Below are 57,671 nucleotides of genomic sequence, written 5' to 3'. Positions count from 1 at the left end.
CCGAACTACCAATATCTCCCTATCTACAGGACCGCCTTGCTGCGGCCCAATTTGTAAACCCTACGGAAGTCCAGGCTGCGGCCATCCCGCACGCCATTTTGGGCAAAGACATTCTGGCTACGGCACAGACCGGGACCGGCAAGACGCTGGCTTTCCTGGTGCCCATTATTGAAAGGCTGCTGGCCAAGCCCACCAAGGGCGTCCAGGTGCTGGTGCTGGTTCCCACGCGCGAACTGGCGATGCAGATCAACAAACAATTTGAACATCTTCGCGGCAAAAAGCTGCCGGCGGCAGCGCTGCTGATTGGCGGAAGCTCCGAACGCAGCCAGATTGATCTACTAAAAAAAGGCGCACAACTCGTCATCGCGACTCCTGGCCGCTTTGAAGACCTGCTCGACCGCCGCATGTTCCACCTGCAAAATGTCAACACCCTGGTGCTGGACGAAGCCGACCGCATGCTGGACATGGGCTTTATCCCGGCGATTCGCCGGATCGTGGCGCAGTTGCCGCGCGCGCGCCAGACCATGTGCTTCTCAGCAACCCTTGATCCTTCCGTCGCCCACCTGATGGAAGACTACCTGAAGCATCCTGTCCGGCTGGCTTTCGGTTCCACCCGCAAAGCGTCTGAGAGCGTGGACTTGACGGCCTATGAAGTTCCGGCTGATCAGAAGCTGGCTCTGCTGAAGCGCCTGATTGAAGGCGAAGACGGACGCAGCCTGGTCTTTGTGCGGACCAAACGCGCCACGCAGCGTGTGGCCGATAAACTGGAGCGCTCCGGCGTGCGCGTCTCAGTGATTCACGGCGACCGCTCGCAGCCGCAGCGTAACGCCGCGCTGGCCGCTTTTCAGCAGGGAAAATCCAAAGTGCTGGTGGCGACGGATGTGGCCTCGCGCGGCATCCACGTGGACAACATTGCCCAGGTGATCAATTACGATCTGCCCGCCGTGACGGAAGACTTTATCCATCGCGCGGGACGCACCGGTAGGATGGGCCTTGCCGGCAACGCCATCACCTTCTTTACTCCGCTGGAGCGTTCTGATCTGGCCGCGCTGGAGCGGGGCTTGCAACTGAAGATCCGGCGCGAGCGCGTTTCTGGCGACCTGCAAAAGGAACCGCGCGTGATGCCCGTGGACGTTTCCAATCTGGTGCCGGTATCTGTCAAGCCTGGCTCCAAGAAGATGCGGCTGCCCGGAGAAGTTCTTCAGCTCCACATCTAAACCGCGGAGCAGAAACAACACCGCGTAACAGACCAAACGGGGGAGTCACGGAGAAAACAATCTCACGTGGCTCCCCCGTTCTCATGGTCAAGCTCTTAATGTCCGATCAGCCTCCGGTGTTTGATCTTTTCAATTTGTTCCGGTGTGTCACGCGCCTCTGCTTCTTCTTGGCCCTGCGGGCTTCGGCAAATTTGTCCACGGAGGAATGCGCGGCAGCGCGCTTTTCAGGTTTGGGTTGGGCCTCCGGCATTGCCTGTGGTTCCGAATCGGTTACGGTCGCGCTCATGTGTTTGTCTCCTTCATTCGGCTCTTCGCCAAACTTGCTGCTGCGTTGATTCTCTCGGCTGTAGGAAGCATACGCATAGCGAAGTGGCGCAACTGTGCAATATTGCACAGCTTTTGTTGGCGTGGAACATCATACTCACCGCGGTCGCGCCGTGATTGGCGCCCCGCAAAGCTGCTCTCCTCTTGAATGCGGCCCTGCTTTTTGCGAGCAAACGGCCAGCGGAGGAGTATGATCGGATGGACTAAAGACGCATCCGTGCTCCTGGATTGGCAAGCATGGACTTGTTGAAAACAGCGCCTTTCTCGCAACAACGGCTGACCGCAACGGCACGTTGAGCGTCAAGTGATCATTTTTCAAAGTTATCCCGCCCGAAATTGATCTTTCATCGCAACCTGCCCCCAAGGAGCTGCTGCCACTCATGAAAGTCCATTTAATTAATCCGAGCAATGTGTCGTTTGGAACTGCCGTCATTACTCCGCGCTGGCTTTATGTGCTGGCCGCAGCCACGCCCGCATCGTACGGCACACCTCATCTGGTGGATGAAACTCTGGCCACCACCGATCCACTGATGATCGAGCCCGGTGATGTGGTGGGCATTGGGGTCCATACCGGCAACGCTCTGCGGGGCTATGAGCTCGGAAAAATGGCGCGCCAGCGGGGAGCTTACGTGGTTTTTGGCGGCATTCATGCCACGCTTTATCCCGAAGAGGCCATGGAACTGGGCGGCGCCCACGCCGTAGTCAAAGGCGATGGCGACCTGGCATGGGCCAGCGTGCTGGAGGATTGCGCTCACGGCGCTCCGCAGCCGATCTATGTGGGCGGCCGGATTGAAGGCCGGGAATTTCTGCCCGCGCGCTGGGACCTGCTCCCTCCCAACCGTTATATGTGGGCTTCCGTGCAAACTGTGCGGGGCTGCCCCAAGCACTGCTCGTTCTGCTCCGTCTGGCGTACGGACGGCCAGCGCCCCCGCCAGCGCTCCTCTGACTCCGTGTTAGGAGAGATCGTCCACCTGCGCCGCCTGGGTTTCCGCTTCATCGCGCTTGCCGATGACAATTTTTATCCTGTCACTTTGACTGACATGGAGCTGGCTTCGCGGCAGAACAACACCGCCCGGCTGAACGAACTGAAAAGCATCCGGGCGGAACGCTTCGAACTGATGGCGCGCCTGGCCCAGCTTCCGTCTGACACCGTGTTCTTTACCCAGATCACCATGGAAGCCGCGGAAGATCCGGAGTTTCTTGCGGCCATGAAGGCAGCCCACATCCACGGCGCGCTGGTGGGAGTGGAAGCCGTAACACCGGAAGGGTTGAAGGACGTTTACAAAGATTTCAACTTCGCCGGACAGAATCTGGTGGACCGCCTGCGCAAATTCCGCCGGCATGACATCCACGTTCTGGGATCGTTCATCTTCGGCTTGCCCAGTGACCGCCCGGAGACGTTCGCCGCCACCGCCGCCGTGGCCGAGCAAGCGGAGCTGACCTTCGCGCAGTTCGTCATGCTCACGCCGTTTCCAGGGACCGTGGACTTTGCCCGCTGGGAACAAACCATGGAGGGCGACTCGACCCGCATCGCCGGTGTCCCCCTCACCCGCGGATGGCTGATCCCGCAGGCGATCCGGCCCAAACTGTTTTGGACCCATCCGGTCATGGCGGCCGACGAGATTCGCCGCCGCACGCAGGGCGTGTGGGACCAGTTCTACAGTTTCCGCGTGATCTGGAAGCGCTCAAGTTTCCTGCGTTCGCTCAAAGGACGCCTGGCGTTCATCCTGATTTCCAAACTCTACCGCCGGATGTACGCCGATACCGGCATCGCCACTGACAGCGCGCGCGTCGCGTGGTCGGCACGATGGGCGCGCTGGCTGGCCAAACCAACCAGACGTCTGTTTGCCGGACGTCCCATGCCGCACCTGCAAGTCCCGCCACCGGTGGAAGCGCTCTCTTGACGCTCTTGGTTGGTCCCAAAAGTTGCAAGCGGCAAAACCCTGGTTTAAAAACGGCCCTGGCGACGGGCTTGGAATTTCAACTATTTAGCGCCACGGTTTTGATGAGGTTTTGGAACAGCACTTTCGTGCTCTGTCATCCGACCGCGATCGGAGCGCTTGGTTCCAGCGGAACAGCACTTCTCAGGAGAGGACTTCTGGCCCGGAATAACTTCCGGTTCGTCCGGGATCTGGGAGGAAGCCGAAAGTCGAGCTACCCGCAACTTGCTCCTACCGCGGGCCATCGGGCGACGGTTCGGGGCCAGGGCTTGTGGCGCCGGTAATTGCGCGCCAGTTCCAAGTAGATGCCGATGTCTCTTTCCAGGTCGGACTGGGTCCCGTCAAAGTAGAAATTGCGAATGGGCAGGCCCGCGCTGTCGCGGCTGATGCGCGGGTAAATTGCCTCGCAAATGATTCCGTTCATGCAGGTGAACGGACTGATATCAATCACCCCGTCTACACCCTTGCGCGCAAAGTACACCGCTTTCCCGGCGTTCAGGACCATCTCTCCCGAGCATCCTGGGGACGGCAAATAAGGTGTGGCGAAGTCGAGCACGTTCTGCACGTCGTCCGGCTCTTCCTGTCCGAAGAAATCATGGTGAAAGAGCGAGACCATTTCATGTTCGTCCTGCTTCTGAAGGCGCCTGCGGAACATGGCCACGAAGCTCTCGCTGGAGAACCGTCTTCCCCTCAGCCGCAAGAACTGGGCCTGCTCCCAGTTGGTGTACCAGATCCATTCGGAGAAATCGTTCATCCACATCTCGGCCCCGAAGGCCTCCAATCGGCGGATCAGATCGTTGTTGCTGAAGGTATTCAAGCGGCAAAAAATTTCGCCGACGACGCCAATCAACAAGCGGTCGTCCTGACGCACCGGCAGGCCGCGGAAGCGAGAGCGGCAGCGCACAAGGGCGTCGCGCAAGGCTTCCATCTGTTCGCCGGGGCCGGCAAAAGGTGTTTCCATAACACGGCAGAGGTCGGCAAGGCACTGCTCGTACAGCGCATCGGCGCTGCCAGCGGTGACTTCGTAGGGCCGGGTCCGGTACAGCAGCTTGAGCATAAGATCGCCGGCAACAATGGCCCGCCACAGGCCGCGCACAAAGGCGGTGGAAGATTTGCCGAAATCGTCATAGCCATTCTCGCTGTCGGGGGCGACGATGGCGACGCCGGAATAGCCCAGCGACTTGAGCACGGACTTCAAATGCGGTGTGTACTGCCCGAACCGGCAAGGACCTTGGCTGGTGGGCATGAAGAATGCCGTTTTGTGCTGGTCGACGCCGGGCTGCTCCAGAATTTTCAAGAAGTCGCCGAGCGTGATTTTGGTGGGATAACACTCGTCGCCACAGGTATGGCGCGCGCCCAGCTCGCGGGTGCGTTCATCAGAGGGCGGAGTGCATTCCGCGTCAATGCCCAAGGACCGAAACACCGCGGCCATGACTAACGTGCCGCCCCCGTCCCCCCGCGGGAGCCAGATTTTCCTCCCCGCCAGCTTGACTGGCGGGGACACGCGGGCGCAGCTGTCTAGTTGCTTGAAGAGCATCGTAAAATCCCCTTGCTGTCGAGATAAGCCTCACAGCGCGTCAAATAGCCGGCATCATTCCCGTGCCCGTCAAATTGCAGGACCAGAAACGGTGTGTCGGTCGCGTCGCGCAGAAAATGCTTGATGAAGGAATCCGGGCCGCACTTGAAATTGGTGATGTAAACGACGTGGAGGTTGGGAAAGCTGCGGGCGAACCGTCCGGCGGCCATAATGCGGCGTCCGGAGTGCCAGTACATGTTGGCATGCAGGTCTTCACCGGGTATCTCATCCAGGGGAAGGAAATCCAGCGGCAGGACGTCGACCCCGTAAAGATCGCGCAGCTTGCGCGGGATGTCGCAATTGCTGTTGCGATCGTAGATGTTATAGGCCCTGCCCAGCAGAAGGATCGCAGGTGCGCCGGTCTGCTGCAGGCGCGCACAGGCCTCGTGCCCGGCGTCGACCAGGCGCTGCGCAAAGGCCGCCTGCGCCCGGTAGGCGGCGTCTGTGGCGGCGTCGCTATGCCTTCGGCCCACTCCGAGAGCGGAGAAATACTCCGACAGTTGCCGTTTCACGTGTTCACAGCCCAGCCGGAAGTACACCGTGGGCGCCAGGAACTTGGTGGAGTCCGCACAGAACTCCGGAGCGGCCCGCAGGACGAAGGGCAGCGTCTGGTTCCAGGGACAGAGTTGCGAGGCAGTGGTGGACGAGGGGGCTTCCATGTCCACGACGTTGGGGGACAACACATAATCAACCGGCGGACGCTGGGCGGTCCCGGCCAGCAGTTCCTGCACGTGCCCGTGCGCGATCTGCACAGGGAAGCATTGCTCGGCGACGCTCAATTCGGCGCCGCGCGCGGCAGAATAGCTGTTGGTCGGCCCGGAAACCACCACTTCAAATCCAAGTTCCTCCAGGTAACGCCGCCAGAACGGAAAACGGTCATAAAAGAACATGGCCCGGGGGATGCCCACGCGCCGGCCTTTGCCCGCCAATTTGCGGTTCCCATTCTGGTGGCCTGGCTGGTAGCCATGGAAGAGTTGGCGGTCGCGGAAGGCTAACAAGTCCTCAAGCACCGGCCTGCGCTCGGTGCGCGTGCGCTTGCGGAACTTGTCTGAACACTTGTCTCCCCAGTAAGTCTTTTGCCCTTCAATGGTGATTTCTTTCATGTCACAGTAGTTGGAGCAGGCTTGGCAGACAAACTCGCGGGTGGCAAACTTCGTTTGGTTCAAATCAAATCCGCGGAAGGTCGAAAGGCCGTTGGCTGCCTGGCTTGCGCGGCCGGTGTGGCGCCGCGTGGCAATGACTTCCTGTGCGATCAAGGCCATGCCGATGGCGCCGATGATTCCGTTATGTGGAGGCACAATAATGCGCTTGCCCAGCACCTGGGAAAAAGCGGCAGCAACCGCGTCGTTGTATGCGGTCCCACCCTGGAAATAGATCACGTCGCCGATCTTTCTGCCGCGCACAACACGGTTGAGATAATTGAGCGCCACGGAATAGGCCAGACCGGCCGCCAGATCTTCAACCTTGGCGCCGCGCTGCAGCGCAAAATTGACGTCTCGCTCCATGAACACCGTGCAGCGCTCTCCCAGGAACGCGGGCGCCGTCGAGCCCAGCGCGAGCCGGGCAAATTGGTCCTTGATCTGGATGCCCAGGTGCTCGGCTTGTTCTTCCAGAAACGACCCGGTTCCAGCAGCGCAGGCTTCGTTCATCGCGAAATCCACGACCACACCGTGGTCAATAGAGATGTACTTGGAGTCCTGGCCGCCGATTTCAAAAATCGTATCCACGTCGCCGACGGCGGCCGCTCCAGTGGCGCAGCTCCGTACCAGCTTCTGGTGGACGAAGATGGCGCCAGTCTTGTGTGCGGTGATTTCATCGTTCACGGTATCCGCGCCTACCAACTCGCCAATCAATTCGCGGCCGGAGCCGGTGGTGCCTACGCCGCGAACGTGAATGCGGCCGCCGAAAAGCCCTTCGATTTCCTTCAGCCCCTGGTTGACGACCTCAATGGGCCGGCCGACCGTCCGCAGGTAGATGCCGTGGAGCAATCCTCCGCCTTCATCGAGCACGGCCAAGTTTGTACTCACCGACCCAATGTCAATGCCGAGATAGACCGGAAGCTTCTCCGCGCCTATTTCAGGCAGCGGATCGGTGCGCGAGGCCTCAGAATGCTCGCGCAGGAGCAATACCTGGTCCAGAGAAAGGCGCTCATGGGAAGCTGGGCCGGTGTTCGGGTGGCAAGCGTTCATGTCGCACGGGGAAACCACGCTGCAAGGAGAGTCCACGGTGCAAAGGACTGCTTTCTTTCCGGCCGGCTGCTCCAGTAGAGCAGCGCCAATGGCCCCCATCCAGGCGTAGAGCTCCGTAACGATGATGTCATTCGGGGCCAGCCGGAAAGCCTGAGCCAGGGCCTGCACCACACCGGCGTTCTGCGAGACCCCGCCGATAAACGCCACTGGAGGAATAACCTTCTTGCCTTTCACAATGTTGCTTTTGAAGTTCCGCGCCACGGCTTCGCACAAGCCCTTTAGTACCTCGTCCGTGCGATAGCCTTTCTGCTGGGCATGGATCATGTCAGACTTGGCAAAGACGGAACAGCGTCCCGCGATGCGCGCGCCCGTCCTGGCCTGCAACACGACCGCGCCAATTTCTTCCACGCGATATTGCAGGCGGGCCGCCTGCTGGTCAATAAACGATCCGGTCCCGGCAGCGCACTCAGCGCTGACGGAATAATCCAGGATGCCCCCCTGCGGCCGCAGGGCCGAACTGCTGCCCTCTTCAGCAGAGGCCAGGTCATCCATGAGAATGTACTTTGAACTTTCTCCACCCATCTCAAAGACAGTGCGAGTCTGCGGACACACGGTTGCTATGCCACGGGCGATAGCTTTGAACTCGTTTTCGTAGCTTGCTCCCAGGACCTCCGCTACGCGCCGCCCGCCGGAGCCGGTAATGCAAACGTGGCTGGTCTCAAGGTCAGAAAAGTTGGTGCGGAATTCGTCAAGAAGATCAAGCGCGCTTTGCAGAGGATCGCCCAGGCACCGCCTGTAGTGCGACACGACCAAGGTGGGTGCGTTCGCGCCGGCAATCTGCGGCGTCATGTGGAACGTACTGGCGGAAGAAAGCCGCTGGGACAAGCCTTCCGTCTCGTCTAACTCCAAGGCGGCAGCGAGCTTCACACTGGAGCTGCCCACATCCAGGCCCAATCGCATCTTTCACCCCCGATTAAAGGCCATAGTGCTACTTTGTATGCTGAGCGGCCCAGCAACCGCTGTGACGCGAATCACACTTGTTGGGTGAACAGGACTTTTCCTAGCGTTGTCGTTGGCATGTTCGAAATCGGGCAGGAGCAGGACGGACTTGGCGCTACGGCGTTTTCCTTTTGCATCTGATTTTTGCGAGGCAGAAATGCGGCACGCGCGACGCTAGCAGACAGGTCAGTTTGGCGAAAGAGCAAGCGGAAGCAACTCAACGGCCCACCGAGCCACCTAAGTTTTAAGCATGAGCGAATCATCCCTTGTTTCGATTCTAACTTCAAATTCTGGCAGGGTCCCCAAGGTTTTCCCCAAGGTGACGAATTTGTGATCTCGGGAAAGCGCGCTAACCGCCTGAAAAGATTGGCTCCTCAGGTAGGACTCGAACCTACAACCCTCCGGTTAACAGCCGGATGCTCTGCCATTGAGCTACTGAGGAGTGGGCAAACCTCGTCTGCACGCTGAGGGAAAGTGCAGACCAGTTTTGAAGTTGTCAGACCCAAAGATAGCATGAAAATCAGCTGATTGGAAAGGCCGGAGGTGAACGATCGTAACCGGATTCATGGAGATGATGATCTCCCTCGATGCCCGTGTGGCACCGGCACTCCTGCCGGTGCGATTCCTTCACGATTTCTGAGGCCTCCTGCTCGAATCAGCGCCTATCCGCGCAAATCAGCGGTTGACTTTCTCATCTTATTCATTTGGGCACGCTGCGATCCCGAAGAAGCTCTCTCCAAGCCCACTTCGGGCCGCCCCTGACCGCTCAGGTATAATTTCGTCCAGCATGATCATTGAGAAGAAGTCCGCAGCGCAGATCGCGTTGATGCGGAAAGCAGGTTTAGTGGTCTGGGAAGCGCACCAGGCAGCCGCCTCGCTGGTGAAAGCCGGAACAACTACCGCCGAAATTGACGCCGTCGTGGAAAAAGTCATCCGCGACCACCACGCCGAGCCCCTTTTCAAGGGACACAAGGTGCAGGGCGCGCCTCCGTTTCCGGCGTGCGCGTGCGTGTCCGTGAATGAAGAAATCGTTCACGGCATTCCCGGACCGCGCAAACTCCAAGACGGCGACATTGTCAGCGTGGACATCGGCGTGCGCTACCAAGGCTGGTGCGGCGACGCGGCCGTCACCTGGCCGGTGGGCGAAATCAGCGCAGAGGCGAAAAAGCTGCTGGAGATTTGTGAAGGCACGCTGAGCCTGGCCATTCGAAAGATGAAGGCCAACATCGTCTGGAACAAAGTTGCCCGCGTGATGGAAAGCAACGTTAAGAACGCCGGCTTCGCCGTGGTGGAAGACCTGTGCGGGCACGGCATTGGACAGCAGATGTGGGAGTCACCTCAGGTGCCGAATTATTTTTCTCCCTTTTCCGGCGATTTCAAGCTGCAGGCCGGGATGGTGGTGGCCATTGAGCCCATGGTGGCCGTGGGCACCAAAGCCCTGCGCGTTCTGGACGATCATTGGACCTACGTCACCGCCGACGGCAGCCTTGCGGCACACTTCGAGCACACCATTGCCATCACGGAAGATGGCGTTACCGTGCTGACCTGCGGACCTGATGGGCAAGGCTGGGGAATGGGTTAGCTTTTCCCGAATTCCTGTCTCACCGAGCGACAACGAACAAAATTGATCTGCGCCTCCGGCCGTGCATGCCTTTTCACGAATCAGCTATACTCCTGCGCATGAAAAATTATCTTGAGCGCCGGCAAAAAGCAGCCGCTGCGCAGTGGAACTTGAAAGATGAAGTCGTGGTGATCGGTTCCGGCGACTATATCTTTATCCCCGGCCGGGCCGACCAGACCTACTCCTTCCGCGCGCACTCCGAATATTTTTATCTGACCGACCGCGAACGTCCCGGCGGTGTGCTGGCCTATGATCCGCAGGACGGCTGGATGGATTTTGTTCCCCGCGTCACCCAGGACGAAAAAGTGTGGATCGGTTCCACCGTCGCCGACGAAGGCCTCGCGTTCGAAGACTTCGGACCGTGGATGGAAAAACGCAAGGGCCGTCGCGTCGCCAACCTGGGTTGCCCCATTGCTGGCATCTCGTCGGACGCGGCGCTGGAAGCCGATGTTCGCGAAGGCCTGAATCAAGTCCGGCGACCCAAAGATGAAATTGAATTGGAACGGATGCGCAAGGCCGCCGAAGCTTCGCGCGCGGGATATGAAGCCGTACAACCATTTCTGAAACCGGGCGCCACCGAGCGGCAGGCACAGGTTGAGCTGGAAGCGGCGTTCTTCCGCAATGGCGGCGACCGAACCGCGTATGACTCCATCGTCGGCGGCGGGCCGAACTCGGCGGTGTTTCACTTCTCGCCGTCGCACCGCGCGTTTGGCGCAGGCGAGTTGATTCTGATTGATGCCGGCGCTGAGGTCGGCTGCTACGCTTCAGACGTCACGCGCACCTATGCTGCGTCGGGACGTTTCAGCGCCGAGCAGGCCGACATTTACCAGATCGTGCTGGCCACTGAGGAAGCGGCGGTGAAGAAGTGCGTGGCCGGGACGGAATATAAGAGCATTCATCTGGGCGCATCGCGGCAGATTGCCCAAGGTTTAGTTGATTTTGGTCTGCTCAAAGGCAGCGTGGATTCGCTGCTGGAGCAGGACGCGCAAGCGCTCTTCTTTCCTCACGGCGTTGGACACATGGTTGGTCTGGGCGTGCGCGACGCCGGCGGTTACTTGCCCGGGCGCAAACGCAGTGACACTCCGGGCTTGCGCTTCCTGCGCATAGACCTGATTCTGAAGCCGGGTTACACCGTGACCATTGAGCCGGGTATTTATTTTGTACCGGCGCTGTTGCAGGACCCCGAGCTGCGCAAGCGCCATCGCGACAACGTCAACTGGGACCGCGTAGACAAGATGATGAACTTTGGCGGTATCCGGATTGAAGACAACGTGCACGTCACTGACAAAGGCTACGAAGTTTTCACCGAGAAGATTCCCAAGCACATCTAGGGGCAAAGTCGCATCACTGCTGTCCGCGGGCCATCAGAGTCACCGCCACGAATCCAGCGGCTGCCACCAGCACGATGATCGGCCCTTCGCTCACGGATGCCGGCAGCTTGGTGGAGATGAGCAGGCCGGCCACCACCGCCGCGATGCTGGCCAGCACGGACCGCATGAGAAAACTGTTGATGCCCGTGGCCACTCTGCGTCCCGTGGCGGCGGGAATCATCAGCAACGCGCCGGCCAGCAGCGCGCCCAGGAACTTGAGGCAAACCAGGATCGTCAAGCTGAAGAGCAGGAGAAACTCCAGGCTGATCCGGCTTACGTTGACTCCCGACGCGGCGGCCAAGTCCGGCGAAAACAGCGCCAGCGTGAGACGTTCTTTGCGCGCCAGTACAACGGCCACAATCGCCAGCGCGGCCGTCGATGCAATCAGAAATCCCACCAGATTCAGCGGCTGCAGTTGACCGAACAGGGCTTCTTCCAGTTCTTCCTTGGGTGTGATGAGCGCTCCAGCGGCCAGGGAAGCGGCAAAGACCACGCCGATGGCTGCCTCTGTGGCGATCCCGGTTTTCTTTTCAATGCCCCAGACCAGCAGCGTGCCGATCAGTAAGGTTGACGCCGCGCCCAGCAGCGGGTTGAGCTTGAACACCAGGGCAATGCCGATGCCGGGAAGGGCCAGGTGAGAAACCACGTCGCTGGCCAGGGACATGCGCTTCAGAAGAGCGAATCCGCCGACGAGGCCTGCGGCAATCGCCACCAGAAATGCCGCGGTCATTTCATAGATCTGGCTGGCGGTGAGCTTCATGCGTCGTGCTCCAGGGCGTGCGCGTGAAACTCCACCGGCTGGCGGTACACGCGTTCCAGCACCTCGGGTACCAGCATCTCCGCGGCCGCGCCGAAAGAAGCCGCGGTTGCGCTGAGACAGAGAACGTGCGTAGCGGAGCCGCGCACCAGCGTGAGGTCATGCGACACCAGTACCAGCGTAGTTCCCCGCTGGGTGCGGACGCGATTCAGGAGCTCAGCAAAGTGCTCTTCAGAAGGTTCGTCCAGGCTGGAAGTGGGTTCGTCCACCAGGAGCACGTTGGGTTCGCCGGCCAGCGCAAAAGCGATGAGCACTCGCTGCAACTGGCCGCTGGAAAGCGCCCCCACGCGTTGATCCAGCAGGCCGACTACGCCGGTCCAGTCAACCGCGGCGGCCACTTGCTCCAATGAGAGCCGTTGCACCTTGGCTTTGGCTTGCAGCAACTCGCGCACGGAAAGCGGCAGGTGCGGGTCGGCGGAAACCTTTTGTGGGACGTAACCGATGCGCGTGCCTGATGCCCAGTCAACCTTCCCCGTGTAAGGCAGGAGCCCGAGCAGAGCTTTCAGCAAAACGGATTTGCCGGAGCCGTTCGGCCCAACGATGGCCAAGCTGGCGCCGGCGTCCAGGGAGAAGCTGGCGTTGCGAACAATGGTCCGTTCGCCGATGGCGATCGTCAGGTCTTGAACGGTAAGAACGGGGACAACGGGCTGCGCTGGACGAGGATTCTGTGGCAACGCGGATTTGACGACTGCGCCGGGAAAGCTACTGTTCATAGGTGACGCTCTCCACTCAATAGTCTATTCGCAATCGCTTTGCTCCGGCGTGACTTTGCTCACTCCAGTTTTGTGATCACGCCCGCTCGGGCCGCTGGGAGCAGTAGCCGCGCGTGGTCATCGCCCATGGCGTAAAATGGCCAGCCTTGCCGTCTTCGCGCCAATTCGACCGGATGTGCGTGGTGCTGGTGGCCGCGCGCAATCCTTTGAACATCGGCGCGGCCGCGCGGGCCATCAGCAACTTTGGATTTTCCAGACTGCGCGTCGTGAACCCTTACCAGATCGCTTTTCGCGAGGCGCGTTCGGCGGTTGGCGCAGAAAAAGTATTGGCGGATGCGGCTGAGTACGGCAGCGTGGCGGAAGCGGTGGCCGACTGCGGGCTGGTGGTGGGCACGTCGGCTTTGCAGCATCGCGAACTGCAGCACCCGCTGCGGCCTCTGGAGGACGGAGCGCGAACCATCCGCGAGCAACTGGCCGTCGGACGCGTGGCGCTGCTGTTCGGATCAGAGAAGCGCGGCTTGCGCAACGAAGACTTGAGCCATTGCAACTGGCTCATGCGCATTCCCACCCGCGAGGAACACAGCTCCATGAATCTGGGACAAGCTGTGGCCGTGTGCCTGTTTGAGGTGGCACGCACGGGTTCCTCGGAGCCGCCGCAGCCGGCCGCGATGGCCGCCGCCGGCGACGTGGAACGCTTCACCAACATGCTGCTGGAAGCCCTGCGCGCCAGCGAATACGTGAAGCCCGGAGCAGACGTTTCAACCGAAGAAAAAGTGCGCCGGCTGGTCCGACGACTTAACTTGCAGGCCGATGATGCGGAAGTCTGGCTGGGGATGATGCGAAAAATTCTCAGAAAGTTGCGCGACTGAGGTTTCTATTGCATTCTTCGCGGCCGAAGCCCGCAGTTGTGCTGGGGTCGCGGGCTCCTATCTTTGCGTATTTGTCCCGCATCATTTTTTCTATCAACATTTCTTAGCACCCCCGCGCCCAATGCGTGCATCCAACGCCAGATGGAGGTCAACCATGATTGTTGTTACCGGAGCAACCGGCAATACTGGAAGTGAAGTGGTCAAGCACCTGCTTGCTAAGTCGCAGAAGGTCCGCGCGATTGGCAGGAGCGAAGAACGCCTGCAGCCATTCGCCGCCAACGGCGTAGATCCATTCGTTGCAGACATAACGGATTTTGCTTCGCTAACCAAGGCTTTCAGGGACGCTACCGCCGTCTACCTGATGATTCCACCGAACGTGCAGGCCGAAGATGTGCGTGCGTATCAGAACAGCGTGAACAACGCCCTGGTCACCGCCGTGCAGCAGGCGGGAGTAAAACATGCCGTGGTGCTCAGCAGCATTGGCGCCGACAAGAAAGACAAGACCGGGCCGGTGGTGGGCTTGTATGAACTTGAGCAGAAGCTGAACGCGATTTCCGGGCTCAATGTTCTCCATGTTCGTGCCGGGTACTTCATGGAAAATACCCTGGCCCAGGCCGGGATCATCCACGCCATGGGCAAGACCGCAGGACCGTTGCAGGCCGACCTGAAAGTTCCCATGATCGCCACACGGGACATTGGCGCCGCCGCGGCTGAGGCGCTGATCAGCTGCGACTTCAAAGGCTCGCAAGCGCGCGAGTTGCTGGGACAGCGGGACATCAGCGTGAAAGAGGTCACCTCGATCATCGCCAAGGCCATCAGCAAGCCGGACCTGGATTACATTCAATTGCCCGACGCCCAGCTTCGTCCTGCGCTGCAGCAGATGGGCATGTCCGGCAGCATGGCCGACCTGCTGCTGGAAATGTCAGGCTCTCTCAACTCCGGGTACATGAAGGCCCTGGAGCCGCGCTCCGCCAAGAACACCACGCCAACTTCTTTTGAGACGTTCGTGAAAGAAGAATTCCTGCCGGCTTTTCAAGGGAAATCACGCGCGGCGTAGCCAAAAGACAAGATGAATTTTGCTTTGCCATCCAGGGTTTGTGCCCTGGATGGCAATTGTTTTGTTTTCGGCGCCTTGCGTTTATTGTTATGCCAAACGATGCGACCGTCACCAACCACCACAAAGCACTATGAGCTCAGGCGGGAGCAAGGCTGCGCTGTGATTCGGCTGGCGTCAGCGGATGGGACGAACAGGCTTTCATCGGCGGCGATCATTGCGCTGCATCAGGCCGTCACCGGGCTGTCCGCTGAGGCCGAAAGCGGCAAGCTCAGAGCTCTCATCATCACCGGCAACGATAAATTCTTCTCCGCCGGAGCTGACCTGAACGAAATTGTCCGGCTCAGCGGTCCGCAAGCCTTTGAGTTTTCCCAACCCGGCCAAAGACTCACGCTGGCCGTGGACCGCTTCCCCGTGCCGGTGATCGCCGCGATTGAGGGCTACTGCATGGGCGGCGGCATGGACTTGGCGCTGGCCTGCGACTATCGCATCGCCGCGCCGAACGCTGTCTTTGGCCACCGTGGAGCAAGCCTTGGGCTGATCACCGGATGGGGCGGGACGCAGCGCTTGCCAAGGCTAATCGGCAAGGCACGGGCGCTGCAAATGTTTTTGCTGGCAGAGATGGTGATGGCGGAAGAAGCGTTAAGGATTGGGTTGGTGGATAAGGTGTGTGACGATCCAGCGCAATACGCGCTGCAATCAAATTGAGCGATCAGCCTTGGTTGGAGAACTTTGGCAAACCGCAGTGCACGCACTTTCTTGCCAAGATGCTGAGGTTATACCACCAAGTGGCACTGAACCATTCGCCGCACCTCGGACAGCGAAACAATTGGAGACGGAAACCGTTATATGCGCAGATGGCGAACCATGAGATCCCTAAAGGAGCAAAAACGAACAGGGCTATCTTCGGAAAAATTAGGGAGCAGAGCCAAGAAAGACCAAATATTACTGGTAGGCCGAGCAGCCATATAGAGAAAGTCAAGTTCCTGATCCTTCGATACTCGGTCCAATCTTCTTCGTACAAGCGTTCCGCCTCCACGGCATTCAATATCATTTCGTGCCGACCGAAGTCAATCCGTTGTTCTTGTCACTGGTGACCGCCGGTTTGCTCCCTTTCTTCCCCTCATTTAATCTACTTGGTTTGCCAATCCTCATGCCTGGACACTTCAACAAGATCATCAGCAAGATTGACGCCACCACGGCGCGCTTTGAGAAGAACATGCGCAGCCTGGCGGAGCTGGTGGCCGCTGTCCGCACGGAAGAAGAGCAGATTCGCCAAGGCGGCGGGGCCAAAGCCATTGACGCTCAGCATGCCAAGAGCCGGCTGACCGCACGCGAGCGCATCAACCTGCTGATTGACCGCGACACCACGTTCTTCGAGATTGGCCTGCACGCCGCGTATGAAATGTATGAAGAGTGGGGCGGAGCGCCGTCGGCCGGCGTGGTGACCGGACTGGGACGCATCCACGGCCGGCTGTTCATGGTGATCGTGAACGATGCCACCGTCAAAGCCGGAGCGTTTTTTCCCATGACGGCGAAGAAGGTCATCCGCGCGCAGAACATCGCCATTGAAAACCATATTCCCACCATCTACCTGGTGGATTCGGCGGGCGTGTTCCTGCCTCTGCAGGAAGACGTTTTCCCGGACACCGACGATTTTGGCCGCGTCTTCCGCAACAACGCCGTGATGTCGGCGATGGGCATTCCCCAGATCACGGCCATCATGGGCATGTGCGTGGCCGGCGGCGCCTACCTGCCGGTGATGTGTGACACCATATTAATGACCGAAGGCAGCGGGCTGTTTCTGGCCGGCCCAGCGCTGGTGCAGGCGGCCATCGGCGCAAAGTATTCCGCGGAGGAGTTGGGCGGCGCGCAGATGCACGCCCAGATTGCCGGAACCATTGACTATCGCGAACCCAACGACCACTTGTGCCTGGAACGCATACGCTCCGTCGTCAGCAAGCTGGGGCACAAGCCCACCGCGCCGTTTGACCGCGTCAAGGCCGAGCCCGCGGCCTACGCGGCGGAAGAAATCTACGGAATTTTCGAGTCCGATGCATCAAAGCCTTATGACGTGAAAGAGATCATCGCCCGCATCGTGGACGGCGGCAAATTCGACGAATATAAATCCGAATACGGCAAAACGGTGGTCTGCGGGCTGGCGCGCATGGGCGGGTTTGCCGTGGGCATCGTGGCCAACCAGGCGCTGACCATGCAGCAGACCGACCCGCACTCAGGTGAAAAGCACCTCGAAGTCGGGCGCGTCATCTATACAGAGTCCGCCGACAAAGCCGCGCGTTTCATCATGGATTGCAACCAGAACCTGGTGCCGCTGGTCTTTCTGCATGACGTGAACGGCTTCATGGTGGGTCGTGACGCCGAGTGGAGCGGCATCATCAAGGCCGGAGCCAAGATGGTGAACGCTGTATCCAATTCCGTGGTGCCCAAGATCACCGTAATCATGGGCGGATCATTTGGCGCCGGACACTACGCCATGTGCGGCAAGGCCTATGATCCGCGCTTCCTCTTCGCCTGGCCCACGGCGCGGTACGCGGTGATGAGCGGCGCGGCGGCGGCGGGGACGCTGGTAGAGATCAAAATCAAACAGCTCGAACGCGGCGGCAAGAAGTTGAGCGACGCAGAACGAAAAGAGCTGTTCGACACCACCAAAGCCACCTACGACAGCCAAACCGGCCCGCGCTACGGCGCCGCCCGGCTGTGGATTGACAAGATCATTGATCCCATGGAGACCCGCGACGCAATCATCACCGCGCTGGAAGCCGCTGCGCTGAATCCGGAAGTGAAGGAGTTTAAGGTTGGGGTTTTGCAGACGTGACTCGTGGGTGAGACAGATTGCTCACCACGGAGGCACGGAGACACGGAGGAGAGCAGAAAGGGGCTTAGAAAGAGTCATGTCCGAACCAGCCATTACTCCCTCGAAACTGCGCTACGAGGAGTTGACCGAGAAAATACTTGGGGCGGCGATTGAGGTCCATAGGATCCTCGGCCCCGGCTTGATGGAATCGGCGTACGAAGAATGCCTATGCCATGAACTCAACCTTCATGGCCTTCGGTTTGAACGCCAACTGACCGTACCGGTTTCATACAAAGGCGTGAATCTTGATTGTGGGTACAAGCTCGATCTGCTGATTGAGAACACCGTGATTCTAGAGTTGAAGTGTGTAGAGCGCATAACCTCTATTCACGAGGCCCAGCTGCTTACTTATATGAAGCTCTTGAATAAGCCAGTCGGATTCATTGTTAACTTCAATGTTGCAGTCATGAGGGCTGGTATTTGTCCGGAAGGTTTTGTGACCCTGTTTTCCTCCGTGTCTCCGTGCCTCCGTGGTGAACAAGATGTTTGTGTCTCCCTGGTAGGTGTCTGCTGATGGCGAATGAAGTCAAAATCATCGAGTGCCCGCGCGATGCCTGGCAAGGCCTCAAGGGCCAGATTCCCACGGACTTGAAGGTCCAATATCTGCGCGCGCTGATTGGCGCCGGGTTCAAGCACATTGACGCCGTTTCTTTTGTCTCGCCCAAGGCGGTGCCGCAGATGGCGGATTCGGAAGAGGTGCTCAAGAAGCTCGATCCGCCGGATGACGTAGAGATCATCGGCATTGTAGTGAACCAGAAAGGCGCCGAGCGGGCGATCGCTACTGAAGCTGTGCAGACGCTGGGCTTTCCCTATTCGGTGTCGCCCACGTTCTTGCAGCGCAACCAGAACCAGAACCTGGAAGATGCCATTGATGAGCTGGAGCAGATCAAACTGAAAGCTGACGCCGCGGGACTGGACGTGGTGGCGTACATCTCCATGGCTTTTGGCAATCCGTATGGCGATCTGTGGAATGCGGAAGAAGTGATTGAGGCCGTGGGCATCCTGGCTGACATGGACATCCACCAGATCTCTCTCGCCGACACGGTTGGCCTGGCCACGCCGCAGCAGGTGAGGGAACTGGTGTCCGCGGTAATCAAAGCGCATGATCACTTGGAGATCGGCGCGCACCTGCACAGCACGCGCGCCGGAGCAGCGGAAAAAGTCCTGGCTGCTTACGACGCAGGCTGCCGGCGCTTTGATTCCGCCATCGGCGGGCTCGGTGGATGTCCGTTTGCGCAAGATGAAATGATCGGCAACATTCCCACGGAGATCGCGGTGCAAGCTCTCAAGGAGCGTGGCGCACAACTCGCGCTGAAGAAGCCGCTGGATGCGGTGATTACAATGTCGGCGGACATTGCGAAGAAATTCACGACAGTGATGTAAACGCGCGGGACGAATACCTACCACGGAGACACGGAGGCACGGAGGAAAACGAAAAGGGGGCAGGAACGGCAAGGCATGGAACCTGAAGACTCCAAACTAACGGAATTTCCGAGTGAAGCAGGCACGCTTCGATACAAGGATCTCACCAGACAGATCATCGGGGCGGCAATTGAGGTGCATAAAGCGATTGGCCCTGGGCTGTTAGAGTCTGTATATGAGGAATGTCTCTGTCACGAATTAGGACTGCGCGGGCTCCGTTTTGAGCGCCAAGTAGAGGTTCCGGTGATCTACAAGGGAGTAAAGCTGGAATCAGGCCACCGTCTTGATTTGGTTGTCGAAGGCACGGTCATTTTGGAAATTAAAAGTGTTGATCGCCATCATCCGATTTTTGAGGCGCAACTTTTGACATACATGCGCCTTTTGCAAAAGCCCGTGGGTTTGGTACTCAACTTCAATGTGCCTATCTTGAGAACAGGAATCGTGAGGCGGGTTTTATGATATCTGCGTTTCTCCGTGCCTCCGTGTCTCCGTGGTAGGTGTTGTGATGACATCAAAAGGAACCAAATTGTCCTACAAAACCGTTCTCTATTCCGAATCCGCCGGCATCGCGACCATCACCCTAAACCGTCCGGACAAGCGCAATGCCATCAGCTATGAATTGATTGCCGACGTGACGGCTGCGCTCAAGGAAGCCGCGGATTCGCAAGCGCTGGTGGTGATCATGACCGGCGCGGGCAGCGCGTTCTGCGCCGGCATGGACCTGGAAAACCTCAAGCAGCTTCTCGGGCGCACGCCGGAGCAGAACCTGAAAGATTCGCAGACCATGGCCGGCTTGTTCCGTTCACTCTACGATTGCCCAAAACCGACCATCGCTGCTGTGAACGGGCCGGCCATCGCCGGCGGCACCGGACTTGCCGCGTCGTGCGACTTCACGCTGGCCGTGCCGGAAGCCAAGTTCGGATACACCGAAGTCCGCATCGGCTTTGTGCCGGGGATTGTGTCGAGTTACCTGGTGGCCATCGTCGGCGAAAAGCGGGCGCGCGACCTGCTGCTCACCGGACGCGTGTTCGGAGCGGAAGAAGCCTACCGTCTGGGCTTGGTCAGTGAAATCGTTCCATCTGATCAGCTCATGGCGCGCGCACACGCGCTGGCGGCCGAGCTGATGCTGAACAGCCCGAATTCTCTGCGCGCCACCAAAGCGCTGCTCAGCCGGTACACCAAAGCCCAGCTTGACCAGCAACTGGAGTGGGCCATTGCGGAGAATGCCGCCGTTCGCCAGACACCGGACTTCAAAGAAGGCATCACTTCATTCCTGGAAAAGCGGAAACCCAGGTGGTCAAGCAAGTGACCACGAACGGGCAGAACGAAATCAGCGGCGAAACCAAGTTGCGCGTTCGCTACGCCGAGACCGACAAGATGGGCGTGGTCTACCACTCCAACTTCGTCGTATGGTTTGAAGTGGGACGCGTGGAACTGCTGCGGCAGCTGGGCTTTGAGTACAAGTCCATGGAGAAAGAAGACAACTGCCACATCCCGGTGGTGGACCTGCGTGTGCGCTACAAAGCCCCGGCCTTATATGATGATGAGATTGTGGTGCGCACGCGGCTGGCCAACGCGCGCACGGCCTTGCTGCACTTCGTGTATGAAGTGATGCGCGCGAGCGACGGCACGCTGCTGGCCACGGGCGAGACTACGCACATCATCGTGGACGACAATTTTCAGCGCCGCTCGCTACCGGAGAAATACATGAAGGCCTTCGGCGGAAAGCGGCGGACAGCGAATTCATGAATCCTCTTCGCATCAACGGCAACAATCTTACCTTCGACGACCTGCGCGAAGTGGCCTACCAACATCGTCCGGTGTTGCTGGAAGCCGAGGCGCGGGAAAAAGTCAACGCCGCCCGCGCCGTGGTGGACAAGCTGGTGCGCGAAAACCGCGTGGCCTACGCCATCAATACCGGCGTAGGCAAGCTGAGTGACGTACATATTCCTCCGGAGCAGAACCGCCAGTTGCAGCTGAACCTGATTCGTTCGCACTCCGCCGGCGTGGGCGAGCCGCTGAGCCAGGAAGAGACGCGCGCCATGATGCTGCTGCGCGCCAATTCTTTGTCCAAGGGATTTTCCGGCGTGCGCGCTGAGGTGATTGACCTGCTGTGCGAGATGCTGAACCGCGGCGTGCATCCGGTGGTGCCGTCGCAGGGAAGCGTGGGCGCCAGCGGCGACTTGGGGCCGCTCGCGCACCTGGCACTGGCGATGATCGGCGAAGGCGAGGTGTGGTTTGAAAACGTCCGCATGAGCTCCGCGGACGCCATGAAGCGCGCGCAAATCAAGCCGCTCATCCCGGAAGCCAAGGAAGCCATTTCGCTCATCAACGGGACGCAAGCCATGCTGGCGGTGGGATCGCTGGCGCTGCTGACGGCCGAAACTCTGGCAGCCACGGCCGACGTGCTCGGCGCCATGACCCTGGACGCTCTGCACGGCACTGATGTCGCTTTTGACGAGCGCATCCACGCGGCGCGTCCGCATGCCGGGCAGATGAAAGTCGCGGCGAATTTGCGGCGGCTCATCGCCGGGAGCCAGATTCGCGATTCGCATAAGGATTGCGGGCGCGTGCAGGACGCGTACACCCTGCGCTGCATCCCGCAGGTGCACGGCGCCGTGCGCGATACGCTGGATTTCTGCCGCAAGACATTTGAGATTGAGATGAACTCGGCGGTGGACAACCCGCTGGTGTTCGTGCGCGACAAAGACTCCGACGAGGGCGACGTGATCTCCGGCGGCAACTTTCACGGCCAGCCGCTGGCCTTTGCGCTGGACTACATGGCCATCGCGCTGACCGCGCTGGCAGGAATTTCTGAGCGGCGCATTGAACGGCTGGTGAACCCGGCGTTGAATGAAGGGCTGCCGCCGTTCCTGGCCGCCGACGCGGGCATCAACTCCGGATTCATGATGCCGCAGGTCACGGCCGCGTCGCTGGCCAGCGAGAACAAGGTGCTGGCGCATCCGGCGTCGGCCGATTCCATCACCACATCCGGCAACAAAGAAGATTACGTTTCCATGGGCATGACGGCGGCCATCAAGTTGAAGCGCGTCGTCGCCAACATCACGCACGTCCTGGCGATTGAAGCTTGCGCCGCAGCCCAGGCCATAGACTTCCTGGCGCCGGTCAAAACCAGCCCGTTGCTGCAGCAGGCGCACGCGGCGATTCGCAAAGTGAGCGCCAAGATCGAGCAGGACCGTGTGTTCGCCACGGAGTTCGCCAAACTGGCGGAGCTGGTCAAGTCCGGAGGAATTCTCAGCTAAGCGTACTGCGCTTCGCCGTTGCCGAACGACCAGTTCTCTTTCACTACTTCCACCAGGTTGATGAACACATCTTCCTTGCGCAGCCCGGCGTCCTGGACCAGCAATTCGACAATGCGCTTGTAGAGCGCCTTCTTGACCTCCACCGTCCGTCCGGCGCTCAGCGTGATCTGTATGATCACCAGCGCGTTGGTGCGGGCGATATTGAGATAGCTGGGGTCGAAAACAAAGTCAGATGCTGCATGCTCGGTGATGATCTGGAAGCGGTCTTGCGCGGGGATGCTGATGATTTCCACCATGGCGCGGTGGACAGCGTCGCCAATGCGCTCGTGGTGCGACTTGGGTTTTCCTTCCAACAGCGAAATGCGAACCAGGGGCATGTCTGAAGTTCCTCAACGGATTTGATTCGGGCAAGGGAAATCGGGATTCAGGATTCCAGCCAAATTCCGGCCCCGTCGCTCGCGCTGTTCGATTGCGAACACTCGGCGCTCAAGAGCGGATAGCTGGCGCCCGGCAACCAATCGTGTAGTCGTCATATCTCCTACCGAATCAGCAGCCTGTTGCGTCTAAGCAAAAGGAACGCCGATTGCTTCCTGTACCTGTTTCAGCTTTTGCCACATTCGCTCAAAAGGAGCTGTTGCCGATCATGGAAACCGTGCTGCAAGACTTGCGTTACGGACTGCGTACGTTATGGAAGTCGCCGCGCTTCACCGTCACGGCGGTGATCACCTTGGCGGTGGGCATCGCCGCCAATGTGGCGATCTTCACCTTCGTGGACGCCACGCTGATCCGTCCGCTGCCGTACAAGGATTCGCAGCAACTGGTGGCGATCTATGACACGCGGGAGCAGACCGTGGCTTCGCAGTTTGAAGCTTCTTATCCTGACTACCTGGATTGGAAGCAGCAGAACCAGGTTTTCTCCTCCATAGCTGGCTACGGCGGCGGTGGCACCGTGCTGCGCGGAGAGGGTGCGCCGGTGGTCCTTCCTTCCGCGGTTGTCAGTGACGATTTCTTTTCCACGCTGGGCGTGAAGCCGATTCTGGGCCGCGATTTTCAGCCGGGTGAAGACCTGGCCTCCGCGCCCGAGACCACGATTCTCAGTTATGGCTTCTGGCAAAAACATTTTGGCGGCAAAAGGGACGTAATCGGGCGGGTTGTTACCCTGGGCCGCAGTCAGGTCACCATCATCGGCGTGCTGCCCGCCAATTTCCATTTTGCGCCGGTAGCGGATCCTGACCTGTGGCAAACGCTGCATGCCACGGATGGGCTGCGCGACCGCCGCAACCTGCACTGGCTGAACGTGGTCGCCCGGCTGAAGCCCGGAGTCTCGCAGGAGAAAGCCGCTGCCGGGATGAAAGTAGTCATGGAAGGCCTGGAACGACAATATCCGGCCTCCAACACCAAATTGCGGACGGCGCTGGTTCCGCTGAATGAAGTCATCGTTGGACAGATCCGGCCGATTCTCCTCCTTTTGCTGGGCGCGGTGGCGCTGCTGCTGATGATTGCCTGCTCCAACGTGGCTAACCTGCTGCTGGCGCGCGCGCTCTCCCGCCGGCGGGAGGTGGCCGTGCGCACCGCGTTGGGCGCCAGCCGCTGGCGCCTGGTGCGGCAGATGCTTACCGAAGGCATTCTGCTTTCGCTGACCGGCGCAACTCTGGGCGTGGTGCTGGCCGAGTGGATGGTCAGAGGATTTGTCGCGGCCATTCCGCAAGCGCTCCTGAACAGCATGCCGTATATAAAGATGATGACCATTGACTGGAGCGTGCTGCTGTTCGCGCTGGTGGTCGCGCTGCTGACCGGAGTGCTGTTTGCGCTGGCGCCGGCCTTCCAGCTTTCCGGAAAACACATCCACGATGCCTTTCGCGACGGCGCGCGCGGTTCGCAATCCGCGGGTTGGCGGCGTTTTGCATCTTCGCTCGTGGTGGCTGAAGTTGCCGTCTCCATGGTGCTGCTGTTCGGCGCCGGCGTGCTGGGCAAGAGTTTTTACCGCTTGCTGCAAGTGGACACCGGCTTCAACTACCGCAACCTCACCAGCATGGCCGTAGTCATGCCTTCCGCGCAGTACAAGACGGATGCCCAGCAAATTGCCTTCTACCGGACTCTTATGGACCGACTGCAGTCCTTGCCCGGCGTGCAATCCGCCGGGATCACTTCAACGCTGCCGATCGGCCAGGGCAACACCTCCAACGTGGTGGTGGTCGGGCAGCCGTTTACCGGGCAGGGATTTGAAGCCAACAGGCGGTCGGTGGACACGCATTATTTTCAAACTCTACAGGCGCAACTGCTGGCCGGACGCTGGTTCAATGAGTCTGACAACGCCCAGGCGCCGCAGCGAGTCATCGTCAACAAGACCTTCGCTGACATGTTCATGAAGGGCCTGGACCCGGTGGTCCAGCAGGTCCGCTTTACTTACTCCGATAAGGAGAAGCCGCGCGAAGTCATCGGTGTGGTGCGCGACATCAAGGAAGCCCAGCTTGACGCCGCGCCGCTGCCGGCGATTTACACGCCCTACCTGCAAGACGCCAGCTCTTTCCTGTACCTGGTGGTGCGCTCGCAACAGGACGCGGCAGCGTCCATCCCGCAAACCCAGGCAGCCATCCGCCAGCTTGATTCCAACGTGGTCACCTTTCAGGAACAGTCCATGGAAGATTTCATCCAGCGGTCGCCGGTGGCGTTCTTCCATCGTTACCCGGCGTGGCTGGCCGGACTCTTCGCCGTCATGGCGCTCGTTCTGGGCAGCATCGGGCTGTACGGCCTGGTGGCGTATTCGGTGAGCCAGCGGACGCAGGAAATCGGCATCCGCATGGCCCTGGGCGCGCAACGCAGCAACGTTCTCCAGATGGTGCTGCTGCAGGGCGTGCGACTGATCGTTCCCGGCGTAGTGATCGGCATGGCCGGCGGCATCGCAGCGGCGACTCTGGCGCGCAGCCTGCTCTTCCAGGTGAATGCCTGGGACCCGGCAATCTTCGCCATCGTCACCGTGCTGCTGGCAGCGGTGACCCTGGCCGCCAGCTTCATCCCGGCACGCACTGCGACCAAAGTGGACCCCATGGTGGCGCTGCGGTATGAGTAGGGCTACCCCCCACCCACGTCATCTAGGATTCTAAAAGGTTTACGCGACTCATCGCAGTTTGGCGTGGGTTTGAGCGTTGGGGGGGGGGTACCCTACCCCCGTTTCACCCAATTACACCCAAGCCGGGGCCCCCGTCTACGCGCTTCGCGTGGCGGGGTGGAAGGTCACCCAACAATCGGCTGAGGGTCACAGCTTTCGCCAATTACCAAATACTAAGCACCAACTACCTGCCGGTTTTTGCTACCTACTTTATTTTCAAAGATCTAAACACCGCTCACACCCTAAGGCACGGCCCATGATAGCGCGTTTCTATGAGCGAATCAAGCACGAACTAGTACATCCAGACTAGCAGCGGCTTTCGTTTTCCGCTCAGTTGTTTTGACTGATTGGCTGAGTGCTTCTTTCCAGGGACAGATCACGAGCCCGCAAGCGGCCCTGTTCAGAAAAAGACCGTTCATGCGACGAGTGTCTTTTCGCGCTTATCGTTTGGCGAAACTTAACTTTCCCAATACGGGAATTTCCAGATGCTAACTATACTTTTGCGAACCATTTTACTTGCACGATCTCAACACATGACCTATAAACATCGCGTCATTGGTTTGATAGATGTCCTTGTCGGGAAGGATAGTTTATGCATAGATTCAATCTTGTCGTGTCGTTGGCATTACCATCCTCTGATGCAGCTGCCGCACAGGCGGCCAGAAGCTACTGGACGACGCCTTCTCGTCTCTGGCTGTGCGCTGTATTAATGATTTCGACCTTCTTCGCCACGCACGTTCGCGCGCAGGCGCCCGTGTGCGACGTGATGTGCACGCCAGACACCAGCGGGCCTCTCTATTCCGGAGCGGCCATGGCGCGCTCGAGTATTCGCAACGCTCGAGGCTATTCCAGCCCTATTGTCGCGCGAACACAGGTGCGTGCCGCTGCCGGTCTTGCCGGCAATACCACCGTGATTGGTAGCCAGAGCTACAACTACACCATCCCGATTCTAAGATTGCCTGGACGCGCCGGCATGGACCTGGTGCTCAATCTCTATTACAACAGCAGGATATGGGATGTAGATACTGTGGGCAGCACGATAACATTCAATGCTGACCGTGATTTCCCAAGCTACGGATTTCGTCTGGATTTTGGCTATATCGAGGTGATCCCTGGCACAGAGGTCATTCTTACTGAGGGCGATGGAACCAAGCGCGCTCTTCCGTTACAGGGTTCAGCTGTTTTTAATTCGACAGACGGAAGCAACATCGTTTTTGATTTGAGCGGAAGCAATATCTTGACGTACAAGAACGGAACAATGGTGCAATACCAGCAATTCCCCTCAAATGCGAATTTGCTTAGGCCCGTTTGGGTGAGAGATTCCAACGGCAATTATTTTTCCATCACCTACTTGAGCGGCCACGATCAATTGATCGCAACGGTGAGTGACAGCCTGGGCCGTGTGATTAATTTCAACTATGATGGTTCTGCCCATCTCACGAGCCTTACGCAAGCGCTCCATCCTTCGGGAACCAAGACTTATGCAACATTCACCTGGGGCGCTCCTTATGCCAGCAATCAAACTTGGTACAGCTTTGCTCCAAGCCTTACTGTCCAAGGGACTCCCACGCCGAGTCAGATAACCGTATTGACCGGATGCACGTATCCCAACTCAACCGGTTACAGATTTACCTATGGTGACTGGGGAATCATCACCAAGATTGAGAATCTGAGCGCAACCGGCGTTACCAGGAGCTACGTTAGTTACAACTACCCTCTAGCCAGCCAGGGAGCGCTCACAGATGCGCCCGCATATACGCAGCAGGCCATTTCTCCTGATGGCACGGCCGGCAGCGCTTCCGTCTGGACCTATGCCATCACGAAAGACGATACTGGCGCAGTAACCACCATGGCGGTTACCGATCCGCTGGGCAATAGCAGCATCACAAATCTTGACCCAGGCACGGGGTTGGCCTCATCGGTTCAAGAAAAAGACAGTGCCAACACTCTTCTGCGCACGTTCACGTATTCATGGACCAGTACGCCCTTCCTTGGGAGCACAGTTGTGGGAAGTCTTACAACCACGTTGAATGATACCGGACAGCAGTCGTCCGTCCAGTACGGTTATGATTTCTTTGACAATGTCAGTGATATTTCAGAGTATGACTTTGGCTTGCAACTGAAGCGTCACACAGTTATCAGCTACTTGAATGCGGCGAATACCGGCGCTCCACACATCGTCAATTTGCCCACGCAGGTCTTGGTGAAGGACGGCCAGGGGAATGTCTTGGCTCGCACGGATCTCGCTTACGACGCTACATCGCCGCTTTCGGTCACAGGGGCAGCCAATCATGACGACATTGCCTACGGTGCTGGATTTAATATTCGTGGCAATCTCACTTCGGTTACGCGCTATTCCAACGCTGCGGGAGGTACCGGCCCCGTGACCCGCAATTTTACCTATGACACGCTGGGAAACCTACGCGCGGCGCAATTGGACTGCTGCAATCAGAAGGTCTTCAACTTCAGTAGTGTCACACAATACTCTGCTCCGGACTCAATCGTGCGCGGGCCCAGCGGGGGCCCGCAGTTTACTACCAGCTACGCCTATAACCCCGATAATAACCTGCTGCTCAACAGCACAGACGAAAATAACCAGGTCACCAACTATCAGTATGATTCCATGAAACGTTCAACGCAGGTGCTTTTGCCGCCACAAGGCGCCACGCAAGTTCAGATCAATACCGCTTTTGACGATGCCGCCGCCTCGCCCGCGGTCACCAGCTCCAGCACCGCCAATAGCGCCACCTCCGTCAGCACTTTGGATGGTTTAGGCCATGTGATGCGGGTTGACTACAAGAATGGGGCAACTGTAGTCAGCAGCGTGATCTATGGCTATGACAAGCTCTGGCAGAAAACCCTGGCATCCAATCCCTTTGCGCCGGCCGGTGCTGTCGCCAACACCACGTTCAGCTATGACGCACTGGGACGCGTCAAGCAGGTCACCCCCCCTAGCGCTGGAGCCATGCAGTACCAATACTCCGGCAACGCGGTGACCATCACCGACCCAGCAGGCAAACAGCGTAGGACCTTTACCGACGCTCTAGGTCGTATGATTGAAGTGGACGAGCCCGGATGGGGGGACGCCGTGCACGCGACCGGCTCGGTTACGATTTCGGGCAGCGAACGTTTCGGCTGCACGAACGTAATAAGAAATTTCTGTGTCGGCAGATTCTGGGACACGGGAACGGTCTCTATTACTGTGAACGGCGTGACCAAGAGCTACGCTTATGGCCAGACCGACACTCCGGGCACAATTGCGAGCGCCTTGGCCTTGGCGTTCCACAATGATGGGACCGCTCCGGTGGATGCCACTGCCTCGGGAAGCACTGTCAACCTCACCGCCCGGCAGGCGGGGGTTCTAGGTGACTATTCTCTTTCTGCCTCTTCCGCCACCAACGACCCCGCCGATTTTGGCGGGCCATCGTTCTCCGCCACCCCCTCCGGCGTTACTCTCACCGGAGGCTTGGATGCCGTCGCCCAAAGTTCACCCAACCTGAACCGCCCCATCGTCACAACGTACGGCTATGACGCCCTGAGCAACCTTACGTCGGTTTCGCAGGCAGCCATGCAGCTCGTGAATGGGCAGCCCGTCACCGGCCAGCCGCGCAGCTACGCCTATGACAGCCTGGGCCGGGTCACCAGCTCGACCACGCCGGAATCGGGTACGGTGACAACTTATTACACGGACTCAGGCGGAGCCACTTGCGCCGTCGAGCCAGGCTTGCCGTGCCAAATCCAGGATGCGCGCGGCGTGTTGAAGACTTTCAGCTATGACGGCATCAATCGGCCTATCGGCGTTGCCTACAGCGATGGCACGCCGTCAGTGACCTATCAATACGACACCGGAGGCCAGACAGCCTTCGCCCTGGGTCGCCTGACCAAGATCCTTGAAGGTCCAACCAATTCGCAGACCTTCACCTATGACAATTTTGGCCGGATCAAGAGCATCAGCCACGTCATTGACAGCACAACCTATCTGGTGCAATACGCTTACAACCTCGCCAGCGATCTGAGCTCGATCACATACCCCAGCAACCGGGTAGTCACGCAGAATTACGATGCCATGGGGCGTTTGTGCGCGGTCGGCGCGTCCGGCAGCACGTGTACGACAGGAACGACATATCTGAACGGCCTCACCTACAACGCCGCGGGCGAGACCCTGGGGCTCACGATGGGCAACGGCGTCCAGGGCACGTTCAGTTATAACGACCACCTGCAGGTCGCTACGCTGCGCTACTTTAAGGGCTCAACCGACATGCTGAATCTGGCCTACGACTACACCACCGGGGTGCCGGGCAACAACGGGCAGATTCAGGCGGTGCATTATTACACCTCGCCGGGCGTGGAGGACCCGACCAAGTCGGAGAACTTTACCTACGACAACTGGGGCCGGCTGAGCACGGCCCACACCACCACCGTCAACTCCACCGCGGGGACCTGGAGCCTGCAATGGGCCTATGATCGCCTGGGCAACCGGACCTTGCAGACGCTTGTCGGGGGCAATGTCACGATCGGCCAGCCACAGTTTGCCATCGATTCGAACACCAACCGCATCATTGGCTATTGTTACGATGCAGCCGGCAATCTGCTTGACGAGGGAACTTGTCCTGCGGGCACCCATCATTACAGCTATGACGGCGCCAACCGCCTGACCAAGATCAATGCCGGACCACCCTCGTACACGTATTTCGGCACGCTCCGCATCAAGAAAGTTGCTGGCTCAACCACCACGGTTTACATTTACTCCGGAAGCAAACCGATTGCGGAATACGTCAACGGCAGCACTACGCCAAGCAGCGAGTATGTTTACGCTGGATCGCAATTGCTGGCCACCATTGCCGGAACCAATACTACCTATCACCATCCCGACCATCTCTCCAACCGCGCGGAGACGGACAAGACAGGGGTTCGCATACGGACATTTGGACATTTCCCTTTTGGAGAAGCGTGGTATGAGACGGGGACAGCGGACAAGTGGAAATTCACCAGTTTTGAACGCGACTCTGGAACGGGAGAGACAGGCCTTGATTACGCCATGTTCCGTTATTATGCTTCCGGCCAGGGGAGATTCATGAGTCCCGATTTGCTGGGCGGGAAGCAACGCGCTCCGCAGAGCCTCAATCGCTATGCGTACGCTGCCAACGATCCAATAAATCTCGCTGATCCGATGGGCTTGTTCGTCGTCTGTTTAGGGCACTTTCACAGCGACGACGGCGGGGAGACCTGGGATCTAGTGGAGACATTAGGATGTTGGGACACCGACGAGGGAGGGCGCGGCGGCGACGATGAAGGCGGTGACGGAGCTGGTGGCGGAGGGGGTGGTGAGGGCAACTCAGCCGCTCGAAAACTCCGTGACCTTTGGACGTATTGTTTAGACAAGTTCGGCGACGATTACGCAAAAGAGAATCTCACCGTTTCAGATTTCTATGAGGCTCAGGCTGCAGCAGAACAGGCCGGTATTGAGACAAGCGCCCTGCTGGCATTGTGGGATAACGAATCCCATTTCAACGTCACCGGGTGGGCGAAGAACGGCAAATGGACGACGGGACCAAAAGGTGAGCGTGGCCCGTTACAGGTTCGGCCAATCGTCGCAAGGGACCTCTCGCGGCATGGTGTTTCGCCGGGGAATTATCGGAACGATTTCGATGACAATCTGCTTGCTGCAGCAAACTATTATGCCTTGGTTCTCAACAAATATGATGTTCCTGAGAGTGATGCTGCGTCGGTTTACAACGGAGGCATTGGCAACTATAGAAGTAACAGTGTTTCTGACGATGCAGCAGCTTATCAGAACTCTTTTGACAACAACAAAATGAAGTTCGACGATCTCGTTAAGTGTCTGCACGGAGCCAAACAATGAGCACACCTCATCACCTGCCGTCTGGTGCACATTTCACCATTGCAGTATTGCTGCTTTCCTCCGCATATTCTTACTGCCTGCCTAACCTCGATATGAAGAAGCAAACAGTCTTGGCGGAAAGAGCGGGTAAAGCGGGCGTTCGCATCTTATTGGCTGTAGATACCGACGATATTGTCCACGAGATCGATATTGGCCTTCCAGGCTCCGGAGGAACCCCTGTGATAACAGCAAATCTTGGAACTCGTGTGACAGCCAGTGGCAACTTGCGGATTTCGGATATGTTGCCACGAGCTAACGTGGTAACTCTGGCCAGGCGGGTGACCTTGGACAATGGAATGACCATTCACGTCATGATAGCTTGGGCCTTTTCCGAATTTCCTGAAGTGCTCCTCCCGTATTGTTATCTGTATGTCTTCCGCGAGAACCAACATCAAGTTACTCAGATTGCTGCTCGCAGACTAGGTACGGAACTTGACCAATTCATAGTTGAGGATGTCAATCGCGATGGCAACTTGGAGATTCTGGTTGCGACGAGCGAGAATGCAGTTTCGTCGATGAATATCTGGCAAATTCAGACGGATGGCGATGTGAAGCAGATACAACGACTTGACGGCTACCATGTGTACACGCTGGCAGACAGATTTATGGACCAGGATGTTGGAGTTATTGTCACGCACAAGAGCGAACACTCCACGGCAGGGGCAGCATGTTTCAACAACGACGAGTATATGTGGTCGCCAAAACTTCAGCGATTTGTCAAACAGTTCAAAGAGAAGAAGTGATCGTGCGGCCGGCTTGCCCCGCGCTTTCGCCCGGTATTGGCGAGGCGTGGGGATAGAACCTAATTCGTGTTCATTGTATTCGCGGCTGATTGCTAAGACGTCCCCGCCCGCCGCAACTCCCCCGCAATGGCCTTCATCGCTTCAATACAAAACGCGATGTGCTCTTCCAGATCAATGCCCAAGTCGGCGATGCCGTTGGCGCTTTCGCCTGGAGGGCACCCGCCTAGATGCGACGGGTGCTCACACAGGGTTTTCAAGTGCGGTTACTGCTAATCGCGTTCCTTATTCTGGACTCTAACGATGTATGCAGGTCTGAAGGCCTTCCCGGGTTTTTGCTTTCCAGTTTCTGCCTTCAGCACGTAGCCAACTCCCTCTCTCGGCCTGAGGTGGACCGCATAGGTGTACTTCACGCCCTTCTCCACCAGCGGTTCCCGCAGCCGTTCAAATCTCCCCGCCTCTTTCCCCAGGGAATCGAACACGGCAACGTGTTCAAATTCTTCTCCTGGATCAATGTAAATGATGATCCCGCACATGGGGCACTTCAGCCACCACCAAGGATCGTAGATGGGGTAGCAGAAAATGGGCTCGAAATCGCAGATCCTGCAAAAGTATCGCGACCGGCTGCAGACGGAAGTCCCGATCTCAAAGAAGAAGGGATCAATGGACGGCGCCACCTGCACGGTGTGGGTGGCGTCTGTGAACAGCTTGTGCGTTGTCCAATTCACCTCGCGCTGATACGTGACGCCGGTCATGAAGTTCGCCTTGTCCGGGAAGTTGCTGGCGGAGAACATGCCGACGAAGCTGCTTCCGGCGGCCACCAGGGAAGCGTAGTCGCCAATATAGGGAGAAAAGGTACGTGACGGGGTTGAAGCGTCCTGGCTGGCCAGGAGTGTGCCCGGCGTGTCAAAGGTTGTCGCGTCCAGGTTGTTGGAGAGTGACAGACGAGTCTCCCACTTGCCGCCAGTGACGCCCTGGAAGAGGACGCCGACGATGCCGATGTCGTTAATCGCCACCTCGGGATTCATGGCGCTGGGAACCGTCAACAGATCATCCGACCAGTCCTTGCCCCGGTTGATGGACCGCCGGACATGGATGGTCTCGCTGTTGAATCCATTGGAGTCGCCCCAGGCCACGTAGACGCGGTCGCTGTTGGCGGGATCAACGGCAATGGAGACGTTGCTGGCGCCCAGGCGGTTTTGTCCCATGCTACCTGAGGCCAGGGTCAGGCCGGGCGTGACAAAACGGCCGGCCACGCCATCGCTGGGGTCCTTCAAGACGGTGAAGGGAGAAGCGCCGCTTCCCCAGTTGTCGTCGCGTACCACCACCAGCCGAGGCGTACCACCTGCGAAGGTGGGCGGAGCGCTCCAGTCATGAATGAAGGCGGCGTACACGGTGCCGTCGTGGTGCGCTGCGGTTACCTGGGCGAATCCATCCTGGCAGGTAGAGTTGCGCGCGTCGATTACATCAAGTGCCAAGGCGGGTGCGCCGGCGGCGGCATCCTGAGTGACGTCGAGCGTTGAGCTGCGGCCGTTGGGTGCCACCGGCGGCGGGCAGGGGAAGTTTCCGAAACCGTTGTTGAATCCAATGTAGAGCTTGTCCTTCCCGCCGCCTGCGGTCTTGGCGAGGGTGTGCGGCTGGTCAACGTTGCCCGTGCGGGTATCAAGGACCGTCATCAACGTGGTGGAAAAAGGGTCCTGCGCTCTCAGAGCCGTCATCGGCCGGCCAGTGGGCGTAGACCTGAGTATTCCGCCGTAAAGCCAGCTCGTCGGATGGGCCACGGCCCCGCTGGGCGTGGAGCTGAAGCTGAGAGTGATGTCGCCGGTCGGAAAGCCCGATCCCACCTGGCTGGGGACGATCAAAGACATGGTCCAGGTGTTGCCGGAGTCCGTGGAGACATAGATGGGAGCGGTGGCCGTGAGCATGGGCCCGCCGGTGAGGTTGTCCCACGTGAACGCTGAGCCGGCCATGTGGTGAAAGTTGTTGGGATCAACCGTGATGGTTGGCTCGGCGTCTTGGCTGGTTTCGGCGCTGCGGCTGTTCGGCACCATGTTCACCAGACGGTTCTGAGCAAAGCCGGAAAGCGCCATGCCGGCCAGGACGATGAGAAGGGCTGAGATGCGGGATAGCCTGGTCATTATTTCGTCTCCTTCGGCGTCGCGAGCAGACCGCGAACGCGGTCTTCATCCGCCGGCGGCAGCACGTCGAACGGCTCGGTCACCAGATAGATGGATTGTTTCTCCAGGAACTTCGAGAGACCGGAAGAGCGGTACAGCAACTCTTCCTCCTTGTTCGGCGAATGGGCGAGGAACACTGCGTCCTGGCCGGGCTTGAGTTTCGGCGAGTTAAACCAGGTAATGTCAATGCTGGCGGCAAAAACCACGGTCAAATTCTGTCCTGCTGTGCCGCCGCGCAACGGAGTGACCACTCGAACCGTGGCAACTTCCCACTCCGGATCGTGCTCGCTGGCCGGCGCAGGCGCGCGCTTGCCCTGCGTCTCGGCGGTCCTCTCCAGTGGACGAACGCTCTCCACAGTGCCGCGAAAGACCATGTTTGCCACGGCGAGCCGGCGGGAAACCAGTTGGTCCCTATGCGCGTGCGCGGTGCGTTCCATGGAATCTGCAGCCTGCGCCGCCATTTCGCCCACGTCCGCCATGGTGAGCGACTTGCCGAGGAACCGGGGATTTCCAAAGAAGACCATCTCTTCGCCTTCCTTCACGGCTTCCGCCCGGCTGAGAATCACCGTGGCGGTGTGCCCGGTCTGGTCCCCCGCGATCTCCTGGCCGGAATACATGTGCTCCACGGAGACGATCACCGTCACGTTGGAGGGCGCCAGCAAGGGTTCATCGCTGGCGTTGGTCTTCAGGATCTTTCCCCGCAAAATGATGGTTGAACGCTCGGCCAGAGATTGCGCGGCGTTAGTCTGGGCGAAAGCCATGCTTGTGGTGATGGACACCAGCAGGGAGAGAACAGCAATCATCCGCTTGCAGCGGCGGCGTTTCCGGCCCTGGGCATATGGCCGGTCTGGATGGAGCGGTGAAATTACCTTGAACAGACAGTGGTCCGGCTTGGAACTTCCCATTGGGTGCCTCCTGTGCGACGTACGACTGCACATGAGCAGCATATTGGAGTGGGCTGCTCGTTGGATAGTGGTGCAGGCTGGGAAAGCGTTACACCGCGCAACAGGAAGGTGCTCGCGCTTTCGCCTGGCGTTGCCGAAGCATGAGGATGGAACCTGATTCGTGTTCATTCGCGTGTATTCGCGGTTGACTCTCCCGCCAACCCCAACTCCGCCGCAATCGCCTTCATCGCTTCAATACAGAACGCGATGTGCTCTTCCAGGTCAATGCCCAGATCGGCGGCGCCGTTGATGATGTCGTCGCGGCTCACGCTGCGGGCGAAGGCTTTGTCCTTCATCTTTTTGCGGACGGATTTAGCTTCCACCTCCGCCAGGGATTTATTCGGTTTGACCAGCGCGCTGGCGGTGATGAAGCCGGCCAGTTCGTCGCACGCGAACAGTGTCTTCTCCATCTTGCTTTCGCGCTTCACGCCGCTGTAGTCGGCGTGCGACAGGATGGCCCGCCGCATTTCCTCGGGGTAGCCTTGCTCTTCCAGAATCTTGTTGCCGACGAACGGGTGCTCCTGCGGCGTGGGATATCTTTCGTAATCAAAGTCATGCAGCAGGCCGGTGATGCCCCAGTAGTTTTCATCCTCGCCAAACTTGCGGGCGTAGGAGCGCATGCAGGCCTCCACCGCCAGCATGTGTTTACGCAGGCTTTCAGACTGGGTGTATTCGCACAGCAGGATCCAGGCGGCGTCGCGGGTGGGCATGGGAGTGGCATTGGTCATGGTGGTCATATTCCTAGGTGTTTTATACCTGTTTTCTCTTTTATTTCGCTACTATATTGGGTTTTTATACCTGTTTCACCTGCATTTTTTGGTTGACAAGCCGTAAATCTATGTAGAGACTAGAGTTTGTTAGGGATCCAGCAGTCTGAAGTTGCAGTGGGGAAGTGAAGTTGGAATGCTGCCCGCTCTGGCAGCTCCGAAAAAATTCATGGCCACAACTCTGGCACCGGTAGATTCCCGGGAAGTAGTTCGTTGCGATCATTGCCATCTCGTCCAGTTCCGGACCGTCAACAACCTTTGCAGGAAATGCCGAACGTCACTGGATGAGGACGAGCCTGAGCCGATCCTTGTCGAACAGCCGCCGGTGGTCGAAGCGCCGAGCAGCCATCATCCACACCTGCAGATTGCCGCAGCCATCCGTATGTTACGGCTGAAATCAGGATTGAGCCAGCGCCAGCTCGCGCTGCGCATGCAGGTGCCGCGTACCTACGTATCCAAAATTGAAAATGAAAAGGCCGTGCCTACGCTTTCTTCCATGCAGCGCCTGGCGACGGCGCTGGAGGTGGGCGTGGCTGACCTGTTGAAAGGCTCCAACCGCACGCTGGAAGATGAAATCGCCGACCTGATGCATGACGAATTCATCGCCGAGTTGGTCCCCTTCCTGGACAAGCTGGACGTGATGCAGAAATCCACCGTGCTTTCTCAAGTGCGCGAAATGAGCGTGCGCCCGAGAAGAACGGCCTAAGCTCTCTCCTTAAACCCTGCGGCCAGGGCGGAAACGCTCTGGCCTTTTTTGCTGGGGTTGGTTTTTCCGAAACCTCGAGCGGAGCGAGAGGTCCCTATCATCAACGATGAACGAGGTTCGTGCACTGAAACTTCTAGCGGTGTGCTTTTCGAGAGAAAAGCATGCCAGCGAATGCGCCTGTCTTCACCCGTCGCGGTGTGGCAGCGCGAGCGGATCGTACTCATAGGGTTCCCTCGCTCCGCTCGGGATAAAGAGAAAACTACTTTGTCGGCTCCATTTTCAGCGCGTTGTTGAACATGTTGAAATAGTTGAACAGGCCGATGGCGCTGAGCAATTCCACCGTCCCGTCTTCGTGAAACTCGCCGAGCAGTTCCGCGAAGAGCGCGTCGTCCAGCGAGTGGGAATCGCGGGTGACACGCTCGGCCACGCGCAGCGCGAGCTTTTCCTGGCCGGTGAAATCAGGGCGTTTTTCAAAGTTGGCCAGATCTTGGATCTGCTCGTCGGTCCAGCCGTGCCGTCTTGCCAAGACGGTGTGTGAAGCCAGTCAATATTCGCAGCGGTTGATCTGGCTCACGCGGACAAACAACAGCTCTTTCAGCTTGGTGGGCAGCGCCCCATTGGCCATGACCACGGAAAAGTGGGCGACCATGGTGCGCATCAGCTCCGGCCGGTGGGCCACGGTGCGGAACATATTGGGAACGTTGCCCCGCACCTTCATGAAATTATCGTAGATCTCGCCGACTTCCGGCGAGACTTGTGAGCGATCAAGACGGGAAATACGCATCGGAAGGCAAGCCGTTAGAGGTGCTTCAGCTGATCTATCACTTTCTCAACCGCGTCGGTTGCTGATTCACTCACTAGTCCATAAAGCTTCTTGACGGCGACCTCTAGGTCGCTTGCGGTAAACTGCGGGATTCCAGAAAAGTTCGTTTCAGAGTTTTCTACTTTCAGAATCTCGGTTCCATCCTTCTGACGGACAACAAAATGCGCCCATGTTTTTCCGCCGAGAAAGGGTAAGATAGGTGTAGACACGGCTATGACCATCTGACCGTCATTTGGCAGGGAGGCGTGATAACCGCTGGTGGATTTGTTCCAGCGCAGCTTCCCCTGCTGGGTCTTCAGAATTATCGTGTTCACCAGTTCGAGTTGTTTTGGATCCGCGAACGCGCCTAAAGCTACATTAGCCATAACCAATGCTCCCAAAACGCAATCTCCCATATACCTGCGCCAACAACTGTGTTATTAGATCGACCAACTGAGCAATTTGCACCGCTTTGTCTGCAGTTGGCGAGTCAGCATTTCTTAGAATCGCTAGCAGACGCTGGTTCTCTCTTAATGCTACCTCAATTTCTTCGTGCTGTACTTGCTGTAATAATTGAGGCCACGAAGTTTTTGCCATCGCCAAGATTTCGTTCAAATTGCCTGCAATCTCTTCCGCTCGACTAAGGTCATTTGCTTGCGCAACTTGTCTAATCGACTTCACTAACTTCAAGAGCTCAACGAACTCCTCCGCCGCGACTTTCATGAGAAGTTCTGTCCGTGCAGAGACTGCGGCTTTCAGTGCAGTATTCGCCTTCTTCTCCGCACGAAGTGCATAGTAGATCGTGGCGGCGATTCCGAGGAACGAAAGAAGATTGCCCAACTGGAATATTGACCGCCAGTCGGTGAGTGGCGAAGTCGCTGATGAAAGTACGTTCAAACCGGACTTACTCAAAGTGACTACGTGAAGAAACTTTACTTGAACGACTTGAGCGCCGTTGCCTCGTCGTCATAAATGTCAAACACGGTGTACAGCTTGGTGACCTGAAGCACGTCGTGGACTTTCTGCGTCAGCTTGAGCAGCTTCATTTCGCCGCCCTGTTTGCGGACGCTGGCACAGCTGGTCACCAGTTCGCCCAGCCCGGAGCTGTCAATGTGCGTGGCGTTGGCCAGGTTGAGCAGAATATTTTTCTTGCCTTGGGCGCAGAGGTCGCGGACCGAGTTGCGCAGCAAAGCGGTGTCTTCGCCCAGGACGATGCGGCCGCTGATGTCCAACACGGCAACGTTGCCGACTTGCCGATTCGCTAGCTTCATATATTAATTCCTCCTGGCGCTCATCGCTGACGGGCACGTGCGATGGCGACTTCGGTGCCTCTATCTATTTGAAGGAGGCGATGCCGGCAGCCTCGTCGTCATAAATCTCAAAGACCGTGTACAGTTTGGTGATTTGCAGCAGGTCGTGGACTTTCTTGGTGAGCTTGAGCAGCTTGAGCTGGCCCTGCTGGTTGCGGACGGAGGTAAACGCGCTGACCAGTTCGCCGATCCCCGAGCTGTCAATGTAGGTCACGTCGCCCAGGTTCAACAGGATTTTCTTTTCGCCTTTGCCCAGCAGTTCGCGGACGGTATCTTTCAGCACCACGCTGCCTTCGCCCAGGGTAATGCGTCCGCTCATGTCCACAACGGCCACGCCGTTGACCTGCCGACTGCTAGCCTTCATTGTCACTGTGATTCCTCCTTGGCATTCGCCGCTTTGCGGCCGACATGCTTGATAAGTGTGATCTCCGTGCCGGGCTCGGTATTCCTGAACCGGACCTCGTCCATGAACGCGCGAATCAGAAAAATGCCGCGTCCCGAACCTTTCATCAGGTTCTCCGGGGCCAGCGGATCAGGGATGCAGTGCACGTCCAGTCCTTTGCCCTGGTCGGCAATGGTGATCACCAGGGCGTCTTCCCGGGTCTCAAAGGCCACAAAGAACTTTTTGTTCGGATCGTAAGCATTGCCGTGCAGCACCGCGTTCACCGCGGCTTCACGCACCGCCATGGCGATATTGGACTGATCGTCTTCGCTGAATCCCGCGCCGGCAGCAGCCTCCGCGGCGGTGGTTTCGGCCTTGTTGACGCTTTCCAAGGTCGATTCCAGCGAGTACGAAACCCGTTTTGTCATGCGGCGGTCCACAGGGTCAGTTTACTGACGGCGCAGTCCTGCTCACGGCTGGGCGAAGAATAGAGTTTGCCTAGGTGGACACGGAATGTCAAACGCGAAGCTTGCGCGCAGACGGCGAGGCGTCAGGCGCTGCGCGCAAGTCTTGCCCTGAGAAAAACGTCCTGCTCAGTGCTGTACCGGCGAAAATTGCAGTGCCAGCAGAGTTTGATCGTCGTGCTTTTTGGAACTGGCGCGATACGCCATCAGGTCGCGGACGCAGGCTTCCGTCAGCTGACGCGGAGCGTGCCCGCGCGAAGCCGCAAGCAGCGCGCGCAAGCGGTGTTCGCCATATTCGGCGCCGTCCGGGCCGGCGGATTCGGTAAAGCCGTCTGTATAAAGGACCAGGCTGTCCCCGGGTGAGAACGCGATCTTGGTGCTCACGAACTCCTGGTCGTGGAACATGCCTACCGGCAGGGCCGTGGAATCAATCGCCCGGACGCCGCCCTGGCTCACGTGCAGTGGCGCCAGGTGGCCGCCGTTGCAGATTTCCACTTCACCGCATTCCTTGGCTTTGCCGATGACCAGCGTGGCGTACTGCGAGGGCAGGGTGCTTTCACTAAAGATGCGGTTGGCGCGGGCCACCAGTTCTTCCAGCGGCAGGCCCGAGGGGATAAGGACGCGGAACATGGCATGCAAATTGGCCATCAACATGGAGGCGGCGACGCCCTTGCCGGAAACGTCGCCCAGCATGAAGTAGAGTTCGCGGCCGTGGGACATCACGTCACAGTAGTCGCCGCTGACCAGACCGGCGGGTTCGTAGTGATACGCCACGTGCCAGCCGGCGGCGTTGAAGTCCGGCTTGGGCAGCAGCCCGGCTTGTATGCGCTGGGCCAATTCCAGGTCCTGTTCCAGGGCGCGCTGCTCGGCGGGCTGCAGGCAGTCCAGGCATATCTTGGCCAGGGGATCAGCGAGCAGTCGGTCGGCTTCCACGGTGCCCAGGCAGGCCTCGCACACGCCGAAGCTGCCGGAGTCAACGCGCTCCAGGGCTTTATCCACCTGCTCCAGCAGTTGGAGCATGTTTGCGGTTTGCGACCGCGCGACCGCGGCTTCCAGCTTCTGGCGGCGGACGACTAGTTGGTCGCGAAGGAGGTGAAGGTCAGTGACATGGATCGCCATAAAAACCTCTTTGGATAAGACTCAAATGGGGGCGGTTGGGACTCAGGAATTTTCACCTTATGTCCGCCTTGCCTGGTCTTCAAAAGTACAGGAATTGGGCTCTGTCGGGCTATCCGATTGTTGCGGTGGAAGTGCCCCCAGCGCGGATCCTGGCTGATCCGCGATCATCCGCGCAAATCCGCGGTAAAGTCCGGCTTCGTCCGGCAGTGTACGGCTCTGAAATAAATAACGATACTCATCGCTTCTTCTCTGGTCACGCGCTACCACATTCGGTATTCTGCCAATATGGGGTTGGGATGATGCAAGTCGTGGCTCTTTCGCGCATTCTGGGCGCTCCGGTGTATGACGCCGCCGGCGCGCGCGCCGGATACGTGCGTGAAGTCGCACTCTCGCCCCAGGACGACCCTGCGCGCGTCTCCGAGCTGATCGTCCGCACGTCCGACGGTGACCGTATGCTTCCCGCCAGCGCCGTGCTGGGCGTGGAAGGGATGATCGTCCGCACCATGAGCAGCCCCGCTGACTGGCCTCCGCTGGTCAGCGCGGACGGCATGCTGCTTCTGGAACGCGACCTGCTCGACCAGCAGATCATTGACGTTTCCGGGCGCAAAGTGGTCCGCGTCAATGATGCTGATCTGCTTCCCGAGCCGGTCAATGGCTGCGTGAAGCTGCGCATGGTCAAAGTGGACATCGGGTTGCGCGGCGCCGTCCGCCGTCTGCTCAAAGGCCTGGCCCCCGGCCGCTACATTGAAGCCCTGGCCAGCCGCATGCCGGAAAAAAGCATCCCTTGGGAGGCCGTGGACCTCATCGAAACCGACCCGTTCCGGCGCGTCCGCCTCAAGCTGGATTATGACGGCCTCTCCAGCCTGCACCCGGCGGACATCGCTGACATTCTGGAAGAACTGGCCCCCGCCGAGCGTGAAGCCGTGTTCGAGTCGTTGGATGAAGGCGTCGCCGCTGAAGCCCTGGAAGAAATTGATCCCAAGATGCAAGTGGAGCTCATGCGGTCCATTGATTCCGACAAGGCCGCTGACATTGTCGAGGAGATGAATCCTGACGCCGCCGCCGATCTGCTGGGTGACCTGCCCCAGGAAACCTCCGAGGGCATCCTGGAGGAAATGGAGCCGGCCGAGCGCCAGGAAGTCACCGAGCTGCTGGAATACAAAGAGAACACCGCCGCCGGCCGCATGACCAACGTTTACCTTTCCTTGCCTCCGCAGGCCACCGTGGGCGATGCCATTGATAAGCTGCGCGAGTTTGAAGGCGCGCCGGAAACCATCAGCACCCTGTACCTGGTGGACGCAGACGAGAAATTGGTGGGCGCCGTGCCTCTGGTGTCACTGGTGCTGGCTCCCGGCGGCACGCCACTCCATACCCTGGCCCCGGAGCACGTCATCTTCTGCCAGACCGACACCAAAGAAAAAGACGTGGCGGAAATGTTCGACAAGTACAACCTGCTCACCCTACCCGTGGTGGACGACCAGCAGCGCATGACCGGCATCATCACCGCCGACGATGTGATCAGCTTGCTCAGGGACAAGGGATAGTCCTGCTCCCAGCTTTTCTAAGTATTCCAGAGTCAAATCCACCACGGAGACACGGAGACACTGAGAAAAAGCGTGTCGCTGGTGTTTCTTTTTAGAAACGTGGACCGCAGCCGCCCTCGGCTGCGCTGAAGACTCGTGTGGCACAGCCGCACTCGGCTGTGTTTTTTCCCGATCAGCGACATCTGCGTTCATTAGCGGTAAGGTTTTTGGCTGCTCGGGAAGGCCCGTGTGGCACCGGCACTCCTGCCGGTGCTGCATAGAGAAAGTCGTGGATCGCAGCCGCTCGGTTGCGCTGGATCGCAGCCGTCCGCGGCTGGAATTTTGGTTGTTTGCCGCCATCTTAATGCTGACATAAACTATTGTAATAAAACGACTTATACTGTAGCCGAGGCTTTGGAAGCGCAACCGAAATCCTTCCCTCTAGTGCGGACAAAAGCGCTAACACCAGATGTATCCCGGTCGACGCCGTTCTCACCCAATGTGACCTCCATCACAGCGCGGGTGTGCCCTTACGCGGTAGCCTCATCCTCATTGTTAGATGGTCTTAATGAACCCAGGGTATTTTTTGATGAAGAAGGATGTATTCCCCCATGAGCGATGTTGCTCAATCTGCATTCCATAGCGGCGGACGCTCTCCGGATTTCAGGGCCCTTTTCGAATCAGCGCCTGGGCTTTACCTGGTGCTCGCGCCCGACCTGACCATTGTCGCGGCCAGTGACTCCTACCTTCGCGCCATCAATCGACAGCGTGAACAGATCGTCGGGCCCGCCCTGCTCCATGCCTTTCCCGGTGGTCCAGGTGACACCACCGCCGCGTTGGTCCCCAACCTCGGCCCATCGCTTCGCCGAGTGCTGGAGACGCGGGCTGCGGACACAATGGCCGTTCAGAGCTTTGACGAGCGGCACTGGCGTCCGGTGAACTACCCTGTCATCCGCGAAGACGGTGAGATCTCTTTCATCGTTCACCGTCTGGAGGACGTAACTGAATTAACCAACTTGCAGCAACAGCACGCGCAAGACAAAAAAAGCCGTCAAGAGCTTCGCACCAAGGCTACCCAGTTGGAAAGTACGCTTTTTGTGCGGGCCAGGGAGTTGGAAGGCGCCAACGAAAAGCTTCGTTCCGCCAATGTAGAACTTTCGCGCTTGTACCAGAAAGCCCAGGAGATTTACCGGCTGAAAACGGATTTGTTCGCCAGCGTAAGCCACGAACTGCGCACTCCTCTCACTCTGCTTCTGGGCCCCCTTGATGATTTGCTGAGGAGCCCTGGCTCTTCCATTGCAGCCAGCCGCTCAGACCTTGAACTGATGCACCGCAACAGCCTGCGTCTCCTGAAGCTGGTCAACACCTTGCTGGACCTGGCGCGGATTGAGGCCGGCAGGCTCCGCGGCGATTATGTGCCCACAGATTTGACCGTGCTCACCGCGGATATAGCCAATCTCTTCCGCTCCCTGGTGCAGAAAGCGGGCATGAAGTTCGACTTGCAACTGGAAGACCTGGGCCAGCCGGTTTACGTTGACCGCGTGATGTGGGAAAAGATTGTGCTCAACCTGATTTCCAACGCGTTCAAATTTACTTCAGAAGGCGGCATCAGCGTTGCCCTCCGGAGCGTAGGCAATTCTGCACAGCTCACTGTCACCGACACTGGCATCGGCATTCCGGAATCGGAGCTGCCGCACATCTTTGAACGTTTCTTCCGTGGCGAAAGCGCCGGCGCACGCTCCTTTGAAGGTTCTGGAATCGGTCTGTCGCTGGTTCATGAGCTTGTCAAGGTGCACGGAGGGAACATCGACGTCCAGACTTCTTTGGCGCACGGAACCACGTTTACCGTTTCCATCCCCTTCGGGTCGGGGCATTTGCCAGCCCCGCCGGCACCCACCGAGCAAAGCGGAATCACGCCTAGCTCCCGCGCCGCCTATGAATTAGAAGCCCAGGTTTGGGGTGCGGCCGTGGCCAGAACGGCGGACCCGGCCCCGGATGCGTTGCCCGATGCGGCGGCATCTTCTTCGGCGGAACCGAAATCTCGCATTGTCTTTGCTGATGACGACGTCGACATGCGGGCCTATATCAGCAGGCTGCTTGCCCCTTCTTATGACGTTGAAATCTGCACGAATGGTGAGCAGGCGCTGGATGCGGCCCTCAGACGGCCCCCTGACTTGGTGTTGAGCGATTACGTCATGCCCGTCATGGACGGGGCCCACCTGCTGCGCGCGCTGAAAGGGAATCCCGTGACTGCTTCCATTCCCGTGATTCTCTTGTCCGTACGCACGGAAGAGGATTCTCAGATTGAGGGTCTGGAAGCCGGCGCGGACGATTACCTCAGCAAGCCATTTACCACGCGCGAGCTGCTGGCCAGAATCAAGTCCCGTATTGCGCTGGCCCAGTTGCGCGACGATGCCCGGCAAAAAAAGAGCTATAGCGACCAACGCTTCCATGAGCTTTTGGATACCGCGTCGGAGGCCATTCTGGTCGCGGATGCGAAAGGGCAGATTCTTGTCTTCAACCAGACTGCGGAAAAAATGTTCGGTTACGGGCCAAACGAACTCCTGAACATGAACGTGGAGCAGTTTGTGCCCGATGCCTATCGTGCGGCTCATTCCCAGCACCGGACCGCCTATGCACACGAACCAAAAGTGCGGCCTATGGGCATAGGGCTTTCTCTCCAGGCCCAAAGAAAAGATGGCTCGCTTTTCCCGGTTGAGGTTGGTCTGAGTCCCAACCGGTCGGATGGCGAACTGAAGATCATCATGCTGATCCATGATGTGAGTGAACGCAGGAAGGCTGAAGAGAGTCTTCGCAGATCACATGAAATGCTTCGCCAGGCAGAGAAGTTGGAGGCTATTGGACGCCTGGCCGGAGGCACGGCCCACGAGTTCAATAACCTTCTCACCAAGGTGATGGGCTACGCCGCCCTCATGCTCTCGGCTCTCGACTCCAAAGAACAGGTACTGGACTATGTAGAGAAAATCACTGAAGCCTCCAAACGCGCGGGGAGCCTTACCCATCAACTCCTGGCCTTTAGCCGGCGTCAGGTAGTCGAGCCGCGAATTCTCGACCTCAATGTTGTTCTGGCCGAAGCCCAGGAAGTCCTGCCAACACTTGTGGGAAGCAACATCAAGACCAGCCTTGTTCCTGCTCCCGGGCCGGTCTGTGTGCGGGCCGATCAGTCCCAGATTCACCAGATCATCGTCAACCTGGTAACCAATGCGCGCGATGCGATGCCCGATGGGGGCAGGCTGGAGATCCGGGTTGGCGCCCGGGAGTTGGCGGAGCCGGAGCTCCGTGAGCATCTTCCAGGTCTGGTTGCGGGCAAGTATGTGGAACTGACCGTTTCCGATACAGGTGTCGGCATGGCGCGCGATGTCCAGTCTCGCCTTTTCGAGCCGTTTTTCAGCACCAAGGAATTTGGCAAGGGCGCGGGTTTGGGCCTAGCCGCGATTTACGGAATCGTGCAGCAGAACGGCGGCAGCATCTCAGTTGAAAGCAAACCGGGCCAGGGCAGCACCTTTAAGATACTTCTGCCACGGGTCCAGGACGAAGGCGCCGCTATGTCCCGAGGTAAGGTCGAAGCCGAGGAACTCCGCGGCGTTGAGACGGTGCTTCTGGTGGAAGACGATCCGTCTTTGCTCTCTCTCACGCATGTATTTCTGATGCGCCTGGGTTACAAAGTGCTGGACGCCGCCAATGGAGATGAGGCCATCAGGATTTTCCGCGACTACACGAGCCCCATACATCTGCTCCTGACCGATGTTGTGATGCCCGGCATCAGTGGCCGCGAGGCGGCCGCCCGCATCAAAGAATTCCGGCCCGGAATCAAGATCCTCTATGTGTCGGGCTATACCCACGAAGCGTTCAAACCGGAAGACACAATTGGTCCGGACGAAGCCTTCTTGGAAAAACCATTCGCTTTTGAGGAACTGGCCCGCAAGATACGTGACATTCTGGATGCCCCGCCGGACACATCTTGGCAAAACGATCAGCGCAGACCCCAGTGAGCATGAGGGACGCGTAAATCACAGTAAAAAGAAGGGCATGGCCCCGTACAGTGTGCAGTTTTGCAACTCCCGGGGTGGCGCTTCTGCGCGCCCAGTCAGGCGCGGGCGTGTCCCGCTAAGTGCCTTCTTCCGATGTGCGCCCATCTGCCAGGATCCGCGGCCCGTGTTTTCTCCATGTCTCCGCGATGAAAAAGCTCAGGGAACACACGGTACGCCGCTGGTGTCCGGGAGGTCGCCGCGCGGGTTGCCGTTCTGGTCGCGGTTGCCGAAGGCGCAATTAGTCGTCCGCAATGACGGAGCCTGAAAGACCACCTTGAGTGCGTTGTCAATCACGTTGGATTGATAAACGTTGTTCGCGTTGGCCCCCGCGCCGGCGAGATTGGAGAAGTTCAGGATACCCGTGCCGCCCGCCGCACCTGACCCGGCCACTATCGTGTTTCCCTTCACGACAGAATTGGTCACGTTGCCTTGCAGCAGGATGCCGGTCGCGCCTGCTCCCATGCGGATAGTGTTGCCGGAGACGGTGATGTTGCGATACGTGCCGCCGCCGCCCACCACGATGCCGTAGCTGTGCGGGTTATTGATCTGGTTGGATTCGATGATCACGCCATCGTTGGCCAGCGCGTCAATGTTGAATCCGTAGATGGTGTCCTGGGCCACGTTGTCATGGAAGTGGACTGCGCCCATGGTCCATCCGCCGTAGCCGATCTGGTAGCCGGTGATCAGGTTGCGGCGGACTTCGCCCGTTGCATTGGCCATCACCATGGCGGTGCACGCGCCGCCGCCGAACCCGCTCATGGTCACGTTTTCAATCACGTTCCCGCTGCTGTCAGAAGGCTTGCTGTTGGCGACTGCGGAAATGATCATGACCGTGGAGGTCTCAAAGCGTTCGTCGAACCCGCCAATTTCCCCGGCGGCATTGATCACGTTGACGTTGTGGATCCAGTTGCCGCCCTGGCTCGACCACAAGTGGATGGCCTCCAGGTTGAGCGCGAAGGTGCCGTTGGCGTTGGCCGTCTGTTTCAGCGCCGGATAGTTGGCGTCAACGGTCAGGTCGGAGATCTCTACCTGCGAGACGCTGTGCGACTGCGTGCTGAAAACCACGTTGGCCCCGCTCCCCACCGGCAGGCCCTGCAGGTTGCTGGGGTCGGTGATGGGCAGGAAGTCGCTGAGCTGCACCGTGGTGTTGGCCGCGCCCTGCCCGTGGATCTTCCAACCGTTGCCCAGGGTGAAACCGTTGGGCGTGAGGTGGGGAGTGTCAATGCGTGCGTCGTAGTTGCCGCGCGTGGCAAACGTCCCCGGTCCCAGGCACACCATCAGATTATCGGTCTTGGCGACGGCGGGGCTGGCGCAGCCCTCGGCGTAACAGCGCAGGATGGTGTCAAAGCTGGTTGCCGTGCTGCCATCACGGGCATCGTCTGCGGAGTGGCCGCTTCCGTCCTGGCCGTTGCGCAAGGCGATGTAGACTCGCGTGGTTCCCGCAGTCAGAGCGGAGTCGGGTAGCGTGCAATCCGCCGAAAGCGGGCCCACGGGAGCGCTGGGCTGAATGCCACTCGTTGCGGTCGCCTGGTTGCTGCCGCAAGACACACTGCTGACGACGACTGCTGTAATGAGGAGTACCAGCCAGAATCGCACCACAGACTTGCTTTCTTTCCTGGGACAAGGGTCTTCCGTCGTTAGTCCCGAATGGTGCTGATATTACCTAAGATTAAAGCGCAACCGAAGAACAATTCGTTAACAGCTTGATTTTGCTGGTAAAAAAGCCCTCTCCCGGGTTGCCGCCCCCCGCTTTTCTAATTTATTCTGCCAAGGCAGTACTCCAAATGGGTTATGCGCGTGACTGATGAAGGTTCTCAAGCACTGGAAGACCCGGATCCTGCTGGTCCTGGCGGTGATCGGCCCCGGGTTCATCACGGCCAACGTTGACAATGATGCCGGCGGCATCTACACGTATTCCTTTGCCGGCGCGCAGTTTGGCTACACCCTCCTCTGGACCATCATTCCCATGACCCTGGCGCTGATCGTGGTCCAGGAAATGGGCGCGCGCATGGGCGCGGTCACCGGCAAAGGCCTGAGCGACCTGATCCGCGAAGAGTACGGCCTGCGTCTGACCTTCCTGATGATGATGGCCCTGGTAGCCACCAACTTCATGAACATTGTGGCGGAATTTGCCGGCGTGGCCAGTTCCATGGGCCTGTTCCGCGTTTCCAAGTTCATTGCCGTGCCCATCGCCGCCGCGGTGGTGTGGCTGATCGTGGTCAAGGGCACCTACAGGATCGTAGAAAAGGTCTTTCTCGCTGCATCATTCTTCTATATCGCATACATCATCGCCGGCGTGCTGTCTCATCCCAACTGGAACACTGCGGCGTTCAGCACCTTGAAGCCTCCCACGCAAGCGGCCTTCCACATTCCGGGATACGCGTTCATGGTCACCGCGATCATCGGCGCCACCATCGCCCCGTGGATGCAGTTTTACCTGCAGGCGTCGGTGGTGGAAAAAGGCGTGAGCATGAAGGACTACAAGGCCACGCGCATCGACGTGCTGGTGGGATCAATTTTTGCGCCGATTGTCGCCGCTTTCATCATCCTGGCCTGCGCGGCCACGCTGTACAAGGCAGGGCACCGCACCATTGCCGACGCCGCCGACGCTGCCCGCGCGCTGGGCCCGCTGGCGGGCGACTACGCCAAGTATCTGTTTGGCGGCGGACTGTTCAACGCGTCGCTCTTCGCCGCCTCGATTCTGCCGCTCTCCACGGCTTACACCGTGTGCGAAGGACTGGGTCTTGAGTCGGGCTTGGACAAAAAGTTCGGCGAAGCAAAAGCTTTTTACTGGCTGTACACCGCGCTGGTGGGCGCCGGCGCCGGGGTGGTCTTGCTTCCGAATTTTCCGCTGTTGAAGTTCCTGGTGCTTTCCCAGGTCTTCAACGGCGTGCTGCTGCCCTTTGTCCTGGTCTTCATGCTGCTGCTCATCAACAAACACAGCATCATGGGCAAGTACGTGAACTCCCGGCTCTTCAATTATGTTGCTTGGGGAACGGCGGCGGTGATGATCGTGCTCAGCGCCATTCTGGTCTTTAGTTAATTGCTTTCCTGTATTGTTCCGCCCGCGGTCGTGCCTCGGCTCTTCCGTGATTTGACATCATCAGCGTGACCGGCATTGCCGCCAACATTCGCAAACTTTCATAATCGAAACGCCCGATGAAGCTGTTCAACAAAAAAGACGCCCCCGCCCGCTACAGTTCTCCTCTGGGCGCGATGAAGTTCCGGCTCATCGCCTTGCTGGCGGTCTTTGGTCCGGGCTTCATCACCGCCAACGTGGACAACGATCCCGGCGGCATCCTCACCTACTCGCAGGCCGGCGCCAAACTGGGCTACGCGCTGTTGTGGACGCTCATCCCCACCACCATCGCGCTCATCGTAGTACAGGAGATGGCGGCGCGCATGGGCGCGGTCACCGGCAAAGGCCTGGCCGACCTTATCCGCGAAGAATTTGGTTTGCGCGCCACGTTCTTTGTGATGGTCGTGCTTGGCCTGGCCGATTTCGGCAACATCATGGCGGAGTTTGCCGGGCTGGCGTCCGGCATGGGGATCTTCGGTGTCTCCAAGTACCTTTGCGTCCCCATTGGCGCGGCTGTGGTGTGGTTTGTGGTGGTCCGCGGATCGTACAAGCCGGTGGAACGAATCCTGATCCTGTTTTCGCTGGTCTACTTCGCCTATCCCATCTCCGCGTTTTACGCCCATCCTCACTGGCTGCAGGCGATCAAGGAAACGTTTGTTCCGCACGTGAGCCGGTCGTCGGAGTACATTGTGCTGGTGGTGGGGCTGGTGGGCACCACCATTACTCCGTGGATGCAGTTTTATCTCCAGGCGTCGGTGGTGGAGAAGGGAATCACCAAGCGGCAGTACGCGCTTTCCCGCTGGGACGTGATTCTGGGATGCATCGTGACCGACGTGATTGCGTTCTTCATCGTGGTGGCCTGCGCCGCGACCATGTACGTTGCCGGCAACCACAACATTGACGACGCCGCCCAGGCCGCCGTGGCCCTGAAACCGCTCGTCGGACGATTTGCCGCCATGTTGTTCGCCGTCGGTTTGATCAACGCCGCGCTGCTCTCCGCCGCCATTCTTCCGCTGGCCACCGCCTACAACATCTGCGAAGGGCTGGGCGTGGAGTCCGGCATCAACAAGAAGTTTTCTGAGGCGCCGGTCTTCTACTGGATCTATACCTTCCTGATTGCCGGAGGCGCGGCCATGGTTCTGATCCCCCGCCTGCCCCTGATCAAGCTGATCCTGTTTTCCCAGGTGGCCAACGGCATTCTGCTGCCCTTTGTCCTCTTGTTCATGCTCAAGCTGGTCAACAAGCCGGAGCTGATGGGCAGTTACACCAACTCGCGCATAGGCAATGTGATTGCCTGGAGCACCAGCGTGATCATGATCGGGCTCACCGTGGCGCTGGTCTGGACGCAGATTACTGGCTAGCGATGGCCGATGCGGGCTAGATAATGTCTCCCGCGCTGATCCGCTTGATCAGCTCGATATCGGCTTCAAGAAAATCAAACTTGGGGAGATCGTTCCGTTCCGCCCAGCGTACGTCGTTAAAGATGCGGTTCTCAATTTCGCCTTCGAACTGTTCCACCACGAAGAATTGCAGCTCCACGACGGCTCCGTGGCCGTAGTCGTGCCGCACCACGGCGACTCTCTTGCCGATCGTCGCCCGGATGCCCAGCTCTTCTTCCAGTTCGCGACGCATGGCGTCTTCCGCTCGCTCGCCCGGTTCGATCTTGCCTCCGGGAAACTCCCACTTCAGCGGCAGCGACTGATGCGGGGTGCGCTGGCACACCAGGATCTTGCTTTCGCGAACGATGATTGCCGCCACCACCTGTTTCATTGTTTTCTGTCGCTCCGCTCCAAACCTGGAGATTCGTGTGGCACCGGCACTCCTGCCGGTGCGCTTTTCTGTCGCACGCAGTCCGGCTCTAAAGCCTAAATTCGGAACAGCGTTATCAGCGTTCATCGGCGGCAAGCTTTGGTTACTTGAAATACCCGTGTGGCGCCGGCGCTGCTGCCGGTGCAAGGTTTGTTGCACTCTCGCTTCTTCCCGCGTTTCAATGATGTTGCAGTTGAATCTGCCTCAATCCTCGTTCCGCCGCAAACCCATCCGGCCAAATCGCCGCCGCCAGGGCGTGCAATCCGCCCAGCAGCGTACTGGCTGGCGTGTTCAGGAATTCATCGTTGATGCAGTACACCCGTCCATTGCGGACGGCATTGGTCCGTTCCCAACCGTGCCGCGCGGCGATCTTCTCCAGCGGTACCCGGTCGCCCGCGCCGCACCATGCCGCCACGATCACATCGGGACCAGCCGCTGCAACCTGGTCGTCCGTGACTTGTTGGCCCGGTTCACCGAAGAACCGTCCGCCGGCAGCTTCCACCAGCTCCGCCACCCAGCCCTGGGAAAGAATCTTGGGCTTGCCCCACTCTTCGCAATACACCAGCGGCTTGCTTTGTCCGGCCGCCGCAAGCTGCTCCGCCGATTGCGTGCGCACCGCATCAACCTCATGCTGCATGCGCGCCACCAACTCGCGCCCCCGCTGCTCCGCCGCTCCCGGCTCCGCAGAGGAAACGATCCGCGCAATGTGCAGGATGTCTCGATACACGTCCGCCAGCGACTTGGGCGACAAACAGAGGCACGGCACGCCGGCTTTGATGATCTCCGCCAGCGACTCCAGCCGGTAGGGAACCGACGCAATCACCAGATCGGGCCGCGCCGCCAGAATCTGCTCGGCCTTCGCCGACCAGGAATCCTCCACAATCGCGCATCCGGAGTCTTTCGCCTCCGGACAAACGTCCAGGCAATACTTGGTGCACGCCGCCAGCCGGTCCAGCAGGCCAAGGTCGCGCAGCGTGACCGTGACCGAAGGCTGGAGCGAGACCACTCGCTGTGGAGGCCGCATTTCTGGCATGATGGGATTATAAAGGCGAGTCAACAAAGGTCGCAGATAACGGGTAGTGGGCCAGTTTGAGTTAGTTTTTTGATTTTTCCGGTGTTTCTGGGGAAAGTTGCTTAAAAATGAGACATTTACCAGAGTGCAGCAAAGCGTAAACAATTTAGCTATGCAACAAAACGCAACATGTTGTACGATTTACCTAACTTGCTTGGGTTTTTCAATAACTGGATGGCTGTCAGACGTTAGCAGTGAAAGCAGCAGCGCAAAACGGCATCAGTTGTTTGCAGCTTGAGCAGTGTCTTTGATATTTGAAAAAGAGCGGCCCCGCTAGAGAAGCCGGGGCCGGTTAGGGGTTATATCCAGATCAGGACGACCACAAGGTCGTCACCCTGGATAAAGACCATGATTATGGCGCGTAAACGCCTTTTCATGGCAACCTCCTTTCCTCGGACTTCAAGAGTGTTAGAGCACTCCTGAGACCCGAAAAGGGAGAACTAAAGGTGCCGTGAATGGGATTTGAACCCACAATTCTCGGCTAGGAGACGGCGGTTTTAAAGACCGCTGTGTATTCCAGTTCCACCATCACGGCACCTCACATTTCTACCACACGCTCAAGCATGACCACAATGATTAAGCAGCCAGCAAAACGAGACGATGCCCAGAACGCCCTTCGCGTTGTGGAAGCGGCAATCGGTGAACCGCTCACGAAACGCAAGAGGAGTCAGAAATTCAAGGCTCTGGGGAGGCTTGGCGGACTTGTTGGCGGTAGGGCCAGGGCTGAAGCTCTAACGGGCGCGAGACGCCGGGCAATCGCGAAGAGGGCGGCAGCGGCACGCTGGTCTAGGAAACCTTAGGATCGTCAAGATGATCGCGTCCTTCTAAATCACACACCCAAGCCGGGCGTCTTATGCCTGGCTCTGAAATTCCTAAAGTGACTTCTGTCTTCTCTGATACAGGCCCGGACATCGCCCCAATTGGAACACTTAATTCCTGCTCCTGTTTTCCCGCACACCCAGGGTAGGAACAAGGCTTCTATTGTCGTTTTTTGTATTCATAAAAACTCCTTTTCTGGCCTCAAATTGAGTACCTACTTCTAGCTTACCACGATTGGAATATGCGCCGTTTTACGCTTGACAACTCCTGTACGCTCAAGCATAATCTGTATTGTTATGAATAGATTAACTACATCCAAGCGAGCGCAGATTGTTTCTGCTCTGATAGAGGGAAACAGCATTAGGAGTATTGTCAGGATGTTCTCTGTCGGCAAGGACACAGTTCTTAAACTGCTGGCAGAATTAGGCACTGTTTGCGCTGACTATCATGACATGGCTGTGCGGAACGTCCCGGCGAAGCATGTCGAATGTGATGAGATTTGGAGCTTCTGCTATGCCAAGAAAAAGAACGTTCCGAAGGACAAAGAAAACATCACAGGCATTGGCGATCTCTGGACATGGACTGCGATTGAAGCGCAGTCGAAGTTGATTATTTCTTACGCTTGCGGGAAGCGTGATTTGAATTGGGCAAAGGCATTCATTGATGATCTAGCATCGCGTGTTTCCACTCGCCTACAAATCACCAGCGATGGTCTGAGATTCTATGCTGAAGCTATCGAAGGTGCGTTTGGTGCTGAAGTGGATTACGCGATGCTGATAAAACAGTACGGTGCACCAATGCAAGAGGATTCAAGTGCACGTTACAGCCCTGCTCAGTGTATCGGCACAACTGTTGGAATCAAGAGCGGCAACCCTGACCCGAATCACATTTGTACGAGTTATGTTGAAAGACAGAACCTCACCATGCGGATGAGTATGCGGAGATTCACTCGGCTAACCAATGGGTTTTCCAAGAAATACGAAAACCATTGCCATAATTTGGCGATCTATTTCATGTACTACAATTTTTGCCGCATTCACAGCAGTCTCAGGGTGACGCCTGCAATGGAAGCCGGGATTGCTTCTCATGCCTGGAATATCGCTGAATTGATCTCGCTGTTAGAGAAAAAAGAACAAATAGCGGCCTGATTCCAAACTGGCCCACTACCAGATAACGGCGGCGCCTCGCCAAACCGTCATCCCGACGGCCGTGAAGCGAACGCGCGCTTTTGTATCGGGGCCCCCGGCAAGCCCGGTTTTGGCTTGCTGGGGTGATCTTCAGCGCGGGCGTAGGCCGGAGGGACCTTGCGGTTGCCTATTAAGGAAGCCAAGTTCCTAATGAAGAATTCCTTGGCTACTTTAGAGGAATATGTTGCGATGCCTGGGTTTGACGATTCTGTGCTGCGGCAAGATGGTCCAGCGCCGTTAGGCGCGAAATGAGTTAGCCCAGGCCGGAAGGCCTGGGTGAGTTGCAAGACAATGAGAGCCCCGTAGGGGCGGCACATCCACTTCCAGCATGCCTTACTCCGAAAAAATCCTCGACCACTTCCAGAACCCGCGCAACGTCGGGGAACTCGACCACGCGGACGCAGAAGCTCGCCTTGAGCATCCCGTCTGCGGCGACATCATGAAGCTGGCCGTCAAACTCACTGGTGGTCGCATCGAACAAGTGCGCTTCAAGACGCGCGGCTGCGTGGCTTCGATTGCCGCCGGCTCCTGCCTTACGGAGATGGTTTTGGGAAAATCGCCCGCGGAAGCGCGCGCCATCCAGCGCGAGCAACTGGTGGCCGCGCTCGGCGGCCTGGAAAATGCCTCCATGCACGCATCCCATCTGGCCATGGATGTGCTCGCCCAGGTGCTGGAAAAACTGCCCGCTTAGGGGTTTTCTTTGGTCTCCAATCGCGGCCCGTCGTCCGCACCTCGCCGGCGAGTACGGTACGTCAATCCGGCCTGGCTCTTCATGAAATTGATATTTTTTATGGTTAAAAACAGTTCTGTTTCGTCCGAATGGCAGTACAATAAACCCCCAAGTCGTGCTGCCCAGGCCTTCTGAGGGGATTACTGATGCCTTTATCAACGTTGCTGCTGTTGCTCGTCTCGGTCACCTCGCTGGTGACTCCGGGACCTCCGGTCAACGGGGTAAAGATCGTGACCCGGCAGGTCACCGGCGGCTTTACGGATACGCGGACGGAATATCTCACCGCTGACCGCTTGCGCAATGAATGGCAGACCCGCATGGGTGAACGCTTTGGCCCGCCCATGGCCAGCATCATCCAGCGCGGTGAGCGCGACCGCGTTTTCGTCCTGGACGTGCAAGCCAAGGAATATCTAACGTACGAAACCGACAACAACGGCATAGACCTGGGCAGGCGGCGCAGATCGGTTGCCGACTCCGGCGGCACGTTGCAGATATTCATCGAAAACATTGATACCGGCGAGCGCAAGGAAATCTTTGGTCATCTGGCGCGCCACATCGTGACCCGCGAAAGGCGTGTCGCCAGCAAAGGCGCCTGCTCCAAGGATTCAGAGAGCGAAACCGACGGCTGGTACATTGATCCCGCCGTGATGCCCAAATGGCGCCAGCCCAAAAAGGACGCGTTCGGTGTGGTGGTAGCCTCGGTGCTCTCCGCCGGCTCGGCCGACGCGTGCTTGAACAAGATGGACAAGATTGAAGTGCATCGCAGCGGCGCTGAACCAGGGTTCCCCGTGAAGGTCATGACCACGGTAAAGAGCGAGACCCCGTTGCGCGACGGCGCCCCGCACCTGATCGCCTCCACCTGGGGATCAGAAGTGGTGGAATTGCGCGAAGGCCCGCTCGATCCCGCGCTGTTTGAAGTGCCGCCGGACTTCCGCCAGGTGCAAAACCTGCGCAACTGGTCGGCTACGCCTCCCCGGCGCGCACCCACCAACTGGGAATGGTTCAAGCAGCAGTTGCAGAACCTGTTCCGCTAGAGGCCTTAACCACAAAGGACACGAAGTAGCACGAAGGCAGCCAAAATTGCGCGAACCTTTGTGTGCCTTCGTGCCCTTTGTGGTTGAGCTTTACTTCGTCCCAGAGGGCCAATAAATCTTCCACGCTTTTTCCGCGGCAAAGGCTTCCAGGTCAGGATTGGGATTCACCGCCACCGCATGCTGCGCCGCTTGCAGCATCTCCAGGTCGTGAATTGAGTTTCCCAGGCAAACATCCACTTTGCGGCGCACCACCTCACGCAGCGCCGTAGCTTTGGCCGGGCCGCTGGGGACGCGCACCAGCCGGTCGGTGACCCGGCCGTCTTTGATATGGACGCTGGCCGCCAGAACGTTCTCAGCCGGAATGCCAAAACGCTTGACGCCTTCGCGCACCACCCACACGTTGGTGGACGACACCGCCCACAAACTGCATCCCGCACGGGCCAGCTCGCGCGTCAAGTGCTGCATCTCGGGGAAGATGCGCGGCTCCACCACCTGGGCGAACATCGCCGCCGATTCCTCTTCCATCCGCTGCTCGGCAATCTGCGCGTTGATGGTGACCATCTCGCCGCACATGATTTCTTCGCCTACGTTGCCTTGTTTGTAGTCGGCGTAGCGCGCCACCGCCCACTCAGCGGTCTTGGCAGGCAACAGGCCGCGCTCCACTTCCCAATAGAAAAAGTCAGCGCCGGAATCGCCCGCCCACAGCGTGCCGTCACAGTCAAATACGGCGACCCTGGGCTGCATGGCCAGAATCGAATCCACAAAGAGTTGTGCTGCGGGAGAGAGCACGGGCTGAATCTTCAAGTCACCAGTCCTAAGCGCAGTTTTTCGTAATCTTCTTCCGTGTTCACGTTGACGGCCACCAGCGGATCGTCCACCGCTACATAGAGGATGTGGCCCTGGTTGGCGTGTTCCACCGCGCGGGCATTGCTGGAAGCGGGCGCGCGCAGAAATACTTCGATCATCTCCCGGCCAATCACAATCGGATGGCCGTGTTTTCCGCCGTGCTCTGGTACTACGGCCCAGGTCTGGTCGCTGGCCGACAGAAACGCATCTTTTATCTGCGCGATGGCCTCATCGCTGGGCGCCGGACGGTCAACCAGTGTAATGATGGCCGCGTCGCGGCCGTAGTTCATCACTGCCTGCAATCCGATCCGCAACGAACTGAACTGGCCCTGCTCGGGATGCGGGTTCACAACCATAAACGCAGCATAGGCGTTGACGATGGGTTCCACCTCTTCGTGGTTTTCGCCGGCCACCACGATCACCAGCTCCGTCACCCGCCGCAGCGCTTCGATGGCCGCGGAAAGAAACGTTCCATCCTGCCAGGGAAGCAAGGCTTTGTCGCGGCCCATGCGCGACGACGCTCCCGCCGCCAGGATTACGCCCGCAAAAGATGGTGAAAGAGGCATAAGAAAATTGGTAATTGCGTAAATTGGTAAATGGGTAATTTAGAAACTGCGTTTGGTTTACGCCGGTTTTCAATTACCCATTTACCAAATTACCCATTTACCCAATCCCGTGCTGTTTCAGAACCCTATCTCAATCAGCGTCATCAGCGTTAATCAGCGGTAAGATTTTGCTTGAGGATCTCCGCCGCCTTGGCGCTCTTCATATGAGGCAAGGCCGTCTTCGAACCGCGGCGAATCGCAATCAGCTCCGCGGTAATCGCAACGGCGATCTCCTCCGGCGTGA

General features: G+C 58.4%; 48 protein-coding genes and 1 tRNA gene (2 of these 49 cut by a window edge). 25 read left to right on the top strand and 24 right to left on the bottom strand.

Annotated features, from left to right (window positions below; all coding sequences use genetic code 11):
• Both LAO20_07100 and LAO20_07095 read left to right on the top strand, forming a co-directional pair.
• On the top strand, positions 1-1,217 hold the 3' portion of the coding sequence (locus LAO20_07100; GenBank protein ID MBZ5531180.1) for a DEAD/DEAH box helicase. Its footprint begins 13 nt before the window's first position; 1,217 of the gene's 1,230 nt are visible here — the last part of the coding sequence; its start codon lies off the left edge, out of view; its stop codon occupies positions 1,215-1,217.
• A 704-nt stretch (positions 1,218-1,921) separates the two neighbouring features.
• Entirely contained in the window at positions 1,922-3,445 is a 1,524-nt protein-coding gene (locus LAO20_07095; GenBank protein MBZ5531179.1) for a B12-binding domain-containing radical SAM protein, read from the top strand.
• Between the two features lie 250 nt (positions 3,446-3,695).
• On the opposite strand, the gene LAO20_07090 is transcribed toward LAO20_07095, so the two are convergent.
• The 3 genes from LAO20_07090 to LAO20_07080 form a co-directional block, all read right to left on the bottom strand.
• A complete protein-coding gene (locus LAO20_07090; protein MBZ5531178.1) occupies positions 3,696-4,913 on the bottom strand; it encodes a hypothetical protein in 1,218 nt (405 codons plus the stop codon).
• An 86-nt stretch (positions 4,914-4,999) separates the two neighbouring features.
• Positions 5,000-8,206, bottom strand: coding sequence for an acyl-CoA dehydratase activase (locus LAO20_07085; protein MBZ5531177.1), 3,207 nt, complete (start codon positions 8,204-8,206; stop codon positions 5,000-5,002).
• Positions 8,207-8,612: 406 nt separating this feature from the next.
• A tRNA-Asn gene (locus tag LAO20_07080) sits at positions 8,613-8,687 on the bottom strand.
• 345 nt (positions 8,688-9,032) lie between these two features.
• Between LAO20_07080 and map the strand changes: the two genes are divergently transcribed.
• Together map and LAO20_07070 are read left to right on the top strand one after the other, a co-directional pair.
• On the top strand, positions 9,033-9,827 hold the full coding sequence (gene map, locus LAO20_07075; protein MBZ5531176.1) for a type I methionyl aminopeptidase: 795 nt from the start codon (positions 9,033-9,035) through the stop codon (positions 9,825-9,827).
• A 98-nt stretch (positions 9,828-9,925) separates the two neighbouring features.
• Positions 9,926-11,197: an aminopeptidase P family protein gene (locus LAO20_07070; protein ID MBZ5531175.1), complete on the top strand. Its 1,272-nt coding sequence runs from the start codon at positions 9,926-9,928 to the stop codon at positions 11,195-11,197.
• A gap of 13 nt (positions 11,198-11,210) precedes the next feature.
• Here LAO20_07070 and LAO20_07065 read toward each other — a convergent pair whose 3' ends face one another.
• Both LAO20_07065 and LAO20_07060 read right to left on the bottom strand, forming a co-directional pair.
• Positions 11,211-11,996 (bottom strand): metal ABC transporter permease, encoded by a 786-nt coding sequence (locus LAO20_07065; GenBank protein ID MBZ5531174.1) that lies wholly within the window; start codon positions 11,994-11,996, stop codon positions 11,211-11,213.
• On the bottom strand, positions 11,993-12,766 hold the full coding sequence (locus LAO20_07060) for an ATP-binding cassette domain-containing protein (protein ID MBZ5531173.1): 774 nt from the start codon (positions 12,764-12,766) through the stop codon (positions 11,993-11,995). Before LAO20_07060 ends, LAO20_07065 begins: the two co-directional genes overlap by 4 nt.
• Positions 12,767-12,939: 173 nt before the next feature.
• Between LAO20_07060 and LAO20_07055 the strand changes: the two genes are divergently transcribed.
• The 10 genes from LAO20_07055 (at position 12,940) to hutH (ending at position 22,249) form a co-directional block, all read left to right on the top strand.
• Entirely contained in the window at positions 12,940-13,635 is a 696-nt protein-coding gene (locus LAO20_07055) for an RNA methyltransferase (GenBank protein ID MBZ5531172.1), read from the top strand.
• A 154-nt stretch (positions 13,636-13,789) separates the two neighbouring features.
• Positions 13,790-14,692, top strand: coding sequence for an NmrA family NAD(P)-binding protein (locus LAO20_07050; GenBank protein ID MBZ5531171.1), 903 nt, complete (start codon positions 13,790-13,792; stop codon positions 14,690-14,692).
• Positions 14,693-14,851: 159 nt separating this feature from the next.
• A complete protein-coding gene (locus LAO20_07045) occupies positions 14,852-15,397 on the top strand; it encodes an enoyl-CoA hydratase/isomerase family protein (protein ID MBZ5531170.1) in 546 nt (181 codons plus the stop codon).
• Positions 15,398-15,842: 445 nt separating this feature from the next.
• Positions 15,843-17,525 carry an acyl-CoA carboxylase subunit beta gene (locus LAO20_07040; GenBank protein ID MBZ5531169.1) on the top strand — a complete coding sequence of 561 codons (1,683 nt, stop codon included), beginning with the start codon at positions 15,843-15,845 and terminating at the stop codon, positions 17,523-17,525.
• A gap of 76 nt (positions 17,526-17,601) precedes the next feature.
• Complete coding sequence (locus LAO20_07035) at positions 17,602-18,078, top strand: GxxExxY protein (GenBank protein ID MBZ5531168.1); 477 nt, start codon at positions 17,602-17,604, stop codon at positions 18,076-18,078.
• Positions 18,078-18,947, top strand: a complete 870-nt coding sequence (locus tag LAO20_07030) for a hydroxymethylglutaryl-CoA lyase (protein ID MBZ5531167.1) — start codon at positions 18,078-18,080, stop codon at positions 18,945-18,947. The genes LAO20_07035 and LAO20_07030 overlap by 1 nt, the downstream gene beginning before the upstream one ends.
• 75 nt (positions 18,948-19,022) lie before the next feature.
• The gene (locus tag LAO20_07025) at positions 19,023-19,445 is read left to right on the top strand and encodes a GxxExxY protein (GenBank protein MBZ5531166.1); all 423 of its coding nucleotides are present in this window, start codon (positions 19,023-19,025) and stop codon (positions 19,443-19,445) included.
• A gap of 46 nt (positions 19,446-19,491) precedes the next feature.
• Complete coding sequence (locus LAO20_07020) at positions 19,492-20,295, top strand: enoyl-CoA hydratase/isomerase family protein (protein ID MBZ5531165.1); 804 nt, start codon at positions 19,492-19,494, stop codon at positions 20,293-20,295.
• Between the two features lie 68 nt (positions 20,296-20,363).
• Complete coding sequence (locus LAO20_07015; GenBank protein ID MBZ5531164.1) at positions 20,364-20,735, top strand: acyl-CoA thioesterase; 372 nt, start codon at positions 20,364-20,366, stop codon at positions 20,733-20,735.
• Positions 20,732-22,249 carry a histidine ammonia-lyase gene (hutH, locus tag LAO20_07010; GenBank protein ID MBZ5531163.1) on the top strand — a complete coding sequence of 506 codons (1,518 nt, stop codon included), beginning with the start codon at positions 20,732-20,734 and terminating at the stop codon, positions 22,247-22,249. The genes LAO20_07015 and hutH overlap by 4 nt, the downstream gene beginning before the upstream one ends.
• On the opposite strand, the gene LAO20_07005 is transcribed toward hutH, so the two are convergent.
• The gene (locus LAO20_07005; protein MBZ5531162.1) at positions 22,246-22,626 is read right to left on the bottom strand and encodes a tautomerase family protein; all 381 of its coding nucleotides are present in this window, start codon (positions 22,624-22,626) and stop codon (positions 22,246-22,248) included. The genes hutH and LAO20_07005 overlap by 4 nt on opposite strands.
• 266 nt (positions 22,627-22,892) lie before the next feature.
• On the opposite strand from LAO20_07005, the gene LAO20_07000 reads away from it, so the two are divergent.
• The 3 genes from LAO20_07000 to LAO20_06990 all read left to right on the top strand — a co-directional run bounded on the left by LAO20_07000 (position 22,893) and on the right by LAO20_06990 (position 32,003).
• A complete protein-coding gene (locus LAO20_07000) occupies positions 22,893-25,319 on the top strand; it encodes an ABC transporter permease (protein MBZ5531161.1) in 2,427 nt (808 codons plus the stop codon).
• 631 nt (positions 25,320-25,950) lie between these two features.
• Positions 25,951-31,221, top strand: a complete 5,271-nt coding sequence (locus LAO20_06995; protein MBZ5531160.1) for a transglycosylase SLT domain-containing protein — start codon at positions 25,951-25,953, stop codon at positions 31,219-31,221.
• Complete coding sequence (locus LAO20_06990; GenBank protein MBZ5531159.1) at positions 31,218-32,003, top strand: hypothetical protein; 786 nt, start codon at positions 31,218-31,220, stop codon at positions 32,001-32,003. Before LAO20_06995 ends, LAO20_06990 begins: the two co-directional genes overlap by 4 nt.
• Before the next feature lie 92 nt (positions 32,004-32,095).
• Here LAO20_06990 and LAO20_06985 read toward each other — a convergent pair whose 3' ends face one another.
• From LAO20_06985 to LAO20_06970, 4 genes are all read right to left on the bottom strand, one after another.
• Positions 32,096-32,260 carry a hypothetical protein gene (locus LAO20_06985; protein MBZ5531158.1) on the bottom strand — a complete coding sequence of 55 codons (165 nt, stop codon included), beginning with the start codon at positions 32,258-32,260 and terminating at the stop codon, positions 32,096-32,098.
• A 12-nt stretch (positions 32,261-32,272) separates the two neighbouring features.
• Entirely contained in the window at positions 32,273-34,138 is a 1,866-nt protein-coding gene (locus LAO20_06980) for a hypothetical protein (GenBank protein MBZ5531157.1), read from the bottom strand.
• Positions 34,138-35,082, bottom strand: a complete 945-nt coding sequence (locus tag LAO20_06975; GenBank protein ID MBZ5531156.1) for a hypothetical protein — start codon at positions 35,080-35,082, stop codon at positions 34,138-34,140. Before LAO20_06975 ends, LAO20_06980 begins: the two co-directional genes overlap by 1 nt.
• Before the next feature lie 164 nt (positions 35,083-35,246).
• Positions 35,247-35,831 (bottom strand): HDIG domain-containing protein, encoded by a 585-nt coding sequence (locus LAO20_06970; protein ID MBZ5531155.1) that lies wholly within the window; start codon positions 35,829-35,831, stop codon positions 35,247-35,249.
• 226 nt (positions 35,832-36,057) lie between these two features.
• Here LAO20_06970 and LAO20_06965 point away from each other — a divergent pair, with 226 nt between their 5' ends.
• The gene (locus tag LAO20_06965; protein MBZ5531154.1) at positions 36,058-36,594 is read left to right on the top strand and encodes a helix-turn-helix domain-containing protein; all 537 of its coding nucleotides are present in this window, start codon (positions 36,058-36,060) and stop codon (positions 36,592-36,594) included.
• Between the two features lie 259 nt (positions 36,595-36,853).
• On the opposite strand, the gene LAO20_06960 is transcribed toward LAO20_06965, so the two are convergent.
• The 8 genes from LAO20_06960 to LAO20_06925 form a co-directional block, all read right to left on the bottom strand.
• On the bottom strand, positions 36,854-37,120 hold the full coding sequence (locus tag LAO20_06960; GenBank protein MBZ5531153.1) for a hypothetical protein: 267 nt from the start codon (positions 37,118-37,120) through the stop codon (positions 36,854-36,856).
• Between the two features lie 18 nt (positions 37,121-37,138).
• Entirely contained in the window at positions 37,139-37,378 is a 240-nt protein-coding gene (locus LAO20_06955) for a carboxymuconolactone decarboxylase family protein (GenBank protein ID MBZ5531152.1), read from the bottom strand.
• A gap of 14 nt (positions 37,379-37,392) precedes the next feature.
• The gene (locus tag LAO20_06950; protein MBZ5531151.1) at positions 37,393-37,782 is read right to left on the bottom strand and encodes a hypothetical protein; all 390 of its coding nucleotides are present in this window, start codon (positions 37,780-37,782) and stop codon (positions 37,393-37,395) included.
• Complete coding sequence (locus LAO20_06945; protein MBZ5531150.1) at positions 37,775-38,293, bottom strand: hypothetical protein; 519 nt, start codon at positions 38,291-38,293, stop codon at positions 37,775-37,777. The genes LAO20_06950 and LAO20_06945 overlap by 8 nt, the downstream gene beginning before the upstream one ends.
• 35 nt (positions 38,294-38,328) lie before the next feature.
• Positions 38,329-38,667 carry an STAS domain-containing protein gene (locus LAO20_06940; GenBank protein ID MBZ5531149.1) on the bottom strand — a complete coding sequence of 113 codons (339 nt, stop codon included), beginning with the start codon at positions 38,665-38,667 and terminating at the stop codon, positions 38,329-38,331.
• A 64-nt stretch (positions 38,668-38,731) separates the two neighbouring features.
• Positions 38,732-39,076 carry an STAS domain-containing protein gene (locus tag LAO20_06935; protein MBZ5531148.1) on the bottom strand — a complete coding sequence of 115 codons (345 nt, stop codon included), beginning with the start codon at positions 39,074-39,076 and terminating at the stop codon, positions 38,732-38,734.
• A complete protein-coding gene (locus LAO20_06930; protein MBZ5531147.1) occupies positions 39,073-39,516 on the bottom strand; it encodes an ATP-binding protein in 444 nt (147 codons plus the stop codon). Before LAO20_06930 ends, LAO20_06935 begins: the two co-directional genes overlap by 4 nt.
• A gap of 165 nt (positions 39,517-39,681) precedes the next feature.
• Positions 39,682-40,671 (bottom strand): SpoIIE family protein phosphatase, encoded by a 990-nt coding sequence (locus LAO20_06925; protein ID MBZ5531146.1) that lies wholly within the window; start codon positions 40,669-40,671, stop codon positions 39,682-39,684.
• A 299-nt stretch (positions 40,672-40,970) separates the two neighbouring features.
• On the opposite strand from LAO20_06925, the gene LAO20_06920 reads away from it, so the two are divergent.
• Together LAO20_06920 and LAO20_06915 are read left to right on the top strand one after the other, a co-directional pair.
• Entirely contained in the window at positions 40,971-42,215 is a 1,245-nt protein-coding gene (locus LAO20_06920; GenBank protein ID MBZ5531145.1) for a CBS domain-containing protein, read from the top strand.
• Positions 42,216-42,805: 590 nt separating this feature from the next.
• Positions 42,806-46,207 (top strand): response regulator, encoded by a 3,402-nt coding sequence (locus LAO20_06915; GenBank protein ID MBZ5531144.1) that lies wholly within the window; start codon positions 42,806-42,808, stop codon positions 46,205-46,207.
• Positions 46,208-46,402: 195 nt separating this feature from the next.
• On the opposite strand, the gene LAO20_06910 is transcribed toward LAO20_06915, so the two are convergent.
• Complete coding sequence (locus LAO20_06910; GenBank protein ID MBZ5531143.1) at positions 46,403-47,845, bottom strand: right-handed parallel beta-helix repeat-containing protein; 1,443 nt, start codon at positions 47,843-47,845, stop codon at positions 46,403-46,405.
• A 205-nt stretch (positions 47,846-48,050) separates the two neighbouring features.
• Here LAO20_06910 and LAO20_06905 point away from each other — a divergent pair, with 205 nt between their 5' ends.
• Together LAO20_06905 and LAO20_06900 are read left to right on the top strand one after the other, a co-directional pair.
• Positions 48,051-49,289 carry a divalent metal cation transporter gene (locus LAO20_06905; GenBank protein MBZ5531142.1) on the top strand — a complete coding sequence of 413 codons (1,239 nt, stop codon included), beginning with the start codon at positions 48,051-48,053 and terminating at the stop codon, positions 49,287-49,289.
• Between the two features lie 173 nt (positions 49,290-49,462).
• On the top strand, positions 49,463-50,686 hold the full coding sequence (locus LAO20_06900; protein ID MBZ5531141.1) for an Nramp family divalent metal transporter: 1,224 nt from the start codon (positions 49,463-49,465) through the stop codon (positions 50,684-50,686).
• A gap of 16 nt (positions 50,687-50,702) precedes the next feature.
• Here the strand turns inward: LAO20_06900 and LAO20_06895 are convergent, their stop codons facing one another.
• Both LAO20_06895 and LAO20_06890 read right to left on the bottom strand, forming a co-directional pair.
• Complete coding sequence (locus tag LAO20_06895; protein ID MBZ5531140.1) at positions 50,703-51,095, bottom strand: (deoxy)nucleoside triphosphate pyrophosphohydrolase; 393 nt, start codon at positions 51,093-51,095, stop codon at positions 50,703-50,705.
• Positions 51,096-51,312: 217 nt separating this feature from the next.
• Positions 51,313-52,167, bottom strand: a complete 855-nt coding sequence (locus LAO20_06890; protein MBZ5531139.1) for an ABC transporter substrate-binding protein — start codon at positions 52,165-52,167, stop codon at positions 51,313-51,315.
• A gap of 1,154 nt (positions 52,168-53,321) precedes the next feature.
• On the opposite strand from LAO20_06890, the gene LAO20_06885 reads away from it, so the two are divergent.
• The 3 genes from LAO20_06885 to LAO20_06875 all read left to right on the top strand — a co-directional run bounded on the left by LAO20_06885 (position 53,322) and on the right by LAO20_06875 (position 55,976).
• The gene (locus LAO20_06885) at positions 53,322-54,173 is read left to right on the top strand and encodes an IS1 family transposase (protein ID MBZ5531138.1); all 852 of its coding nucleotides are present in this window, start codon (positions 53,322-53,324) and stop codon (positions 54,171-54,173) included.
• 367 nt (positions 54,174-54,540) lie between these two features.
• A complete protein-coding gene (locus tag LAO20_06880; protein MBZ5531137.1) occupies positions 54,541-54,903 on the top strand; it encodes an iron-sulfur cluster assembly scaffold protein in 363 nt (120 codons plus the stop codon).
• Positions 54,904-55,088: 185 nt separating this feature from the next.
• On the top strand, positions 55,089-55,976 hold the full coding sequence (locus tag LAO20_06875; protein MBZ5531136.1) for a hypothetical protein: 888 nt from the start codon (positions 55,089-55,091) through the stop codon (positions 55,974-55,976).
• 90 nt (positions 55,977-56,066) lie between these two features.
• On the opposite strand, the gene LAO20_06870 is transcribed toward LAO20_06875, so the two are convergent.
• The 3 genes from LAO20_06870 to LAO20_06860 all read right to left on the bottom strand — a co-directional run.
• Entirely contained in the window at positions 56,067-56,780 is a 714-nt protein-coding gene (locus LAO20_06870; GenBank protein MBZ5531135.1) for a haloacid dehalogenase-like hydrolase, read from the bottom strand.
• On the bottom strand, positions 56,777-57,388 hold the full coding sequence (locus LAO20_06865) for a nucleotidyltransferase family protein (GenBank protein MBZ5531134.1): 612 nt from the start codon (positions 57,386-57,388) through the stop codon (positions 56,777-56,779). The genes LAO20_06870 and LAO20_06865 overlap by 4 nt, the downstream gene beginning before the upstream one ends.
• 149 nt (positions 57,389-57,537) lie before the next feature.
• Positions 57,538-57,671, bottom strand: the final stretch of a protein-coding gene (locus LAO20_06860; GenBank protein ID MBZ5531133.1) for an XdhC/CoxI family protein. The gene runs 706 nt beyond the window's last position; the window shows 134 of its 840 coding nt (coding positions 707-840); its start codon lies beyond the right edge, outside the window; the stop codon is at positions 57,538-57,540.

This window comes from Terriglobia bacterium (genome assembly GCA_020072815.1).
In the GTDB taxonomy this organism is placed as follows: Bacteria; Acidobacteriota; Terriglobia; order Terriglobales; family Acidobacteriaceae; genus Angelobacter.
Note: the sequence above shows the minus strand (reverse complement) of the source record. Positions and strands in the feature narration are given on the sequence as shown.

Excerpts from the sequence above, each read along its gene's own strand:
- LAO20_06950 (MBZ5531151.1), bottom strand. The coding sequence starts at position 37,782 with ATGGCTAATGTAGCTTTAGGCGCGTTCGCGGATCCAAAACAACTCGAA.
- LAO20_07030 (MBZ5531167.1), top strand. The coding sequence starts at position 18,078 with ATGGCGAATGAAGTCAAAATCATCGAGTGCCCGCGCGATGCCTGGCAA.
- LAO20_07055 (MBZ5531172.1), top strand. The coding sequence starts at position 12,940 with ATGTGCGTGGTGCTGGTGGCCGCGCGCAATCCTTTGAACATCGGCGCG.
- LAO20_07065 (MBZ5531174.1), bottom strand. The coding sequence starts at position 11,996 with ATGAAGCTCACCGCCAGCCAGATCTATGAAATGACCGCGGCATTTCTG.
- LAO20_07085 (MBZ5531177.1), bottom strand. The coding sequence starts at position 8,206 with ATGCGATTGGGCCTGGATGTGGGCAGCTCCAGTGTGAAGCTCGCTGCC.
- LAO20_06880 (MBZ5531137.1), top strand. The coding sequence starts at position 54,541 with ATGCCTTACTCCGAAAAAATCCTCGACCACTTCCAGAACCCGCGCAAC.
- LAO20_06930 (MBZ5531147.1), bottom strand. The coding sequence starts at position 39,516 with ATGACAAAACGGGTTTCGTACTCGCTGGAATCGACCTTGGAAAGCGTC.
- map (MBZ5531176.1), top strand. The coding sequence starts at position 9,033 with ATGATCATTGAGAAGAAGTCCGCAGCGCAGATCGCGTTGATGCGGAAA.
- LAO20_07005 (MBZ5531162.1), bottom strand. The coding sequence starts at position 22,626 with ATGCCCCTGGTTCGCATTTCGCTGTTGGAAGGAAAACCCAAGTCGCAC.
- LAO20_07040 (MBZ5531169.1), top strand. The coding sequence starts at position 15,843 with ATGCCTGGACACTTCAACAAGATCATCAGCAAGATTGACGCCACCACG.
- LAO20_06940 (MBZ5531149.1), bottom strand. The coding sequence starts at position 38,667 with ATGAAGCTAGCGAATCGGCAAGTCGGCAACGTTGCCGTGTTGGACATC.
- LAO20_06955 (MBZ5531152.1), bottom strand. The coding sequence starts at position 37,378 with ATGCGTATTTCCCGTCTTGATCGCTCACAAGTCTCGCCGGAAGTCGGC.
- LAO20_06890 (MBZ5531139.1), bottom strand. The coding sequence starts at position 52,167 with ATGCCAGAAATGCGGCCTCCACAGCGAGTGGTCTCGCTCCAGCCTTCG.
- LAO20_07015 (MBZ5531164.1), top strand. The coding sequence starts at position 20,364 with ATGGGCGTGGTCTACCACTCCAACTTCGTCGTATGGTTTGAAGTGGGA.
- LAO20_06875 (MBZ5531136.1), top strand. The coding sequence starts at position 55,089 with ATGCCTTTATCAACGTTGCTGCTGTTGCTCGTCTCGGTCACCTCGCTG.
- LAO20_07035 (MBZ5531168.1), top strand. The coding sequence starts at position 17,602 with ATGTCCGAACCAGCCATTACTCCCTCGAAACTGCGCTACGAGGAGTTG.
- LAO20_06900 (MBZ5531141.1), top strand. The coding sequence starts at position 49,463 with ATGAAGTTCCGGCTCATCGCCTTGCTGGCGGTCTTTGGTCCGGGCTTC.
- LAO20_07060 (MBZ5531173.1), bottom strand. The coding sequence starts at position 12,766 with ATGAACAGTAGCTTTCCCGGCGCAGTCGTCAAATCCGCGTTGCCACAG.
- LAO20_07000 (MBZ5531161.1), top strand. The coding sequence starts at position 22,893 with ATGGAAACCGTGCTGCAAGACTTGCGTTACGGACTGCGTACGTTATGG.
- LAO20_07020 (MBZ5531165.1), top strand. The coding sequence starts at position 19,492 with ATGACATCAAAAGGAACCAAATTGTCCTACAAAACCGTTCTCTATTCC.
- LAO20_06965 (MBZ5531154.1), top strand. The coding sequence starts at position 36,058 with ATGGCCACAACTCTGGCACCGGTAGATTCCCGGGAAGTAGTTCGTTGC.
- LAO20_06980 (MBZ5531157.1), bottom strand. The coding sequence starts at position 34,138 with ATGACCAGGCTATCCCGCATCTCAGCCCTTCTCATCGTCCTGGCCGGC.
- LAO20_06895 (MBZ5531140.1), bottom strand. The coding sequence starts at position 51,095 with ATGAAACAGGTGGTGGCGGCAATCATCGTTCGCGAAAGCAAGATCCTG.
- LAO20_07095 (MBZ5531179.1), top strand. The coding sequence starts at position 1,922 with ATGAAAGTCCATTTAATTAATCCGAGCAATGTGTCGTTTGGAACTGCC.
- LAO20_06905 (MBZ5531142.1), top strand. The coding sequence starts at position 48,051 with ATGAAGGTTCTCAAGCACTGGAAGACCCGGATCCTGCTGGTCCTGGCG.
- LAO20_06925 (MBZ5531146.1), bottom strand. The coding sequence starts at position 40,671 with ATGGCGATCCATGTCACTGACCTTCACCTCCTTCGCGACCAACTAGTC.
- LAO20_06995 (MBZ5531160.1), top strand. The coding sequence starts at position 25,951 with ATGCATAGATTCAATCTTGTCGTGTCGTTGGCATTACCATCCTCTGAT.
- LAO20_06920 (MBZ5531145.1), top strand. The coding sequence starts at position 40,971 with ATGCAAGTCGTGGCTCTTTCGCGCATTCTGGGCGCTCCGGTGTATGAC.
- LAO20_06915 (MBZ5531144.1), top strand. The coding sequence starts at position 42,806 with ATGAGCGATGTTGCTCAATCTGCATTCCATAGCGGCGGACGCTCTCCG.
- LAO20_06885 (MBZ5531138.1), top strand. The coding sequence starts at position 53,322 with ATGAATAGATTAACTACATCCAAGCGAGCGCAGATTGTTTCTGCTCTG.
- hutH (MBZ5531163.1), top strand. The coding sequence starts at position 20,732 with ATGAATCCTCTTCGCATCAACGGCAACAATCTTACCTTCGACGACCTG.
- LAO20_06990 (MBZ5531159.1), top strand. The coding sequence starts at position 31,218 with ATGAGCACACCTCATCACCTGCCGTCTGGTGCACATTTCACCATTGCA.
- LAO20_07025 (MBZ5531166.1), top strand. The coding sequence starts at position 19,023 with ATGGAACCTGAAGACTCCAAACTAACGGAATTTCCGAGTGAAGCAGGC.
- LAO20_06975 (MBZ5531156.1), bottom strand. The coding sequence starts at position 35,082 with ATGGGAAGTTCCAAGCCGGACCACTGTCTGTTCAAGGTAATTTCACCG.
- LAO20_06865 (MBZ5531134.1), bottom strand. The coding sequence starts at position 57,388 with ATGCCTCTTTCACCATCTTTTGCGGGCGTAATCCTGGCGGCGGGAGCG.
- LAO20_07090 (MBZ5531178.1), bottom strand. The coding sequence starts at position 4,913 with ATGGCCGCGGTGTTTCGGTCCTTGGGCATTGACGCGGAATGCACTCCG.
- LAO20_07070 (MBZ5531175.1), top strand. The coding sequence starts at position 9,926 with ATGAAAAATTATCTTGAGCGCCGGCAAAAAGCAGCCGCTGCGCAGTGG.
- LAO20_06970 (MBZ5531155.1), bottom strand. The coding sequence starts at position 35,831 with ATGCCCACCCGCGACGCCGCCTGGATCCTGCTGTGCGAATACACCCAG.
- LAO20_07050 (MBZ5531171.1), top strand. The coding sequence starts at position 13,790 with ATGATTGTTGTTACCGGAGCAACCGGCAATACTGGAAGTGAAGTGGTC.